Consider the following 57,671-nt stretch of genomic DNA (forward strand, 5'->3'; position numbering starts at 1 on the left):
CGATTTTGGCGGTGCTGAAAACCGGGGCGGCCTATGTGCCCATTGATGCGGGGGTGCCGGCGACGCGGATACGGTTCATGCTCGGTGACGCCGCGCCGATCGCGGTGGTGACCACCGGGGCGCTGGCCGGGCGGGTCGAAGGCTGTGATCTGCGGGTCATCGATGTCGATGACCCGGCGGTGCGCACCCAACCCGGCACCGCGCTGCCCGCCCCGGCCCCCGACAATATCGCCTACATCATTTACACCTCGGGCACCACCGGGGCGCCTAAAGGGGTGGCGGTCCCGCATGCGAATGTGGCCCGGCTGCTGGCGGTGCTGGACCGCGAGATGGGTTTGGGTGGGGGGCGGGTGTGGTCGCAGTGTCATTCGTTGGCGTTTGATTTTTCGGTGTGGGAGATTTTCGGGGCGCTGCTTTATGGTGGGCGGTTGGTGGTGGTGCCCGAGTCGGTGGCGCGGTCACCAGAGGATTTCCACGCCCTGCTGGTTAAAGAGCGGGTCAGTGTTTTAAGTCAGACCCCGTCGGCGTTTTATGCGTTACAAACCGCTGACGTGTTATCAGCTGAGCTGGGGCGCCAACTTGTGTTGGAGGCTGTGGTGTTCGGTGGGGAGGCGCTGGACCCGCAGCGGCTGCGCACCTGGCTGGATAACCATCCCGGGTCACCGCGGCTGTTGAACTTGTACGGCATCACCGAGACGACGGTGCATGCGTCGTTTCGGGAGATCGGCGGCGGTGATGTTGATAGCGCGGTCAGCCCGATCGGGGTGCCGTTGGCGCATTTGGGTTTTTTCGTGCTCGATGGGTGGTTGCGGCCGGTGCCGGTGGGTGTGGTGGGGGAATTGTATGTGGCCGGCCAAGGCGTCGCTGTCGGGTATGTCGGGCGGGCGGGGTTGACGGGGTCGCGGTTTGTGGCGTGCCCGTTTGGGGGCCCGGGTGCGCGCATGTATCGCACCGGGGATTTGGTGCGCTGGGGGGCCGATGGGCAGCTGCATTATCTGGGGCGCGCGGATGCGCAGGTCAAAATCCGCGGGTATCGCATCGAGTTGGGTGAGGTGCAGGCGGCGTTGAATGCGCTGCCGGGGGTGGGGCAGGCGGTGGTGATCGCCCGCGAGGACCGTCCCGGGGATAAGCGGCTGGTGGGGTATGTGACCGGTGCGGTTGAGCCGGCCGCGGTGCGCGCGGCGTTGGCTGAGCGGCTGCCGGGGTATATGGTGCCGGCCGCGGTGGTGGTGTTAGCGGCGCTGCCGTTGACGGTTAACGGCAAACTCGACACCCGGGCCCTGCCGGCCCCGGAGTATCAAGACGCGGATCGTTACCGCGCCCCCACCGACGCGGTGGAAGAGATTTTGGCCGGGATCTACGCCCAGGTGCTGGGTTTGCCGCGGGTGGGGGTCGACGACTCGTTTTTCGAACTGGGTGGGGACAGTATTTTGTCGATGCAGGTGGTGGCGCGGGCCCGCGCCGCCGGGGTGGTGTGCCGGCCGCGCGATATTTTCGTGGAGCAGACCGTGGCCCGGCTGGCCCGGGTGGCCAAGGTGGCTGACACTGCAGTCGATGTGGTCGATGAGGGTATCGGCCCGGTGGTGGCCACCCCGATCATGTGCTGGCTGCAGGGTATGGCGGGCCCGGTGGAGCAGTTCAACCAGACGATGCTGCTGCAGGCCCCGGTGGGGGTGAGCCAGGCCGATGTGGTGGTGTTGTTGCAGACGCTGCTGGATCGGCATGCCATGTTGCGGCTGCGTGTCGATGATGACGGCGCGGGGGGGTGGTCGCTTCGGGTGCGTGAGGCCGGGGCGGTGGATGCGCGCGGGTGCCTGCACACAGTGGATGCGTTGTCTTATGAGGCGTTGATACAGGCGCGGTCACGGTTGAACCCGGCGGCCGGGGTGATGCTTAGCGCGCTGTGGGTGGCCTCGGCGGGCCAGTTAGTGGTGATCATCCACCATCTGGCCGTCGATGGGGTGTCGTGGCGGATCCTGGTGGAAGACCTCAACATCGCCTGGGCCCAGCATCGCGGTGGGCAGCAGGTGGTGTTGCCGCCCACCGGGACATCATTTGCCCGCTGGGCGGCGCTGCTGGCTGAGCATGCCCACCGCCCCGATGTGGTCCAACACGCCCACACGTGGCGGCAGGTGGTGGCGGTCCCGCCCGCGCTGCCGGCGGCCTGCCCCGAAAAAGACACGTTCGCCACTGCCGGACAGCTGTCGGTGTTGTTGGATGGTGAGACCACCCAGATGCTTGTGGGTGAGGTGCCGGCGGCGTTTCATACCGGGATACACGACATTTTGTTGATCGCGTTCGCCTTGGCGTGGGCGGAGTTTTTGGGTGTGGGTGACGCGCCGATCGGTATCGACGTGGAGGGCCACGGTCGCCAAGAGGAACTGGGCGCCGATGTGGACCTGTCGCGCACGGTGGGGTGGTTCACCACCAAATACCCGGTGGCCTTGGCGGTGGGGGGGCTGGACTGGGCGCAGGTGCGCGCCGGTGAGCCGGCGCTGGGGGCGGTGATCAAAAACGCTAAAGAGCAGCTGCGGGCCCTGCCGGATCCGTTGAGCTATGGTGTGCTGCGCTATTTAAACCCCGAGGTGGATTTAGGTGGGCCCGACCCGGTGATCGGGTTTAACTATCTGGGGCGTGTGGGCGCGACGGTGGGCGACGTGTCCGCTGAGGGGTGGCGCATCTGCCCGGACGGGTGGGCGGTCACCGCCGCGGTCGCGGCGATCCCGTTGCCGCTGGCGCACACGGTGGAACTCAACGCCGGCACCGTCGAAACCGACACCGGCCCACGCCTGCACGCCGGCTGGACGTGGGCGTCCTCGGTGCTTAACCAAGACCAAGCCAACCGGTTAAGCCAGTTATGGTTTGACGCCCTAACCGGTATCTGTGCGCATGTGCGCCGCGGTGGGGGCGGGTTAACCCCCTCCGACATCGCTGCCCGGCTCAGCCAGCTGCAAATCGACGAGCTTCAGCAGCACCATGCGATCGCTGATGTTTTGCCGTTGACCCCCCTACAACAGGGGCTGCTGTTTCACGCCAGCACCACACACACCAGCGATGACGTGTATGCGGTGCAACTCGATATCACGTTAACGGGCCGGCTTGACCCAAACCGGCTGCGTGACGCGGTGCACACGGTGCTCACCCGCCATCCCCACCTGCTGGCCCGCTTCTCCGACAAATTCGAAGAACCGGTGCAAATCATCCCGGCTGATCCGGTGGTGCCCTGGCGGTATGCCGAACTGGACCCCAGCACCGAGGTCGAAGAACAGGTTCAGCGGATCTGGGCCGATGAACGCGCCGCGGTGGGCAACCTCGCCGACCAACCGCCTTTCCGGGCCGCTTTACTGCGCACCGCCGAGCACCAGCACCGGTTTGCGCTGACCAACCACCACATCGTGCTCGACGGCTGGTCGCTGCCGATCCTGCTGCGTGAAATATTCGCCAGCTACTACGGGCAGCGGCTGCCTGCGGCCCCCTCCTACCGCAGCTTTGTGACCTGGCTGGCGGGTCGTGACCGTGACACCGCCCGCGCGATCTGGCGGGAGGTGTTCACCGGTTTTGACACCCCCACCTTGGTGGGAGCCCCCGACCGGTGGGGGCTGGGGCGGCGCGACGTTACCTCCTTTCGGGTGCCCGAACACCTCACCCAGGCCCTGGGTGAACTGGCGCGCTGCTGCCACACCACCATCAGCACCGTGCTGCAAGGCGCCTTCGCCCAACTGCTGATGGGACTGACCGGCCGCCACGACATCGCCTTCGGCACCACGGTTTCGGGGCGCTCGGCCGAGGTGGACGGCGTGGACTCGATGGTGGGCCTGTTAATCAACACAGTGCCGGTGCGGGCCAGCCTCACCCCCACAACCACCACCGCTGACCTGCTTCACCAGCTGCAAACCACCCACAACCACACCCTCGAACACCAACACCTCGCACTCAGCGACATCCACCGCATCACCGGCCATCGGATACTGTTCGACACCGTTTTCGTCTACGAGAACTACCCCATCGACACCACCGCGTTAACTGGTATCGACGGGTTAGCCATCACCAAGCTCACCAACCGCGACTACTATCACTACCCGCTTGCCATCCAGGCCCTGCCCGGCCCCGAACTCGACCTTCGCGTTCAATTCCGTACGGATGTGTTTGACGCCGCCACCATCCAAACCCTCATCGAGCGGCTGCAACGACTGCTGACCGCCATGACCACCAACCCACACCAACCACTGTCATCCATCGACGTACTAGACCACACCGAACACACCCACCTCGACACATGGGGCAACCGGGCAATCCTCACCCAGCCACCACCAGTGCTGGCACCCGAATCCCGCGGTACCAGGCGCGATTATCACGCCCCGGCTACCCTCGTCGAGCAGATCATGGCTGATATCTACGCGCAGGTGCTGGGTGTCGACCGCGTCGGGGTCGATGAGTCGTTTTTCGACTTGGGCGGGGATTCGATTACGGCGATGCGGGTGATTGCCGCGATCAACGCAGCCCTCAATGTCTGCCTTACCGTGCCAACCTTATTCGACGCTCCCTCAGTGAGAAGCCTGAGCCAACGGTTAGGCGCAGATGCCGAGTTGGTGGACTAAAACCTCCGATAGCTTGTGCGATCCATCGGTGGGCGGTGGGAACTGGCCGGTGGCACAGCGGATTCAGCTGCGGATCACGGTCTTTCACCACAACCGGGGCAGCACCCGATAGCGAACTCGCTGCGTGTACGCGCGATATCCTGCCAACTCGTCCCGGAGCAGCTTTTCCTCGTCGCGAATGCGCGCCGCGAGCACGAGCAGACCGGGTATGACAAAGACGAGCCCCCAGTAGGAACCGAGCGCCAGCGGGATGCCCACCATCGTGACCACATTGCCTGCGTACATGGGATGGCGCACCACCCGGTACAAGCCGGTGGAGACAAGCTTCTGGCCCGACTCGACCTGGACAGTCGCGGCCGCGTAGCTGTTCTGCATCACCACGACCATCACCACACCCAATCCGACGGCGACCAGGACATCACCACCCACACAGATCGCGGTTGGCACCGACGACCAACCGAAGCGATGGTCAAGGGCGCTGATCACGACCATCGCGACCAGCGACGACCACACGCCACCCATGACTACCTTCTGCACCATCCGGGTCTCCGCCCTCGGTCCCCCACGCATGCGCCGCTGAAGCGCACCGGGATTCGTACGCAGCAAGTAGATTCCGGGCAACCGCGCCGACAGGGTAAACACTGCCAGAAGAACCCACGCCTGCCAATAATCGAATGTCCACGACGGCAAAAACAGCATCAAGCCGAACATAACCAGCCAAACAATCTCGGCGAGAACGATTTTAGGAGTGATTTTCATAAATCGCTCTCCCGTCCGAAAAGGTCGAGCAGGACAGTTTGGCATCTCGTCGTATCCACGCACTACATATGCGACGCAGGAACAGATCAGCGAGATCAGTCGAAATCGCCCATACGCTCCTGGCCCGTGTCAGGGCAATCCGCCCGGCTCGGTTCCGATGCCGGCCATCGGGTTCCGACGCATCAATGGCTACCCCATTCGTCATTCCCGCTGACCTGTCAACCGCGCCGTTCTCACATCGCTCATCACGAGCTTCTTCTCAACTAACCCAGCACCGGGCCCGCAGCACGACCCGCACGGTACCGTGCCAAACCGGCATCTCGGCTCAGGCTGCTGCCGCAGGCGCCAGCTTGTCGCACAGCAGCTCCGCCAAACTTCGGATGGTGGCGACGGCGATATCGCTGGGGCGATACGTATTCCCGTTTCGGCCTCGATACGGGTACGCAGTTCGAGAGCACCCAGCGAGTCGACGCCGTATTCGGAAAGCGGGCGGTCAGGATCAATACTGCGGCGCAAGATCAGGCTGACGTGCTCTGAGATCACACGCCGCAGCCGGACGGGCCGCTCGTCCGCGGGCAGCTCATCGAGCTCGGCGCGCAGTTTGCTTGTACTCGTTGCGTTTTGCCCGTTCGAGCGAAAGGCTTCGGCGAATGGGCTGCGTTGAGCGAAGGCGGTCAACCACGGCGTGCCCCTGCTCGGCGCATAGCCGGTGTAGGCGCGGTCATGGCGCAGAAGCGTTTCGAACGCGTAAGCGCCCTCGTCGGGAGCGATAGCCACGCCGGCGCCTTCCGCCACAGCGGTGGCGCGCCCGATCTGAGCCCACGCACCCCACGCGATCGCTGTGGCAGGCAGGCCCTGGGCCCGGCGCCACCGGGTGAAGGCATCCAGCCAGCTGTTGGCCGCGGCATAGGCGCCCTGCCCGGGCGAGCCTACCAGCGCAGCCGCCGAGGAGAACGAGCAGAACCAGTCCAATGACCGCTCGGCGCAAGCTTCTTGGAGAGCATGGTGCAAGTTCCACGCGCCGTCCACCTTAGGCGCCCAGTCGCGCTCGATGAGCTCGGGGGTGATATTGGTCAGCGTGGCGTCGTCGACCACCGCCGCGGCGTGCAGCACACCACGCAGCGGAAGTCCAGTGGCGGTCGCTGCGGCCACCAACCGGGCGGCCGTTGCAGGCTCGGCGATGTCGCCGCACTCCACCACGACCTCGGTGCCGGCCGCCCGGATCCGCTCGACGGTCTGCAGCGCTTCAGGTGTTGGCTGCGAACGCGAGCACAGTACGATACGCCCGCAGCCGGCGCCCGAACCGGCAGAAGCCATCTTCTCAGCCAAAAACAGCCCCAAGCCTCCCAGCCCCCCGGTGATGAGGTACGCCCCGTCGCGGCGGAAGACCCTGGCCTGTGACGGTGGCACCACGACGCAGCTGCGGCCGGTCCGCGGCACGTCGAGCACGAGTTTGCCCGTGTGCTGGGCGCCGCTCATCAACCGAATCGCGTTGGCGGCGTCGGCCAGCGGGTAGTGCGTGCTCTCGGGCACTGGCAGTGTGCCGTCGGCGACCAACCCGTACACGGTGCGCAGAAGATTTTGGATCCGCTGGGGATGGCTCCGGGACATCAGCGCCAGGTCGAGGGCGTAGAACGTGATGTTGCGCCGGAAGGGGAAGAGTCCCAGGCGGGTGTCGCCGTAGATGTCGCGTTTGCCGATCTCGACGAACCGACCACCGAAGGACAGTAGTTCCAGACTCGCGCGCTGGGCAATGCCGGTCACCGAGTTCAGCACAATGTCGACTCCGTGCCCGTGAGTGTCGCGGCGTATCCCGTCGGCAAACTCAAGACTGCGCGAGTCGTAAACATATCGAATACCCATGTCGCGCAACGATTTCCGACGTTTCTCGCTGCCTGCAGTAGCGAAGATCTCCGCTCCTGCGGCGCGGGCAATCGCGATCGCCGCCTGCCCCACTCCGCCGGTGGCAGAGTGGATCAAGACCTTCTCCCCCGGTGCGATCTTCGCCAACTCGTGCAATCCGTACCAGGCGGTAGCGTAGGCGGTCGTCACCGCCGCGGCCTGCTCGTCGGTCAGCCCGGCCGGCAAAGTGACGGCAAGGTTGGCCTCACACGTGATGTAGGTGCCCCAACAGCCGTTGGCGGACAACCCGCCGACATGGTCGCCCACCTTGTGGTCCGTGACGTCTGGTCCGACCGCAGTGACCACTCCGGCGAAATCCATCCCGAGTTGCGGCAGGTGACCCTCGAAACTGGGGAATCGCCCCATCGCCAGCAATACGTCAGCAAAGTTGATACTAGAGGCACTGACCGCGACCTCGATCTGTCCCGGCCCCGGCTGAACCCGTTCGCATGCAACAAGTTCCATGGTTTCCAGGTCACCGGGGGTGCGGATCTGCAGCCGCATCCCGTCGCGCTCATGGTTGACCACAGCGGTGTGCCGCTCTTCCGGACGCAGTGGAGCCGGGCACAACCGTGCGGTGTACCAGACGCCGTTCCGCCAGGCGGTTTCGTCTTCGTCGGAATCGGCGAGCAGTTGGCACGCCAGTTGTTCGACGTCGGTGTCCTCGTCCATATCGATCTGCGTGGCGTGTAAGTGTGGATGCTCGGCGCCGATCACCCGCATCAATCCCCGCAGCCCAGCCTGCTCCAGATTGGGTTGGTCGCCGGTCAGCACCGTCTGGGCGTTGCGGGTCACGACGAACAGGCGAGGCAACTCGCCGGGGATTTCCACTAATTCGCCGGTGATGCGCACCAGGTGCTGTACATATTCACGACCGCACAGGGCGGGCTGCTCCTCTCCGTCGCCGTTTTTTCGCCCCGCGAGGATGACCACACCGTTGAATCCCCCGGCCTGTACATGGCCCTTCAGTTGCTCCGCGTTCAGGATGTGGTCGGCGTGCTGGGGCCAGCACATGGTGGTGCACTGCGCGTCATGGTTTTTCAGGGCATCGGTCAATAACGCAGTCACCTGGTCGGCGTTCGTGGTGCTGATCAGGAGCCAGGCTCCGGCGTCGGCGTAGTCGACTTCGGGCAATTCTCGTTGCCGCCATTCGATGGTCAACAGCCGCTCGCCGAGTATTCGATCTTTGTGGCCAGCAACGGATGATTGGCTGCCTAATTGCAGCCCTTCAACGGAAAGCAGGACGGTCCCGTGCTCGTCGAGCACATCGAGGTCGGCCTCGACCCCCGAGGTATCGGCTTTCGTCACCCTTGTGTAGCAGAAGTGCGCGTTACGGGCAGAGCCGTACGCACGCAGGCGGCGGATACCCAGCACCAAACCCAGCACACCGTCGCCCAAGTCCCGGACGTCGGGATGCGCTGCGACGGACTGAAAGCAGGCGTCGAGCAGGGCGGGATGCACACCGTAGGCAGTCCGTTGCGAGCGGATTTGGCCGGGCAGCGCGACATCGGCCAGCACGGTGTTGCTTTCCCCGCTGCCGGTACGCACAGCGATCAGCCCGGTAAACGCCGGACCATACTGAACACCGTTGTGGTCGAGAGCCTTGCGTACCTCGGCACCGTCTTCACGACAAGGATGCGCGGCTACTAACGCAGAGATATCGCGCACGGGCGGACGCTCATCGCCGGTGACCTGCAGGACGGCGGTCGCGTGCCGTGCCCGTTCGCCGCCCTGACTGGTCTCCACGGTGAAATCGACCCCGCCTGAAGGTGACACCGCCGCCGAGGTACCGATCGTGGTCTGCTCGTTCAGCAGCAGCGCCTGCTCGAAGCGGATGTCGCGGACCTCAGAAGCCTCGCCCAGCACGGCACGCGCCGCCGCCAGCGCCATCTCGCAGTAAGCCGCCCCCGGAAACACCGCCACATTGCGGATCCGGTGCTCAGCGAGCCATGGCTGGGCAGCGGTGCCGACCTCGGCCTGCCACACGTGGCGCTCGGGCTCCTCCTGCAAGTGCACATGTTGGCCCAATAGCGGGTGTACGGAAATGCTGCACACCTTACGAGTTGGGGTGTCTTGGCCGTCGCTGTCCAACCACAGCCGACGGTGCTCCCAAGTCGGCAGCGGTGCGTCGACCAGGCGACCGTTCGGGTAGAGCACGGAGAAGTCGACCGCGGCGCCCGCGCTGTGCAGCTCCCCCACCAAGCCACGTAGCCCATGACCTAGCTCTTGCTCACGGCGCATGGCGGCGAGAGCAGCCAGCGACATGTCCACACTGCGCGCGGTCTGCTCAATCGCGTGGGTGAGCAGCGGGTGCGGTGCCAATTCGGCAAAGACCCGGTAGCCGTCCTCCAAAGCCGCCCGGACCGCGGCGGCGAACCGCACCGTCCGGCGCAGATTGTCCACCCAATACCTGTTGTCGCACACCGGGGTCTCTCGCGGATCGAACAAGGTCGCCGAGTAGAAGGGAATGTCCGGTGTCGTCGGGTGGAGTTCGGCGAGAACATCGGTCAGCTCAGCAAGGATCGGATCGACTTGAGGCGAGTGCGAGGCGACGTCGACGGCGATCTCGCGGGCCATCACATTGCGCTGTTCCCACGCTGCAACCAGCTCGCGGACCGTCTGGGTGGCGCCTCCGATCACAGTGGACTGCGGCGAAGCCACCACTGCCACCACCACGTCCTTGACGCCGCGCAACGTCAACTCCGAAAGAACTTGCTTGGCAGGCAATTCCACCGAGGCCATGGCGCCGGCGCCGGCGATACGCGACATCAGCCGCGAGCGGCGGCAGATAACACGCAACCCGTCTTCCAGCGACAACGCACCTGCGACGACAGCCGCCGCTGCCTCACCCAGGGAGTGCCCGATCACCGCACCGGGGCGTACTCCGTAGGCCTTCAGGGTGGCGGCCAGGGCGACCTGCATGGTGAAGATGGTCGGCTGGATCCGCTCAATACCGCTCACGATTTCCGGCGAGGTCATCGCCTCGGTCACGGAGAACCCCGACTCCTGAGCGATCAGCGGCTCTGCTTGTGCAACAGTCGCGGCAAACACCGGTTCGGTGGCGAGCAACTCGGCACCCATCTGAGCCCACTGCGAACCCTGCCCGGAGAACACCCACACTGCTCCCCGATCATCGTGTCCGACCGCCTCCGGGTATGGCGTATCGCCGTCAGCGACCGCGCGCAACGCCTCGGCGAGTTCCGCTCGGCTGCCGGCGATGACGGCGGTGCGAACCGGGCGGTGGGCGCGTCGGCGCGCCAGGGTGTAGGCGAGGTCGGGTAACGTGACGTCCTGGTGTGCGTGTACCCAGTCGGCCAGTCGTCCGGCGGTTCGGCGCAGTTCGTTGGCCGAGGTGGATGACAGTGGAAACAGCAGCGGCGCCGTCATCGCCGCTTCAGTCGAGATATCTTGGGGCGCATCAGCTTCAGGGGCTTGCTCCACGATGGCATGGACGTTGGTTCCCGACACCCCATACGACGACACCGCCGCCCGGCGTGGATGTCGGCTGGTGTCGGGCCAATCGGTGTTTTTCTGTGGAACAAAAAGTTTGGTGTCAATGTGCGCGAGCTTGTCGGGCAGACGGGTGAAGTGCAGATTCCGCGGCACCACACCATGCTGCAGTGCCAGGATCGCCTTCATAAGGCCCAGAGCTCCGGAAGCCGACTGGGTGTGCCCGAAGTTGGTTTTCACCGACGCCAGCGCGCAGGGACTCTCGACGCCGTAGACCTTGGCCAGGCTGCTGTACTCGATGGGGTCACCCACCGGGGTGCCGGGACCATGCGCCTCGATCATGCTGATTGTGCGCGGATCGACACCGGCCGCAGCCAATGCGGCTTGATACACCGCGACCTGCGCGGGCTCTGACGGTGTCGAGATATTCACGGTGTGACCGTCCTGATTGGCGGCCGTGCCACGCACCACAGCCAGAATCCGGTCGCCATCGTTCAGTGCATCGGACAAGCGCTTGAGCAGCACCACCACGCATGCCTCGCCACAGACATACCCGTCGGCCGCGACATCGAACGCATGACAGCGCCCCGTCGGAGACAGATGACCCTGCGCCGTGCCGGCCAGGAACTTCCGTGGTTCCAGCATCACGAAGGCGCCCCCGGCGAGCGCCAGGTCGCTCTCACCCTCCTGCAGACTGCGGCATGCCAGATGCACGGTCAACAGGCCCGACGAACATGCGGTATCCACCGTCAGCGCAGGTCCGTGAAGTCCCAGAGTGTAGGCGATCCGCCCCGACGCCAGGCTAAAAGTGTTGCCGGTGAACCCATACGGCCCCTCCATGGCTGGGGAGTCGGCGGCCACCAGCTGGTAGTCGAAATGAGTCAACCCCATGAACACGCCGGTGAGTGAGTCGGTCAGTGTCTGCGGGGTGAGACCGGCGTGCTCCATGGCTTCCCACGAGGTTTCCAGCAGTAGCCGGTGCTGCGGATCGAGCGCGACCGCTTCGCGCTCATTGATCCCGAAAAACTCGAAGTCGAAGCCGGCAACATCGTCGAGAAACGCGCCCCATTTCGACACGGACCGACCTGGCACGCCTGGTTCGGGGTCGTAGTACTCGTCCGCGTCCCAGCGGTCACGCGGAATCTCGGTGACCAGGTCATCACCCCGCAGTAACGCGTCCCACAACTTCTCCGGGGAGTCAATGCCTCCGGGCAGCCGGCAGGCCATCCCGATGACAGCGACCGGAGTGGCTGCTGTGGCGCGCGACGTCGACGAAGAGTCGGCCGAAGCTGATCGGTGCACCTGATCATCCATCGCCCCGAGCGAAATCATTCAGCCTCCTCACAGCAATGATTAAGTCGCCACGTCCGCTGCTTCGCTCCCGAACATGGCACCACTTACCCTGCTGACGTGCTTAAAAGCCGGGTGGGCGGGATTATACACACGTTAAGTAGCGGCGTGTCTAAGTGATCTAGCCGTGATGCTGGGCAGGCCTGTACTTAAGTTCTCTTTATGAAGGGGGTAACTGCGGCGGCCGTGCGCGGTAACCTCGTCGCGTGGTTGAGACGTCCCTTCCGGCTCTACTGCGGGAGCGCGCCAGTCTGCAGCCGGATGACACCGCGTTCACGTTTATTGACTACGAGCAGGACTGGGCTGGCGTCGCCGAAAGCCTGACGTGGCCGCAGTTGTATCGGCGAGCGCTGAACGTCGCACGCGAACTCCGACGGTATGCATCGCCCGGGGACCGCGCCGCGATATTAGTGCCACAAAGCTTGGACTACATCGTTGCTTTTCTGGGCGCATTACAAGCCGGACTGATCGCGGTTCCGCTTTCGGCCCCACTCGGCGGCGTCATCGACGAGCGTGTCGATTCGGTTCTGCGCGATGCGGCCCCGGCTGCGGTTCTGACAACATCTTCTGTCGTCACCGAGGTCGCCCGGCATGTGACGCCACAGCCTCGGGAATCCGCCCCATCAGTCATCGAAGTTGATTTGCTGGATCTCGACGCTCCGGTACAATTCGACAGCTGGGAAGATAATCAAGAATCGATTGCATATTTGCAATACACGTCGGGATCCACTCGGCAACCAGCCGGAGTGATGATTTCGCATACGAACCTGCAGGTCAATTTTGAGCAGCTGATGCTCGGCTATTTTCCGAAAACCAGGGGCATTCCGCCGGTGGATCTCACTATTGTGTCGTGGTTGCCGTTCCATCACGACATGGGTTTGGTTCTGGGCGTGTGTTCGCCGATTTTAGGCGGGTTTAGCGGTGTCCTCACGAGCCCGGCTGCGTTCTTGCAGCGGCCGGCCCGGTGGATGCAATTGCTCGCAACCAATTCGCAGGCATTTTCAGCAGCACCGAACTTTGCTTTCGAGCTGGCGGTGCGAAAAACATCAGATGACGATATGTCGGGGCACGATCTCGGTGGCGTACGCACCATTCTTAGCGGTGCTGAGCGGGTGAATCCGGCGACTCTTAAACGATTTGCTGAGCGGTTTGCACGGTTCAATCTTAGCGCGGCGGTGCTGCGGCCATCATATGGACTTGCGGAAGCCACCGTGTATGTCGCGAGCAGTACAGCCGATCACCCGCCGGAAATCGTTGATTTCGAGTCCGACAAACTTTCCGCCGGCCACGCGAGACGGTGTGCAAGCGGAAGCGGGACATCGCTCATCGTTTATAACCTTCGCCAATCACCCGTCGTGCGGATCGTCGATCCCGAAACCCGGACCGAGCGTCCGGAGGGAACGACCGGCGAGATTTGGGTACACGGCGAAAACGTCGCCCTTGGCTATTGGCAGAAACCGCACGAGACTGAGCACACGTTCGGCGCGACGCTTGTCGATCCGTCGCCCGGCACCCCCGCCGGGCCGTGGCTGCGAACCGGGGACTTGGGCTTCATCTCCGGTGGTCAGCTGTTCATTGTCGGGCGTATCAAGGATCTCTTGATCGTCTACGGGCGCAACCACTCACCAGACGATATCGAGGCGACGATCCACGAGATAACGGGAGGCCGGTGCGCGGCGATAGCTGTTGCTCGTGAGGGGATCGAGCAGCTCGTCGTCGTCGTCGAAGTCAAGAAGCGAGGCGATTCCGAAGAGGAGGCGAAGCACAAGTTCGGTGTCGTCAAGCGGGAGATCACCTCGGCGATCTCTACCTCACACGGTCTGAGCGTTGCGGATCTGGTTCTGGTACAGCCAGGTTCAATTCCCATCACCACCAGCGGCAAAGTCAAAAGGTCGGCGTGTCTCGAGCAATACCAGCGAAACGAGTTCGCCCGCTTGGACGAATAGAGACAGGCGTGTGACCGGTGTGCGGCCGGCGGCCCAGCGGTGTGGTGAATCAGCCTTCCCTACAACGAGACTGCGATATTCGATGCGGCGCTGGCACACCGCGCGAGGCGCTCATCGCCCAGTGACCTCCGCTTTCGAGCGGGGCTCCTCCACAATCCGGGTGAACTTGGCTGTGCTCACGGATCGCGCGAGCCTCAGGCCCACCATCAGCTCATGACAAAACCCGCGGCGTGCCGCCCGAGCTCCCACTCCCAGATTTGTGAAGAAAGGCCCGATAAGGGGTGTGTCGAGATGGTGGACATTGGGCGGGGTGGTGTTAACGGGGTTGGACGATAACGCGTGACGAGTTGAGTTATTGATCACGAGTTGATAACGATTCTGGGGTTGTGACCCATATCGGGGTGATCAACTTTTTTAGCCTTAACATCCGTTAAGAATCGGTGTGGGTTTACTCAGCCTGTTGTCGGTGAGGAGTGGGTATGGCTCGGCGGGCCGGTAAGCGTAATCGGCGGTCGTGTGGGGTGCAGCGGTGTTGTGGGGCGGCAGGGGTGGGTGCGACGGTGGGGGTGTTGTGGGCTGGGGTGATGGCTCCGGTGGGGGGGGTGGCGGTGGGGCGCGCTGATGTGGTGGATGTGCTGGTGGATCCGATTGTGGAGTCGGTGTTGGCGGCGCTGGGTGTCGGGGGGCTGGCTGATGTGGGGTCGGCCACGTCGATGCCGGCCGATGTACTGGGGGGGTTGGATGCGGCGCTGGTGGGGGTGGTGCAAGACCTCAACAGTGTGGTGAACGGGGTGGCTCAGGATTGGATCACCAGCCCGATCGGGGGGCCTGTTGATGAGGTGATCAACACCCCGTTTGTGTTGTTGTTTGGCCGGGATTTGATTGGTAACGGGATCAATGATTTCACCGGGACTAATGATTCGCTGTTGGGTAGCTCGGGGTTGTTCGGCAATCTGAGTGATGGCGGGTTTTTGATCGGTAACGGCGGCACCGGGGCCACGGGGGTGGCCGGGGTTGATGGGGGTGCCGGCGGGATTGGGGGGTCGGCCGGGCTGATCGGTGATGGGGGCGCCGGCGGCGCCGGGATTGCTGGGGGTGCTGGTGGTGCGGGGGGCACCGGTGGGTTGCTGCTGGGCAATGGTGGTGAGGGGGGTGCTGGTGGGGACGCTGTCACCGCGGGTGAGGCCGGCGGGACCGGTGGTGCGGGTGGTTCGGCGGTGTTGTTCGGTAACGGCGGCGCCGGTGGCGCCGGTGGGGCCGGAGCGGCCGGGGCGACCGGCACCACCGGCACAACCGGCACGGAGGGCGCGGCCGGTGTGTCGGGCACCAATGATGGTGCGGGCGGCGCCGGTGGGACCGGCGGTGACGGCGGGGTCGGTGGCACCGGTGGCGCCGGTGGGGCCGGTGGCACCGGCGGAGCTGCGGGGTTCCTTGTTGGTGATGGCGGCGCCGGCGGCGCCGGTGGGGCCGGTGGTGATGGCGGTGCCGGTGGAGTCGGTGGCACCGGTGGTGCCGGCGGGGTCGGGGCTGCCGGCAGTGACACGGTTGCTGCGGGTAACGGCGGCGCCGGTGGTGGCGCCGGTGATGGTGGCGCCGGTGGTGTCGGTGGGGCCGGTGGTGCCGGCGGCGATGGTGGTGCCGGCGGCATCTTCGGTTCCCCCGGGGCCGGCGGGATCGGTGGTAACGGCGGGGATGGCGGTGCCGGCGGTGTCGGGGGTACCGGCGGGAACGGGGGGGCCGGGTATTCGCAGACAACCGCTGGCCTGGCCGGCGGTAACGGCGGCACGGGCGGAACCGGGGGCAATGGGGGTGCCGGCGGGGCGGGCGGCGCGGCCGGTGAGGGGGGTCTTAACGGGGCCGGGGCCGATCGGGCAGCCTCCGGGATGGCGGGGACGGCCGGTGACGGCGGTAACGGCGGCGCCGGCGGCAACGGCGGCGACGGCGGCTCCAGCACTGTCGCTGCCGGCAGCCCAGGCGAGAAAGGCAGCCCGGGCGCCGGCCCCGTCGGCAGCACCGGCGGCACCGGCGGGGCCGGCGGGACCGGCGGAGCCGGTGGGGGTACGAGCGCCGCTCTAACCGTAGGCAAATATCCGTATTGGGTGACGGTCGCCCCCGGCGGCGTCACCGGCGCCGGTGATGTCTATGTGGCCAATTTCGGCTCTGGTGATGTCTCGGTGATCGACCCCAGCACGACCACCGTTACTGCCACTATCGACGTCGGTACCGAGCCGACCGGGGTAGCGGTCGCCCCCGACGGGGTCACCGGAGCCGGGGATGTCTACGTCACCAACTCGGGGAGTAATAGCGTGTGGGTGATCAACCCCGCCAACGACACTGTGGTGGCCACCATCGATGTGGTCGGCGGCCCGGCCAATGTGGTGGTCGCCCCCCAGGGGGTGCCAGGTGCCGGTGATGTTTATGTCCTCGACGATTCTGGCACCCTGTCGGTGATCAATCCCAGCACCGATACCGTGGTCGGCACTATCGACGTAACGGTCCATGTCGGTAGCGAGTCGGTCGGGGTGGCGGTCGCCCCCGACGGGGTCACCAACGCCGGGGACGTCTACGTCACCGACGATCTCGCCAGCAAGGTGTTGGTGGTCGATCCCAGCACCGACACCGTCGTTGCCTCCGTCGCCGTGGGCAGTTATCCCTTTGGCGTGGCGGTCGCTCCCGAGGGTGTCACCGGAGCCGGTGATGTCTACGTCGCCAACACCGCCAGTCACACGGTGTCGGTGATCAATCCCAGCACCGACACCGTGATCGCCACCATCGCCGTGGGAAGCGCACCGGAAGGTGTGGCAGTGAACCCGATCACCGGTGATGTCTATGTCGCCAACACCAGCAGTGATTCGGTGTCGGTGATCAATCCCAGCACCGACACCGTGATCGCCACCATCGACGTGGGCAGTCAGCCCCTTGGGGTGGCGGTCGCTCCCGAGGGTGTCACCGGAGCCGGCGATGCTTACGTGACTAACTCCTTGAGTAACACTGTGTCGGTGATCGGCCCGGTTGGGCCGGCATCACCGTAAATCATTGAGGTGTTTCTGAGTTAACCGCAGAGGTGCGGCCGGAAATTACCCGGCTCATGATGTCTTCCCGGTGGGGTTGATGGTGACGCGATGGTAGTCGAACCGGTGACATCTCACATCCAGATCCGGTTGGGCTTTCCAGACCAGCCAGTCCCAGCAAAGAGGTGAAAAGTTGTGCGGGGCTTCCATCTCCGAGCGCCTGTCTGGGCGAGTGTTGATCTCGAGTTCGACTGTCCGCAGGTGCTCGGCGGTGTAGGTGTTCAGGGTTGTACCTTTCGGGAAGTATTGCCGCAACAGACCGTTGGCATAACCTCACCCGACCATCAACTGTTGCGGGCATGGCGAGAATCCACCCCGCCGAAAAGGGGTCAATTTTCAGGCGACGCCGACAATGCGACATGCGCGGTCGGCACCCTGACTTAAAGTCAATCTGCTTGCATGCCCCTGTCGGGCCACACCAGACGGGTGTCGGACGGCGGTGGCACGCTATCACTGAGCCAGCTGATAAGACGGCAAGGAGCAATGCGAGCCAGTGCTATCCGGCGCCATCGGACGCGGCGAGACCCGAGATCCTCACGGTGTCCGCCGTCAATTCAACAAGTCAGGGAGTGTGGTGCGTTGAACGCGCTCGCGGGTCATAAAAAGACGGTCTGCTTGAATATGATTGTCAAAGACGAGAGCCGGGTTATCGGGGATTGTTTATCCTCGGTGAAACCTCTTATCGATTACTGGGTGATTGTGGACACCGGGTCGTCGGACAACACGAAACAAATCATCCGGGACACCCTGGCCGGTATCCCCGGTGAGCTCCATGACAGGCCGTGGGTCGATTTCGCGCATAACCGCAACGAAGCTCTTGAGCTGGCCCGGGGCAAGGGTGATTATCTGCTGCTGATCGATGCCGATGAGGTGCTGCGATACGCTGAGGGTTTCGGATTTCCCCCGTTGGAGAAAGATCGCTATTACATCCCGGTACGCCAAGTGGGGGCAGCAGATGTGAAGCGTAACGGGTTGATCAATAATCATCTGCGCTGGAGGTGGCAGGGGGTTATCCATGAGTTCATCACCTGCCCGGATGCGACGACCTCGGCGATCCTCACAGGTATTGTCAATGTGTGCAATTCCCATGCCGACAATGTCTCGGGTCGTTCCCAAGACTCGCAGCGGGTGAAATACCTGCGAGACGCGGAAACGTTGGAGAAAGCTCTCAAAGACGACCCGGATAACAGTCGATACGCGTTTTATCTGGGGATAAGCTACGCGGCGGCCGGTGAGCTAGAGCGGGCGAAAAAGAGTTTCGCCGCACGGGCCGCCATGGCCAGTGCCGATGCGGAGGAAACCTACCTAGCCTGGTACAACCTCGGCGTCGTCGAATCGAAGCTGGAAGACGTGGACGCGGCCCGGCGCACGCTGTATCGCGCGCATGCGCTTCGCCCAACACGGGCCGAACCGCTGCTGCAGCTGGCGAGGCTGTATCGGCGGGAAAACAATTATTTGGCGGGGTATCTGCTGGCCAAGCACGCCCTGTCGCTTCCGTATCCGAAAAACGATTTGTGTGTCGAATACGTGGCTTATGACCACATGTTGCTGATCGAGTTCGCCAACTGCGCGTTGCTGCTGGGCAAATTCGATGAAGGATTCGAGGCGTGCCGCAAGCTTTTGGCCAACCCCAATCTGCCAGCGGAATTCAGGGCTCAGGTGCAGTCCAACTACGAACTTGCCCGCAAAAACCTGCAGGCCAATGCCCCGATCTTCATCGGCGGCACGCAGCGGTCGGGCACCACGCTGTTGCGGGTAATGCTGGATTGTCATCCGCGGATCTGTTGCGGCCCGGAGTTGAAGGTGCTGCCCGTTGTTGCCGAGCATTACAAATTTCTGGTCGGCCGCAACCGGGAGGTGATGCACAGCTACGGCAACACCGTAGCCGATGTGCAGCGAAGTTGCCGCCTCTTCGTTGAGGATCTGGTGGCGAATTTTCTTCGCGCCCAAGGTAAACCACGCTGGGCGGAGAAAACCCCGCAAAACACGCGCTACATGCTTACGCTCGGGGAGATCTTTCCCGAAGCCCGGTTCATCCACGTGCTGCGTGATGGGCGTGATGTGGCCTGTTCACTGTTGACGATGGAGTGGAGCGACTCGGCGACCGGACGCAAACTCGACTATGTGCAAAACATGGCCGCCGCGGCCCGCTATTGGCGTGACACCGTGCTGCAGGCCCGCAGCCTGGCCAGGCATCCCAGCCTGGCCGGGCGTGTCCTGGAAGTGCGCTACGAAGATTTGGTGAACCACACCGAGACCACTATGCGCACGGTGTTGGCGTTTCTTGGTGAGCAGTGGGATGAGGCGGTGCTGGCCCATCACAGCAAAGACCGCAGTGGCGAACCGGTGGAACCGAGCACCGCGCAAGTAAACAAACCGCTAAATCATGACTCGCTGGGCCGCTGGCGACACGATATGACTGAGCAGGACAAGGCCGCCTTCAAACAGGAAGCCGGCGAGCTGCTCATCGAACTCGGCTACGCCCAAGCCGACTGGTGACGCGAAGCCTCGCGTGTTTGGTGGCCGGTGCAGAAGTAGCCCGGGAACTCTTTGCCCCAGGGGTCAGGGTGCGCGTGAGCCGCTGCAGTTCAGGGCATCCCGCAGTCGAGGTGATACAGCGTCCAGGCGTCTAGGCCGGCAGCGTCACGGTCGGCATCGCCGCGGTGGTGGCTGGCGCGCAGTTTGTGGGCGGCTGCCCAGGCGGCGGCGACTTGGCCGTGACCAGTGCTCATGCCGGATCAGGCTGAGCGCGGCTGTCACGCTTCGTCAAGAAGCTCGAGCAAATAGCCGCCATACCCCGATTTGATCAGGGATTCGGCTCGTTCCCGCAACTGGTCGTCGCTGATGAACCCGCGGCGCCACGCAACTTCTTCTGGCACACCGATCTTCAGACCTTGGCGTCGTTCGATAGTCCGGACATAGTTCCCGGCGTCTAACAGCGAATCAAAGGTTCCCGTGTCAAGCCAGGCGGTCCCTCGACGCAGGACTTCTACCGACAAATCACCCCGGTCGAGGTATGCGCGATTTACGTCAGTGATCTCGTACTCACCGCGATCCGATGGCCGCAGCGAGGCTGCAATGTCGACTACATCATTGTCATAGAAGTACAGTCCGGGCACCGCATAATTCGATCGAGGACGCTTTGGCTTCTCCTCAATACAAATCGCGCGGCCGTGCGCGTCGAATTCGACGACCCCATATGCTGTCGGATCGGATACCCGATAGGCAAATATTCCGCCTCCGTGGATCTCGCTGAATCGGCTGAGCTGGGCTCCCAAGCCGGGACCGTAGAAGATGTTGTCGCCCAAAATGAGCGCCACGGAGTCCGTCCCGATGTGGGTTTTGCCGATCACGAATGCTCGAGCGAGCCCATCCGGTGTCGGCTGAACCGCATAACTTATCGAGATACCAAACTGCGAACCGTCGCCCAGCAGTCTGCCGAATGCCGCGGCATCGGTCGGCGTTGTGATCACCAGGACGTCGCGAATTCCTGCAAGTATCAGAGTCGACAACGGATAGTAGACCATCGGTTTGTCGAAAACTGGCAGCAGCTGTTTGCTGGTGCCCATGGTGATCGGGTGCAGTCGTGAGCCGGTACCACCGGCCAGAATGATTCCGCGCACACGCATAGTCTGCCAGGTATCGGCGATACCGCCAAGACGCAGCGGAAAGCAATTGATTTTGCTGCCGAACTCGCCGGACCGGAAGTTCGCCTGTTGCACACCGATCGGAACCGCACGTGGCTGATAAGCCGAGCCGCATTGTGCCGCGGCGCTGTTTAGCACACTAGCCGGAATTGGTGAGCCGCCGACAAATATCGTCTTCGCTGATTGGATTCGCTCAGCGCAGCCGTGGGCAGCGGCGGTCGCCGTCGGACGTGCTTTTCAATTCTGTGCTGGGGCACTCGATATCACCCATTTAAGCCGCGTTCCGAATCTGAGGGCGGATAACAGGTATCGCCGGACACTGCATGTTTTCATCGATCGGGCGTACGCGTGCCCTAGATCCGAGCCTGGTCATGGCGTCTAAACCAGCGGCCGCGGGAGTTCGATTGTGACAGCGTCATCGTAGTAGTCGTCCCAGTGCAGCGCGGGTTGTGGTTGGGGCGCCGGACGCGATCTCACTGGCCGAAGCAGTCGACCGGCCGGGCGCGGCCGAACTATCTGAGGCCACCAGAACCAACGCCCGAGCAGCGCAGCAATCGAGGGTGTCATGAATGAGCGCACGACCAATGTGTCGAACAGCAGGCCCAAACCGATCGTGGTCCCGACCTGGCCGATGATCCGCAAGTCGCTGACTACCATCGCGGACATCGTGAACGCGAATACCAGGCCCGCGTTAGTCACGACCTTGCCCGTACCCCCCATGGCGCGAATAATACCGGTGTTTAAACCGCCGGATATTTCCTCTTTAATCCGGGCGACCAGCAGCAAATTATAGTCGGAGCCCACAGCCAAGAGGATGATCACGGACATCGGCAGCACCATCCAGTGCAATTTTATGCCGAGGATATACTGCCAGATCAACACCGAGAGGCCAAACGATGCGCCCAGTGACAGCGCTACTGTACCCACGATGACCAAGGCGGCAATAAAACTTCGCGTGATGATGAGCATGATGATGAAAATAAGACAGAGCGCACCAACTCCCGTGATCCATAGATCATATTTGGAGCCGTCGTGAAAGTCCTTGAATGTCGACGCGGTGCCGGCGATGTAAATCGTGGCGTCCTTGAGCGGTGTCGTCTTGAGCGCCTCCTCGGCCGCGGCTTTCACCTGATCGATACGGGCGATGCCTTCGGGGGTCGCGGGGTCACCCCTGTAGGTGATCACGAACCGAGCTGCTTTCCCGTCGGGTGACAGGAAAAAACTCATTGCCTGCTTAAAGTCTCGGTTCTCGAAAACTTCCGGAGGCAGGTAGAATGTGTCATCGTCTTTTGCGGCGTCAAAGGCCTGTCCCATCGCGGTCGCGTTTTCGCTCGATTCGTCAATCTGGCTGAAGATCCCCGACATAGTGCTGTGCATCGCCAGTATGTGCGTCCGCGTGGCCTTCGCCGTCGCGATCAGCTGAGGGAACTGCTCGAGTAGTTTGGGTAGCAGCGCGTCAACCTTGTCGAGGTCGTGCACAACATCACTGAATTTATCGGTCAGCGTATCGACATCGTCTAATATATCAAATATCGACCTCAGCGACCAACATATCGGAATATCATAGCAATGCTTTTCCCAATAAAAGTAGCTTTTGATGGGCCGGAAGAAGTCTTCGAAATCGCCCATGTGCTCCCTCAACTCAATGACAACGTCGTGCATTTGCTTTGTCACGCCGATCGAGTGGTGGGTATAGGCTGTAATCTGTTTCTGTAATTCATACATGCGCTCCATCAGCGCGATTTGCTTAGTCATCAAGTCGGCCTGGACCAGCATGTCATTGATGCGGTTCTCGATGAACCTCATGTTCTGTCGCTGGCTCGCGTTTTGCATACTTATCAGGAACGGTATCGAGGTGTGCTCGATCGGTGTTCCCTCGGGTCGCGTTATTCCCTGCACACGGGAAACACCCGGAACCCGGAAAATTGCCTTGGCCAGTCGATGCAGGATGAGGAAATCCGCCGGATTCCGCATATCATGGTCAGCCTCGATCATCAGTATGTCGGGCATCATTCGTGACTGCGAGAAATGGCGGTCGGCGACCGCGTATCCCAGATTCGCTGGAATGTCCCGGGGGATGTACAGTCGGTCGTCATAGCTCGTTTTGTAGCCCGGTAGTGTCACCAGACCAATCAGCGCGACCGCTAGGGTTGCGACGAGAATAGGAGCGGGCCAGCGGACGATCGCCGTGCCGATCCGCCGCCATCGGCGGACTTTGATTGTGCGTGTGGGGTCGAAGAGCCCGAAGCGGCCTCCCACGGTCAGGACTGCCGGCACCAGTGTCAGCGCAACGGCCACCGCGACGAGCATCCCGATAGTGCACGGCAAGCCGATCGTCTGGAAGATGGGCAGCCGCGTAAAACTCAGGCACAACATCGCCCCGGCAATCGTCAAACCCGATCCCAAGACAACCCGGGCGACCCCGCGGTAGGTGGTGTAGTAAGCCGTTTCCGGATCGTCGCCGGCCTGCCGTGCCTCCTGATATCGACCAAAGAAGAATATTCCGTAATCAGTTCCGGCCGCCATGGCCAGAGCGACCAACAGATTAACGGCAAACGTCGACAGGACAACCATATTCCTATCGCCGAGAAACGCGACGATTCCGCGCGCCGCAAATAATTCGATCCCCACGGTGGCTAACAACACGATCACGGTGACGACCGAGCGATAGACGACAAGCAGGACTGCGAAGATTATCACGCCGCCGATGACGGTCAATTTCAGAACAGATCTGTCACCACTGCGCTGCATATCTGCGACGAGCGCGGCCGGACCGGTGACATAGATCTTCACACCGGGCGGTGGTGGGTTCCGGTCAATGATATCCCGGACCGCTGCCACGGATTCTTGCCCCAAGGTCGTACCTTGGTTTCCGGCCAGATTCACTTGGGCATACACGGCTTTACCATCAGCGCTTTGCGCACCCGGGGCCGTGATTCGATTCCCCCATAAATCTTGTACATGCTCGACGTGCGCGGAGTCGGCTCTTAACTCACGGACCAGCCTGTCGTAGTACGTGTGGGCATCGTCGGTGAGCCGCTGTTTGCCCTCCAACACGATCATCGCGAAACTATCCGAATCGGACTCCGCGAAGTCCATGCCCATACGTGTCATGGCCTGCACTGACGGGGCGTCTCGGGGACTCAAGGGCACGGAATGAGCCCGGCCGACCCGCTCCAGCCACGGAACCGCGAAAGTGACGAGCAGAGTCAGCGCCACCCACGCCAGGATGATGAGCGGCGCAAACGTGCGGATCGTCCGCGCGACGACGGGCAACGGGGGACGGTCGGTGCTCATGCCGCTTTCCACCGGGAGGCGGCACAGACATCCAATTCGTCGGGACGCGTGTCGGTTTTGACGACACCGCTGACCACAAACCGGCGATCACCGCTGCTGTTGTCGCGCGCTGCCACGGTGCGTTCCACGGTTGGCTGACCCATTCTGAACTGGAAATTGGCCACTTACTGCTGTTGCCTAACCATCAAGGCGGCTACCAACGGGCGAGATCCGACAGCCCGCACTACTGGGCTCGCCGGGCGGGGCCGCACGTGTTGCGGCCACCAGAACCACCGGCCCAGCAGCGCGGCGAAGGAGGGTGTCATAAACGCGCGCACGACCAATGTGTCGAAGAGCAGACCCATTCCGATGGTTGTGCCTACTTGCCCGATACTGCGCAAGTCGCTGACAATCATGGATCCCATGGTGAACGCGAACACTAGTCCGGCGTTCGTCACGACTTTGCCGGTACCACCCATTGCGCGGATGATTCCCGTTTTTATGCCCGCGCTGATTTCCTCTTTCATCCGGGCGACCAGCAGTAAATTGTAGTCAGAGCCCACCGCCAATAGAATGAGCACAGACATTGCGAGCACCGCCCAGTGTATCGGTATGCCGACGAGATATTGCCAGACCAGTACGGACAGCCCGAAAGACGCCCCCAGCGACAGCACAACCGTTCCGACGATGACCAGCGCGGCAACAAAACTTTGCGTGATGATCAACATGATGATGAAGATCAAGCAGAGCGCCGCGACTCCCGCGATCAGAAGATCGTATCTGGATCCCACCACGAGGTCTTTCGTCATGGCCGAGGTGCCGGTGAGATAGATCTTCGAGTCTTCCAGCGGGGTTCCCTTGAGCGCTTCTTCAGCCGCGCTCTTAATCGCGTCGACTCGAGAAATTCCCTCGGGCGACGCGGGATCACCCCGCTGCGAGATGAGCATACGAACGGCTTTCCCGTCCGGCGACAAGAAGATGTTCATCACGCGCTTGAAGTCTGCATTCTTGAAAATATCAGGCGGAAGATAGAAAGAATCGTCGTTTTTGGCTGCGTCGAACGCCTTACCCATGGCTGTCGCGCTTGTGCTGTTCTCGTCCATCGCGCGCAGGGTGCCCGACATGGTGCTGTGCATGGTCAGCAGCATCGTCCGCATGCTCTGCATGATCGCGATCATCGGTGGAAACTGTGTGAGCAGCTGCGGCATGATCACGTCCAGGTGATCGAGGTCGGTGACCAGCTCTTGCAACTTGTCGGTGATGTCGTCAACACCGTCGAGAGCATCGAATATGGATCTGAGCGACCAGCAGATCGGGATATCGTAACAATGTCTTTCCCAATAGAAGTAACTGCGGATCGGCCTCCAGAAGTCTTCGAAATCCGCTATGTGATCGCGCAACTCGTTGGCGATCGCCTGCATATCATGCGTTTCGCCGACCATGTGATGAGTCGTGGCGATAAGTTGTTGCATCAGCTCATACATGTGCTGCATGATGCCGATCGTTTGGGTTAACTCGTCGGCCTGCTGGAGCAGGTCATTCATGCGCTCTTGCTGGAATGTCATATTCTGTAGCAACCCAGCTTGTTGCATGCTGAGCATGTACGGGATCGTGGTGTGCCCGATCGGGGTTCCTTCGGGCCGCGTCACCGCCTGCACCCGCGAAACACCCGGAACGGCGAGAACGGCTTTAGCCAGTTTGTTCAATACCAGAAAATCTGTCGGATTCCGTAGATCGTGATCGGCTTCCACCAAAAGGATCTCGGGCGACATCATTGCCGACTGAGGAAAGTGTCGCGCCGCGGCTGCAATCCCCAAACTGGCGGGGATATCGCCGGGTATGTATTTCTGGTCGTTATAGCTCGGTTTATATCCCGGTAGCGCCAGGAGGCCGACAAGCGCGATCGCTAACGTCGCGAGAAGAATAGGTGCCGGCCACCGCACGATGGCCGTGCCGATCCGCCGCCAGCCACGGACCCGGATTTTCCGCTTGGGTTCGAACAGGCCGAAACGGCTGCCGGCACTGAGAACGGCCGGCACCAGCGTCAGCGAGACCACGACTGCGACCACAATGCCCACTGCGCACGGGACACCCAGCGCATGGAACGTGGGCAAACGGGTGAAGGTTAGCCCGAAAACCGCTCCGGCGATCGTCAAACCCGACGCCAAGACAACCTTGGCGACCCCGCGGTAGGCGGTGTAACAGGCCTGTTCCCGGCTCTCACCGGACTGCCGTGCTTCCTGATACCGCCCGATGAAAAATATCCCGTAGTCCGTTCCAGCCGCGATCCCCAGCGATACCAGCAGATTAACGGCGAAGGTGGTAAGGCCGATGATCTCGTGGTGGGCAAGGAACGCGACGCTTCCTCTGGCGACCTGTAATTCGATTCCGACCATCAGCAGCAACAGAACTACCGTGATGACCGAACGGTAAACGAGCAACAACATCGCGAAGATCACCGCGATACTTACCGCAGTGACCATCATGATCGTCCTGTCGCCGCTGCGGCCCATATCCGCCGCGATTGCTGCAGGGCCGGTGACATATGCCGTTACCCCGTGAGGCGCCGGCGTCTGCGCGACAATGTGCTGAACGGTTTCGATCGATTTGGTCCCCAGGGCCTGCCCCGGGTTGCCGGCAAGCTCCAGTTCAACGTAGGCGGCCTTACCATCGCTGCTTTGCGCTGCCCCGGCCGTGAGCGGGTCACCCCAAAAATCCTGGATGTGCTTCACATGCCGGGGATCGTCTTTTAATTCACGAATTAACCGGTCGTAATACTTGTGCGCATCGTCACCGAGGGGTTGCTGACCCTCCAAGACGATCATCGCGACACTGCCGTTACCGGATTGCTTGAAATCCTGGTTTATGCGCTGTGCGGCGTTAAAAGCCGGCGCGTCGTTGGGATTCAGCGATACTGAATGCTCTTTTTCAACCTGTTCCAGCGAGGGTACCGCGATACTCAAGATGACGAAGATCGCCAGCCACCCTAGGATGATGGGCACCGAAAACCTATAGATCGTCCGCGCTACCAGCGGCCGACTATCACGCAGCTGATGGTTACTCATGCGGCCTTCAGCCGGCAGAATGTAAAGGCGTTCACTTCGTGCGTGATCTTCTCAGCTTTCACTACCCCGTCGACAAGAATCCGACAGCCAATGCTGTCGCTATCACCCTGCGCAACGACATTCCCGGCAGGCGTTGTCGGAGTGATCGCGAACTCCAATGACCACGGCAAATGGGCGCCTTTCACGCGCTGTGGATCACCGTTGACATCGAAATAGCTGATCACGGCCACAGCGCCGGGCGGCCCGAAAACCTCGTACCGCAGAACCTTAGGGTTATAAGGTTTGGTGGTGTCGATTCTGGTATCGGCATATGACGGCTGCCGTTCTGACCCGAAGATACCGTGCAGCCGCGCCACCGTAAATCCGCCAGCACCAACCACGGCCAGCACAACCAGCGGAATCCACAGCTGTTTAAGAACTTTGACAACCACAAACCCAGCGGTTCGTCGCCTCCGGCCAGGTCCACCCGGCGCTTGAAGTGCCGACGAAGACCGGCGCCCAGCCCACCAAAAAATAGGCCGACGACCAGACCGTTGACGAAGGTCTTGGCCCGCCATCGCGACGTCAGAACGAACTCGTTCGACGTCACGCACAATGTCTTCGACCACCGCACCCACCCTAGGCGACATGTGTGCAACAAAGATCACCATAGTAAAGGCCCCCACATCCGTCCAAGAGTTTCACCAAAGTTCCCGCTAAGACTCCCGAATCGAGCACCACCCGGCTTGTCAACGCCCCGACCTGCAGAAAAGCTGAAAACAGCGGCGCGAGGGCCTAGCAAGAAGCAAGCAGAGACCCCACACGCACGACGGCGGCGAGCCCCCGGTTAGTCGATCTTGCCCGTGAGGTCGAACTCCGCCAGCGTGCGCGCGGCCAGCTCACGCAAAGCGGTCTTTGTGTTCTCGGCGCCGGGTTGGTAGGCGCGGACGGTAATGGAGATCTTGCCGCCGATGCGCAAAGACAGCAGATACATCTCTCCGCCAATGCGCTCAAGCCACCGCCGCGTGAGGCCTTGGCGCATCCCTCGTCCGGACAGGTACTCGGAAGGGGTGCCATCGGCGCGGTTCACCAGCGAGCCGAGATCGCCCAGATTCGAGACGATCACGGGGAGATCAGGGTCGGCAAACGCCGCGTCGACCATTCGCTTGAACGCCGGCTTCGGCGTCAGCGGGGTCAGCCAGAGGAGCTGCGCCGACTCATCCGGCGTTTCCCGCAACGTCGTCAGCGCCTGCTTGATGGCCGCGCGGGCATCGCGCAGATCGGTTGTCACCCGCGTCGGGTCGACCCGGACACGCACCAAAGACAGTGCCACCGCCCGGGTATCACCCTCGGTGCGGTCACTTATCGGCAGCTGCAACGTGACGGCGCCGTCATCGCTGCGTCGGCGGCCCATCCGCTCCGCGAGTTTGGCGGCCAATCCGGCGACCAGTGTATTGCTCGTGCCGCCAAGAGCGTTCGCACGGGCATCCCACTCCTCCAGGCCGACATATATCGTGATACCCGGCACGACGACAGGCTCATCGCCGCCGCCAGCATCCACGCCGACCGGTGGTGATGCTGCTGACTCCCGGCGCCGGGTCGGACGCACCAGTTTTGATGCCACGACGAGTGCCCGGGCGATCTCAGGTGCGTCGCGCGCAGTCTGCCCGGCATCCTCGAGTACTGCACGCAGCCGGGTGCGTGAACGTGGCGGCGGGTAGCCAAGATCGCGCCTATTGCCCAGGATCGCGTCGGCTACCGCGACCACGAATCCAAGGCCGTCGATCACGTAGTGGGAAGCCACCACGGTGACCGCGGTCGCGCCGTCGGTCAGGGGAAGGACGCCAAGATGCCAACTCGGGCCCCATTCCGGATCGGTGGGCAGTTGGGAGCGCTCGTCAACCCAGTCGCTGAGTTCAGAACGCGGACGGGCACACTCGGCGATATCGATGTCTGCCGGCCACCGGTCCACCACCCACCGATGCCGGGCGAACGGCAAGGGCGAACGCTCGATGCGCCGTCCCATCAACCCGTAACCGAGATTGTGGTGGAACCGCCGCAGCCCATCGAAGTCGACAGGATGCTCATAAATCCACACGCACTGCGTGACTTCCTTCTGGCCCGCGGCGCGATGCCCCGCGAAGAACCCTTGGTCCATCAATGCGAGCCGATTGTCCGGCCGTGCTTCACCGTCGGATGAGCGGCCGTGAAAGAACGCTCGCGCCGGACGTATCCGGACTGCCACCTGTCAGCCTCCCACGACACGGATCGAGTCCCCGTGACGCTCTGTGGAGCGTACACCTCGCCGTCACCGACCCGGGCATGAATGCGAGCGCACCAGCTGACATCCCTGGCGTCAACGGTTAACGTTCTTGGCACAGTGGACATCCACAAGCCCGACGCGTTGCTCTCACAGTTGGGGCAGGCGCGCGCTGCCATGCCGAGTGCGGCATCGACACCGGAGGCGTGCTGGTGACCCTCGACAACGCACGGCCCGGGACCGCGGCACGCTCTGTCGCGTTGTTCGTGCTGGGTTTAGGCCGGTCCGGAACGTCGGCGCTCACGCGGGTGCTCTCGCTCTGTGGTGGTGCGCTCCCAGCCGGCTTGTTGGGTGCCACCGCCAGTAATCCGAGCGGCTGTTGGGAGCCGCGCGCCGCCGTCCACCTCAACGAGGCAATCCTGCGTCGCCAGGGCAGCTCCGCCTACGACCTGGCACTGCCCTCGCACGTGGACGGCTCATTCGACGCCGAGCAGCGGGCCGCCTGCCTTGCCGATATCCGAGCGTTTCTCACCACACTGCCGCGCGCGCCGCTCGTGGTCATCAAGGAACCGAAGATCACGGCGCTGGCCGGGATGTGGTTTGACGCGGCGCGCGGAGCCGGATTTGACGTCGCAGCCGTGGTTGCGGTGCGCCACCCGCAGGAAGTCATCGCGTCGTTTGAACGACGCACCAGCCGTCAGCATTACGTCCACGTCTCCCCGGCGCTCGCGAGCGCCTGGTGGCTGAAATACACATTGCTCGCCGAGCGGCACACCCGCGGCGTCCCACGCGTTTTCGTCGAATACGCCAACCTCCTGGAGGACTGGCGCCGCGAAGTCAAACGGATCGCTGCGGCGCTGGCGATCAATCTCAACACCCGGGATGAGGCCGCAATCGAGGAGTTTCTCTCACCTGATCTTCGGCACCATCGCTACCACGGTCCGGTCGCAGAGCCCTTCGGCACCGACTGGATGTCGGTGGTCTACGCGGCGCTGCACGCGGCTGCCCGGGACGAGCCCTGGGACCAGTCCGCACTCGATCGTGTTTTCGACGCATATCGCGCCAGCGAGCGTGGTTTCCGCGCGGCGTTCGAGGATTGCGGCCGCTACCGCCAACTCAACCGGCTCATGCGGCCCTCGATAGTGAGGCTGGCGCTCGAAATCGTGGCACTCGCGCACCGGCGTCGCGGGACGTGGGCCTAAGACGAGCCGGCGGCTGCCGCGACGGCTTTCGGCCTTTGGGGATGCTGCTCGAATCCTGGTGGAGGAATATCGAATTGACGATCGCGCTGAAAGTCGTTGCCGACGACGAACAGCCGCCTCTGAGCAGGTGTGCGGGATCGAGGTGGCCATTGACGAACCAGGCCAAGTCCCCGATGCCGGCGCCGGCGCTGCTGTTGGAGCCGACGGCAGAAACGAGATCGCCGTAGCCCACGGTGACAACGGAATGACACGGCATGGTCCGCGGCGTGCGAGCCTGGCACGCCTGTATGACAAAAGTTCGACTGTTGTAGACCGACCGCGACGTCACCGCAATGCGCGGTTGTGAGCCCCTCGTCAGGAGTGCGAGTCGCCCGAGGTCTTGGCGAGGTGGTACATCCGGTATGACGTTGTCCCGCTTTCCAACCTGCGGTAGATCCCCGACCCGCGCGCCGGCGTTCCCTTACGAGCCACCCGTCGCAAAAATCCGGGCACTAAACTGTCTGCCACCGCTTGCCACTGCGCCGAATTCAGTTCAATCCCCCGCAAAACCTCTGCGTTGATCTCCCGCCATGCGATAACCCGCAACCCCGGCGCACCGGCCAGCGCCGCCTCCCACTGAGCGCACTCAAGCCGGTGCCGCACATCGGCATACAAGAACGCCCCGCCTGGACGCAACACCCGCGCCACCTCGCCGAGGAACCGGTCGAAATGGTGATAACAGTGCGAGGATTCGATATTGATCACCGTGTCAAATGACTGCGGGGGAAACGGCAGGTTCTCGGCATCTCCGTGCACGAACTCCAACCCCGGCACGTGATGGCGCCGCCGACAGAATTCGATACCGGCCGGGTTCAAATCCAATCCGATATATGACGCTGGTCCTAGGGCGCGCGTGAGATACGAGGCACCGCCGCCGTGTCCGCAGCCAACTTCGAGCACTCGTTTCCCGGCGAGCTCACCGGCCTGGGTTGCGGTGCAGTGGTAAAGCTGGATGGGGTATCGGTAGGGTTCGTCAGCGGCCTCCAGCGCTAACGCCATCGGCGGATCCTCTTGGTAGGACCAGTTCAGAAAGAGCACGTCGTCACCGACGTGGCGGGTGAGGTACGGGTAGAGCCGCTTGTTGAGGCTTCGGATCCAGGTCTTGACTGCCCGGCCGAGCGCACCGTCGGCGCCGGCGAGCCGTGCAGCCATGTCGCGGCGGTGCGCTGTGAATTGGACCATGGTTGGGATGCTAGAACCGAACCCGGGCGCAAACCAGAGTTCCGCCTATCGGATCGTCGGCCAGCACCACTAGTGTGGCCCGATCAATGGCGTAAGCCCAGCGCGGGCGGCACTTGCGAATCGTTTTTGTCAGCCGAATCGACGTTGAAGACAATTGTATCCGGTGTATCCGGTCACCGCCGGAAAAGATCGCGATTTCCGCTCGCTAGCGCGGGTTCGGGTGGTTATGCTGCTGGGCGGCTGCGCCGGGTGACGCGAGCCTCCCGCTTTCATTCGCCGAACGCGCACGGGAAGTGGACGAAAGGCCAGATTCCGCGATGAGATTTGTGCTGGCGTTCTATGGAACTCGCGGCGATGTCGAGCCTGGTGTCGCTATTGGTCGTGAGCTGCTGCGCCGTGGGCACGACGTGCGCATCGCCGTCCCCCCCGACCTGGTGGGCTTCGCTGAGACGGCTGGCCTTCCGGCAGTCACCTACGGGCCGGACACGCAGGCGTGGCTGGAAGTGACGCGCAACTTCTGGACTCGCTTTTTCCGCAACTTCTGGAGGATCAACGAGCTCATCCGGTTATTGCGCGAATCACGCAAGCCCGGCACCGAGTGCTGGGGGGAGATGAGCACCACGCTGGCGTCGCTGACCCACGGCGCCGACCTGCTTGTCACCGGCCTGAGTTACCAAGAGCTCGCTGTGAACATCGCTGAGTTTCAACGCATTCCGTTGGCCACCCTGCTGTGGTTACCGATACGGGTCAACGGCCACATCGTTCCGTTTTTGCCGGCGCCGTTGATCCGCGCGGCGATGACGGTGTACGAGTGGCTGGTTTGGCGTGGGGTAAAGAAAGTGGAAAACGCGCAGCGCCGTGAACTGGGTCTGCCGAAGGCCACCCGCCCGGCGCCGCGACGCATCGCCGAGCGTGGATCACTGGAAATCCAGGCCTATGACGAGGTGTGCTTTCCCGGGCTGGCCACCGAATGGGCCAAATGGGATGGCCAGCGGCCCTTCGTCGGCACACTGACGCTGGAGTTGCCCACCGATGCCGATGACGACGTGTTGTCGTGGATCGCCGCGGGCACACCGCCGATCTGTTTCGGGTTCGGCAGTATTCCGGTGGAATCCCCGCCCGACACCCTCGCCATGATCAGCTCGGCCTGCGCGCGGTTAGGGCAGCGGGCGCTGGTGTGCGCCGGCTCGACGGATTTCCGTGCCCTCCCGCATCTCGAGCACGTCAAGGTGGTGGGCGCGGTCAATTACGCGGCGATCTTTCCGGCCTGCCGGGCGGTGGTGCATCACGGCGGGGCGGGCACGCTGGCCGCGGGTCTGCGCGCCGGCGTGCCCACATTGATCCTGTGGATGGCCGACGTTCAGGTGATGTGGGGTGCCGCGGTGAAACGGTTGCGGGTGGGCACTGCCCGGCGTTTTTCGACGACCACCGAGAAAACGCTGGTCGCGGACCTGCGTAAGATTTTGGCCCCGTCCTATCTGGCGCGGGCCCGTCAGATCGCCGCCCAGATGACCCCGTCCGGTAAAAGCGTCGCGGCCGCCGCTGATCTGGTGGAAGATTTCGCCCGCGTGCGGCGGGTGGGCTGACCGGCGCAGGCGGCCAGCGGCCGGCTGCACGGCTCCGACTGGTGGGAACCCGCGCCGCCGATGGGTTTCAGCCGCTGGCTCCGAGGCCGCCGATGCCGTACAACATCATCGCGACCCCGATGGCAGCCACCATCGATGTCAGGACTTGTTGACGGTGCGCCAAAATCTGCTCGTGCAGCAGCCGCAGGATCGTTTGGGTTTTCGCAGGCGCGGCCAGATAGCTCACCAGAATGACCTCGACGACTACGAACATCCCGACCACCCACACCAGGGCAAGGCCGATCTGCGTGGCGATCCCCACTCCCGAGGCCATGATGGTCGTGAGCACCAGGAGGACCGTCAAAGGTGGTGGCCCCGACGCGGCCCCCAACATCAACGCGGGCCAGGAGGATCCGTTTACCCAGGCCTGGTGGGCGCGGGCGCGCAGCCCCCGGCGGGCAGATTGGCTCTGCCTGGGCGTATCCGGCGCGGGTTCCGGCGGCCGCGCAGCGGAGTCCGGCGTCGGGGCCGCCGCGCCGCCGTCTGCTGCTAGCTGCGACCGCTGCCCCGCCCAGAAGCGGACGGCCATCACGGCGGCAACCGATAGTGCCAGCACACCGATACCGATTTGGATGTGCCGGACCATGGGGCTGGCGAAAGTGGCCGGGCTGGCGACATGCTGCGCAAAAGACCTAAAGGTTGGTGTCACGTGCAGCACCATCAGCGGACCCAGCATGTAGGGCACACTCGCTGCCATGGCGCCGACCCAGTAGGCGAGCAGACTTTGCGCGGGCCGCGGCCGCGAGATCATCAAAAGGATCAGCCCAAGACGCACCGGATCGAGCGCCAGCACAAGCCCGAGGACCACTGCGGGGTGCCACACGGCCGGAACAGTACCGTTCCTAGACACTGAGGGGAAGTGAGTTCTGCTCTGTGGGCGGCCCCGAACCGCGCGGTGGGCATACCGGAGATGATCCGCCGGAACCGGCGCCGGCGGGCCATGCTTTTCCCGTGTCGTGGAGTCGGTGAAGTCGAGATTCTCGACCGCGATCGCTTTGACCCCGGTGCGCTGCGCCCAGTGCAGCAGCCCAGATAGCGCGTGGCGGAGTTGGGCGTCGCGGTGATCGGCGGCGCCGTCGAGTTGGTAGCTGAACGTGCGCGGCGCGCCGATCGGGTTGCCGTGTGGGTCCAGTCGCCATGCGGCGGGTGATCGGTGTTCATGTCCACCCCGATCAGCGCGGCGGGCCGCACTGCTTCCAACGGCACGCTCGGCGCGGCCTTGCGCTGCCAGGAGGCGTCCACATACCAGCGTCCGGTGCCCGGATTGTGGTGAATGCGCTTTTGATCATGAGACGACACCCGCGCGTATAACCCGAACGCGCCCGCCGACGCCGATCCTGTGGGCGCATCCGGTGACACCAACACCGTGCGCCTGCTCAGAACCCTCTTGGTTGTCATCTGTGGGCTTTTTCATGGTGACGCTGCCCGCGGCGAGGGCGTCTCGGCGTGCCTCCGCAGCCCGCCGCGCGAGTGCTTTCCCGCGCGTGACGGAGGCTTTCCGCCACCCATACACCGGTGATCTTGGCAAACTCCGGAACGCGCGGGGGACTGCAGCCTAGACTCAGCGCCGAAGAACGGCATGCGAGATAGGGGCAATTTTGACCATCACCGATCACGACGTCCGATCGCTCTACCTCGACCTGCTGCGACGCAACCTCACCAGGTACGGTATGCCCGAGCGAATGCCCGCTCGGTGGCCGTTGCGGCGACGGCTCCTTCTCAAAGCCTTCAACACCCTCAACTCCCTTCGGGTGGGGAGAAGCCCGTTCGACGAGCACCGGCGTGAGTTGGGCCTGGACTGGCCCGCCGAAGCCGAGACCATGATCGGAATGCAAAGACTCACCAGTCTGCAACACTGCGTTGAGACCGTCCTGGCCGATGACATCCCCGGTGATCTGGTCGAATGCGGGGTGTGGCGCGGCGGGGCCTGTATCCTGATGCGCGCGGTTTTGGCCGCCTACGGGGATCAGACGCGGTGTGTGTGGCTAGCCGACTCGTTCGCGGGCCTGCCTCGCCCGGACCCGGTAAAGTACAAGGCAGACAAGGGGATTCGATCAGACCTTGCCGCGGGCATCCTGGGGGTGTCGCAAGCCGAAGTCAGGGCGAATTTTGAGCGCTACGGACTGCTTGACGAGCGGGTCCGCTTTCTTCCCGGCTGGTTTAAAGACACGCTGCATGACGCCCCGATCGATCGCATCGCCGTGTTGAGGCTGGACGCCGACCTGTATGAATCCACCATTCAAGCACTCGAAGAGCTCTACCCACGTCTGTCCGCGGGTGGTTTCTGCATTATTGACGACTACCACGCGATGGAGCCGTGTCGGCAAGCTGTCACCGACTACCGCACCAAATATGGTGTGTCGGCGGCGATCGTCGAAATAGACGGCACCGGGGTCTTCTGGCGCAAGTAATGACGGCGGTGGGCCACGGTCTGATCGGGGCCCTATTCACCCTGATCGGCGCGTGCCCGGTGGTGGGCCGCAGCGGGGTGTCGACGATCAGCGACGACGCGAGTTCGCCAAGGTGATCTCGGGAGGCAGGGCTGTGCCGGAGAGCCAGCCGTCGACAGTGCGGGAAAACAGGTCCGGATGGCGCAGGGGCCAGTCGTGGTCCATGCCGATTGCGACGCCGTCGACTCCGTTGGGCATTCGTTGCGCGAGTGCTGCCGCCGAGCGGTGGACGAACCGCAACTCGTTGGCGCCGGTGAGAAACAGTGTGGGCGAATCCGATTTGTCGAGTCCCTCAGGGAGGGTGAACCCCGCGGACGCCTCGACAAGGTAAGCGACTTGTGCGGCCGGCATGAGCCGCATGTGCTCGCGGTGGTCGTCGGTCGTGGCGGGGGGAGGTCCTGCAAGACGGGCATTCCGTCGGATGGTCACAGATCGTGAGATCCGGGCGACCAGTCCGAGCAGGGACGCTGTGAGCCGCGCGCCCGGCAGCACGTTGACGACGGTTCCGCACAGCACCGCGCGGTCGACGAGTTCTGGCGCACTCGCCAGCAGCTGCGCCCCCACCTGTGCCCCGAGCGAAAGACCCACCACGTGCACGCGGCCGCTGCCCACCCGGGAGCGCACGAGTTCGGCCACCGCAGCGGCGGCTCCGCTGATCTCGAATCGGCCCCGCTGCGAACTCTCGCCGTGGTGGGGCAGGTCGGGAACCAGACAGTGATAGCGCTGCATGCGCTCCACCACAGGCTGCCAGGACTGGCCACTGTATTCCCCGCCGTGCAGGAACACCACGACCGGTGCCCCCACGGGACCGGACTCACGCACGAAGAGATCCACTATCAGCTCCCGTTCCCTGTGGGTCACCGCCCCGTGGCGCGACGATGGGGCCGGTCAGCTGTCCAGCGATGCGTTTGTGGACAGGACAGCCGATTAGTCAGCTTCGCGCCGGGATCCAAGCCAGACAGATCATGCGCTGTTGTTTCGATTGCGCCAGTCAGGATTTCGGTTCCATGGACCGCGTCCCGCCAATGGCCTGCCTGACAGAGTGGTACGGATTCAACAGGGGGGCAAGTGAAATGAGTTATCGCGGGAAACGTCGTCATCGCGCTGAGTGCGCAGCTGATCAGGCGGTGTGCCCGGAAAGTCAGGTATGGCCCGGTACCGTAACATGACCGGCCGGGCTTTCGGGTAGCAGCTGCCCAAGACCCGCCACCCGGCGCGCTGACGGCGGTCTGTGCCGGATGCAACATGACAGCGATCCTATGCGCTCGTGATGAATACGCTCGCATGAGGGAAACGATGCCGCTTTGATTTTTCAGCAGCCGGTCAGCTGGTGAAATGCTCGTGGTTGATGTGTTCGGCGACGCGTAAGGCGTTGGCCGCGACGGTCAGGCTGGGGTTCAACCCGGCGCTGGACGGGAAAAATGAGGAGTCCACCACATAGAGGTTGTCCACCTCGTGGGCCCGGTTGTGGGAGTCGAGCACACTGGTTTTCGGATCGGTGCCAAAACGGCACGTGCCGCACACATGACCCAGAGTCGCGTTGTTTTTAGCGGTCCGCAGGGTGAGTTTGCGAAACGGTGTGAGCACCTCTTTAAGCTGCCGCAAAAACACCGCGCGACGCTTGATCTCACTGGGGTGTAACCGATACCGGATCCGCAACCGCTGGCGACCATCGACACTGGGCCGATCACTGGGCAGCACCCTGTTATCCAGATACGGCAGATCCTCCATGATCGCAGCCAGCACCAGCCCACCACTGATAAAGCGATCGTAGACACCCCGCACCGCCGGACTCATCAACCGCAGCACCCCTGGCTTCCAACCGGGCTGATTGGTCAGCATCTCCATTGGTGCGAGTGAGGCCATAGCGCCGGCGGACTGGACGGTGCCGTATTTTTGGCCCTCCCAGAAATAAAAATCGTTAAACCCGATCTCCTTGTTTTCGGCTGTGATCATGCAGCCGGGCCGCGGCCAGATCTCGATCCAGTCGAGCAGATGACGCATCAAATTGCGGCCTACCTGATCCGAACCATTCGCCAACCCCCGCGGCCAATCCCCCGACCGTGAATTCAGCAACAACACCGGGGTGACCAACGCCCCCGCCGCCACCACCACCACCTTGGCCCGCAACCCCAGCACACCATCCCGATACCGGCAGATCACCCGCTGCACCCGGGCACGATCAGCCTCCAAGCGCACCACCGCACACTCAGCCAACAACCGCGCCCCATGCTCAGCCACCGCCGGCCACACCCCATCACGGGCAGCGTCATGTTTGCACGACCGCGGACATAAAAACGCCTGACACGTCGCACACCCCTCGGTGTAATCACACGCCATCGGCAAGTGATACGGATGCAACCCCCGACCCACCAAATAATCCACCAACACCTGATTATCCGGTGAAAACGGCGGCGGCGCCGGCAAACTCAGCCCAGCCGCCTCCGGCCGCAACGGATCCGGCTGCCCCCGCACCCCCAACAACCGCTCCGCCCGGGCATACCACGGCGCCAACTGCTCATAACTGATAGGCCACGCCTCGGGCACCGTGGAGTCCCCCGGATCACGAAAATTCTGCCGCGGCGTGAAATCCCGGGCGAAAAACCGCTCACACACCATGCCATACAACGCCGACGACCCCCCCGTCCCACTACCAATAAACGGCACAAACCGCTTCACAAAACGCCCACTGACATCCTCAACCTCATCGATGCTGCGCCCCGCCCGCGCCAACGCGTCAAAATACGACCCCATCGACCGACACGCCCCCGGCTCAACCAACTCCGGTATCGCCGCCCGAATCGTGCCCCCCACCCCCGGCAACGTCGACCGCCCCTTCTCCACAAACAACACCCGCCGACCCGCCCGCGCCAACCAATAACCAGCCATCCCGCCCCCCATCCCCGCCCCCACCACAACCACATCCCACACCGCTCGCTGTGCCTCACGCGCGGTCAACTCGCCCACCGTCACAATCACCCTCCTCAACCCCACAACCCCACACCCCAGCCCCGCCCCAGCGAAGCACGACTGAAGCCTCCCCGGTTTCATGCACACCTGATTCTGGGTGACCGGTGTGTATCCGGTTCTGTGTGACCGATGTGCATTCCGGCGCGGAGTCGAGCGTAGTAGTCGGCTTCGGCTGGCGGACGCCGATGAAGGCGGTGCATGAAGCGGTGTTGGTTGTACGATGCCACCCACGCCGAGGTCTTGTTTTGCAAATCGGTCAGGGTGTTGATCGGCCCGGCGTAGGCGTCGACGACAAAGGCGGTGTAGCCGAACCCGTGGGTCATCGCCACGTAGGTGAAGTCAGCCACCAGCAGCAGGTTGGGCGCACCGACCCGCCACTGCCCGCCCACCAGGTCCGATGCCCGGGTCGCGGCTCGATTGGACTCGGTGGTGCGCGGTGCACGGCGAGCACGGGTCACCCCGCGCCAGCCGTTATGCGACGTGATGCGTTCGACCGTCCGCCGCGCCACGGGGATTTCCTTGCGCTGCGGTGCGCCCACCTCTTCAGGCTGCCCTACAGGCTCTCCGGCGGGCGTTTGCCGTGCCCGTCAGGCTCGTAGTAACCGCACCGGACCTCGGTGATCTGGTATCCGAGAGAGCCTGTTTCGACGGCGCAGCCGTGGTTGCGGTGCGCCCAGTAGGTGCGCGGGGCGATCTGCGTGCCCTGGATACCCAGGGCCCCGCAGATCGGTGCGACCTCATAGGTACTGTTTGTGCTGGTCAATGAACGCACAGGTCGGCGGTGTAGCGGGTGGTACTCCAGCGCGAAGAAACTCATTGCAGCTCTTAGTATTTCGATAGCAGCTCAAGCTCACGGTTTTTGCGGCGCAGCTCATGCAGGTGCTGCTTCTCCTGGCTCGACACACCCGCGACCTCACCAGTGTCGACCTCCGCCTGGCACACCCATTTGCGCAGCGTCTTCGCACTCATCCCCAACCGACCCGCGACCCCCTCGTCGCCGCCCATTCGCTGTCGTGGCCGTCGCGGTGCCCCGGACCAACCGCACCGCCCCAGGCCTTGGTGTTCTCGCCGCACCTGATCGTGATGGCGCCATCCTCCCCTGAAAGGAAGGTGTGCATAAAACCGGGCTGCTTCTATATCGTGTCAAGGGGTTGCTGGCACAGGATGTGCTGCACCGAGCGTTCGATAGAGCTGTCAGGTGATGTAGCGGTTGCGGGATCGCATGATTTCCCTGGTGGCGCGTCCTTCGGCTCGGTGGCGGGCGACGTAGGCGCGGGTGGGGGCGTGGGTGCGCATGCGGACGATGGCCACGGTGGTCAGTCCCCGGCTGAGGCGCCGCTGTCCGCCGCGGTTTAGTCGGTGGCGCACGGTATTTCATTTCCCGATGGTGCCGGGATCGGACAGGTGCCTGCCAGGGCCGTCGATCTTGCGAGTGATCCAGACCAATGCTCGATCAAGCCCCGCCCGCGAGTTGGGGAACACCGCTTCCTCGAACACCCCGCCAGTCGCGGCGGTGACCAGCGCTAACCAGTCGGTGGCGGGATGGGTGTCGACTCCGATGACACACACATACTCCTCTGCGACCATCGCCATGGCGGCGTGAGTTCCTTCCTGTCGGCGACGTCGTAGCGGCTTCGGCCCGGCAAGAAAGCACTTCGAGGCAGACCTGGAACGGGCCACGACTCGAGGCAACGAGCCGGGCAGACTTCTGATAAAGCCGCCGAAGCAAGACTGGGCAGACGTCGCCGCCCATGACCGGATGGACAGATCCCAGGCTGAGCATCCTTGAAGGGGCTAGACGATTCATGAGTCACACCCGATTAGGACGGCGACACCGATCCTGTCAGCCATCACCGGGCCAGTCCTGCAAATACTGACAGGCGGTTCACAGCCGTAAAGCGAGATGATGTGACACTCACAGTTCATCTGCTTATCGACGCTACTCCCGTCCTGTCAACGGATCTCCGTTATCTACCGACCCTACCTACGTTGGGGTTCACAGCATGAGCCCACATGCTGATGAAGCGGCTAAGATTAAGGAGCCCTCGGTAGGCCAGGAATCGCGACTTTCTGACCACACCCGCCTGCTGCCCGTGTTCCCGCCAGTAGGTGGTCTCGTCACCGCTGAAGCTGTCGGTTTCAGCAGCCGTGTAGTAGTAAAGCGCTACCGACCGTCGCCACTTGCCTTGGGCAACGGGCACAGGAAATCCGTGCACCGAACGGTCGTCGGTCCGGAAGATGACGACTTTGCCCCAGTCCGGCACCACCGTCTTAACAGCCCGACCCTGCTTGTCGCATAACGAAAGACAACCCCCGTCCTGCAGCGTCCAGCCGTCGTTGAGGTAGACGAGTAGGTTGATGCGTCGGTAAAGGTTCAGCGCACGGTAGTAGTGGAAGTCGGTATGCGGACTTAGGATGCCACCGGGACCACTCAGGTGCAGGCCTCCGCCAAGTAGGTAGGGGTCGGGGAGCAGCTGCTTGATGCCGGTGATTTGTTCGAGCACCCTCAGGAACCGCGGTCCGGATAACTCCCTGATCAAGGCTCTAAACGGCTCCGGGATGAGGTCGAGATCAGAGCAGAACCGCTTGTTCTGCTGGTAACGGTCACGCATCTCGTTCCACCAGGGCCATGAAATGTCGGGAAAGGCATTGCCCGCTGCCGGAGCAAGGTTTAGAAGGTCATCGACCACTAGGTGCTGGAACGGCTCGGCCGCCTCGAATTCGCGGCGCAGGTTCAACGCGTTGCGCTCGAGTTCTTCTACCTTGAAAACAGTATCTGCCATGGTGGTATCTCCCGTCGCTATGCGAGAAGAACCGCTTGTCCTGGTGGTAACGATCGCACATCTCGCTCCACCAGGACCGTAAAATGTCGGGAAAGGTGCCCACCGCCGCAGGAAACATCGAGCATGGGACTGTTCACGATGCCCGTGGCCTGCTTTGCGGTAACCCCACTGGCCTGGCGGATATCGAGCCGAAAACGCCTGGCCTTTAGCGCTCTGCAAGAAACGAGGGAGTCGGTCTGACTCCATACCCCATAACCGACTCTAACGCAGCACGACACAGGCCTTATGCCTAGATCGAAGCAAACAGCAGTCCACTCTCTTTAAGAGACTGCTTGGCTGCTGTGTTTGGGTGATGACTGAAGGCAGGATAACCGAGCAGCCGACGGATCGCTCCTGCGGCCTCAGACACCAACGAATTCCAGCCGACAGTCGAAGATCTAGGCATAATGACCGGTGCCCCTGACGTTGCCAACGGGCTCGACAAGCTGAAAGGCCAGAACTCGATGAAAGTTGTGCTGGCATGCTATGGAATGCGTGGTGATATCGAGCCCTCCGTCGTTGTGGGCCGTGAGCTGCTGCGCCGCGGGCACGACGTGTGCATCGCCGTCCCGCCTAACCTGGTGGGCTTCGCCGAACAAGCAGGCGGGCTTGCGGCGGTCGCCTACGGACTGGACTCGCAAGCATTGGTCGAAGCGCAGCGCAGGTACTGGACGTGTTTCTTCCGCACACCATGGAAGATCTCGCAGCTAAATAGGTTAGGACAGGAAATTTCGGCGTTCGTCAACCGATGCTGGAGCGAGGAAGCGACCGCGACGCTGGCGTCGCTGGTGCACGGTGCCGACGTGCTCATCGCTGGTCTTGGTTTCGAGCAATTCCCCGCCAACGTCGCGGAGTATTACGACATACCTTTGGCGACAGTGCATTTTCTTCCGATACGGGCCCATGGCCAGCTCCTGCCGTTTTTGCCGCCGCCGTTGAGCCGGGCGGCGATGACGGTGTACGAGTGGCTGTCGTGGAGCGGTGCGCTGAGGGAGGCAGAGGACGCGCAGCGCCGTGAACTGGGTCTGCCGAAGGCCACCCGCCCGGCGCCGCGACGCATCGCCGAGCGTGGATCACTGGAAATCCAGGCCTATGACGAGGTGTGCTTTCCCGGGCTGGCCACCGAATGGGCCAAATGGGATGGCCAGCGGCCCTTCGTCGGCGCGCTGGCACTGGAGTTGCCCACCGATGCCGATGACGACGTGTTGTCGTGGATCGCCGCGGGCACACCGCCGATCTGTTTCGGGTTCGGCAGTATTCCGGTGGAATCCCCGCCCGACACCCTCGCCATGATCAGCTCGGCCTGCGCGCGGTTAGGGCAGCGGGCGCTGGTGTGTGCCGGCGGAACGGATTTCCGTGCCCTCCCGCATCTCGAGCACGTCAAGGTGGTGGGCGCGGTCAATTACGCGGCGATCTTTCCGGCCTGCCGGGCGGTGGTGCATCACGGCGGGGCGGGCACGCTGGCCGCGGGTCTGCGCGCCGGCGTGCCCCAGTTGATCCTCTGGACGTTCTACGATCAGCCACTCTTTGGTGCCGCGGTGAAACGGCTGCGGGTGGGCACTGCCCGGCGTTTTTCGACGACCACCGAGAAAACGCTGGTCGCGGACCTGCGTAAGATCTTGGCCCCGTCCTATCTGGCGCGGGCCCGTCAGATCGCCGCCCAGATGACCCCGTCCGGTAAAAGCGCTGCGGCCGCCGCTGATCTGGTGGAAGATTTCGCCCGCGTGCGGCGGGTGCGCTGATCAACGGCCGCGAGTCGCTGCACTGGTCGGCACGAGCCACTTCTGACATCTATCGAGTGGGTGTTTGGTTTAGGAACGTCCGCGCGTGTCGATGAGCCGAGCGATAGACGGCCAGTCGTTCGGAAAACGGTTGAGCATCTCGTCTTTCCGCCTATCGAGCGCCGAGATGTCCAGCGCCAGAAACTCATCGATGATCTCGCGCTGGCGCTCAGCAAGGACACGGGAATTCGGGTCGAGATTTTGCACGATCGCGAGCCCTGTTGGGCGTACACCGATTACATTGACAGTCAGATCGGGTCGGTACTTTTTCAAAATTAAAATCAAGCGCCAGACATCGCCGCTCCAAAACCACGAAGTCCGTTCGCGAGCGGCGCTCGTCGTATCGATTGGGTACACGTCGTGGATCAGGATGATGGAGTCTGCAGAACAGCACTTTTCCACGTTGATGAAATCCCGCAGAGCAAACTCGATCCGGTGCAGGCCGTCGATGAAGGCAAGGTCTAAGGTCTTGCCTCCCAGCTCGGAAATTACATCGCACTGTTCGAAAAATTCGTCGCTGGTCAGCGTGAACACTCGCTGGCGGGGTCCGGCAGGCTTCCGTAGGCGGGGGTTCGGGTCGACTCCCAGCGCCAACGTTTCCGGCCGTACGATTTCGAACGAGAGGCCCTGATCGATGCCGATCTCCAGATAAGTGGCCGGTTTCAGGTGTTGATGAATGCGGGCCAGAACCCGCAAATAATCCTCGCCGGGAAACTCTAGTCGCGCCAGCATCTGATGTGCTCTAAGATGCGCCATCGAATAGTCAGCGGTTTGCAAAGCCGCATGACACAACTCCGCCGCGCGTTCGGGTCTTCCCAGAAGTCGCTGGATAAAGGCTAGGCAGTACAGACGTCTTGCGCTGGTGAGGATAGCTACCACGGCTTCCCTGTAATCGTCGTTGTCAGCCCGATCGACATTCTTGCGGTATGTCGCCCCGACGTCTTCGAGGATGTGTGTGATCGTACCGGCCAGGTCACCGCTGGGTGTCGCTTCGAGTGCCGTCGCCCATCCGATCTCACCCTTCGGCTGCCCACCCGGTATAGCACCCTCGTCGCTGCGCTAGAGGTAGAACACCCATGCGCCCACGCGGGGTGAGAGAAAACAGTCCCTCTGTGACAGCTCAGCTCATCCGGGTGTGCGCGTCAACACAGGCCAAGAATCGCGCCAAGTGCGTCGCCGTAGCGATGGTCACGTTGGAAGCGCTGCGCCGTTGCCACCGCACCAAAGGCAAGCCGTCGCCGCAGATCCTCATCTGATTCGAGTGCCATCAGGTTGGCTGCAAGGCTCTTCGCGTCCCCGGCGGGGCTCAACAGTCCGTTGACCCCGGGCTCGATGATCTCCGCGGTGCCACCCGAGTTCGTCCCGCATACCGGCAGCCCGGCTCTCATCGCCTCCGCCGTGACGCAGCCGAACGCCTCGCAGTCGCTGCACATGAGCCCCACGTGTGCGGCGCGCCAGTAGCGCCCGACGTCACGCGTTGGACCGTGGATGGTCACGAGGTCCGCGACGCCGAGGCGTCGCGCCAGTGCGCGGATTGGTTTGTGATTGCCGGCGCCGACCAGGGTCAGGTCGATGTCAACACCGGCATTGCGGGCAAGAGCAATGGCCCTGACTGCGAGGTGTTGTCCCTTGGTGGGAGCAAAACGACCGACGAGCGCAACTTTCAAGGGCTCTCCCGGGTGTCGCTCCGGCGGTGTGCCGGGTGGGGCGTCGATGACCGGGTAGACCACATGAGTCCTCATTTCTGGATCTATTGCGAGCAGCGCCTTCTCAACCGCTTGTGAATTGCAGATCACCGCTTCGGACAGCCAGCCAATCAGACGGATGGTCCTGCGGTAGCCTAAAAGGAATCGCAGCCGATGGTCGTCTCGTCCGAACTCGTGAACCATCCAGTAGTGCGGGATGCCAAGCAGTTTGGCTGCGATCGCGTGCGACGGAATGATCATCGTGTTGCTGAGCACCATCGTCGGGCGTAGTCGACCGAGTAGCATCACTGCTTGCATGATCCCCAGCAGCAGCAGCGCGCAGCGGGGCAGCGCGGCGATGAGCGCCTCAATGCGTGGGGTCCGCCACCGCTCCGGAAACGCCCAACACGGGATCCAGGCAACCTTGTTTCGGACCCCATACCGCGCGCACTCTGCCGCGAGGCTTCCTTTCCATGGGTAGACGGCGATCAAATCCAGGTCCGGCCGCTTTTCCCTTAGTGCCCGGGCGATGTCACGAAACACCGCTGCGGCCCCTCCGCCCAAATTGCCGTAGTTTGAGACCATCACCACCTGGGACACAGGGCTTGGTTGACGTGAGGCGTCGATCCCACGAAGCCAGGTTCTTACGCGGCCCCAGGTTTCAGCGGCGATCATTGCCAGAGTGTATGCCGACCGTGTTGGTACCGGAGTACCGAACTAATACCGGTCCCCGTCCTCATCGGTGTAATTCAAGCGCGCACGAGATGCTGCCAACCGATACGGTTACTGCAGCCGGGACGGGAGTCCCACGCTTCGGGAAGCCGGGTTTCTTCTTGCTCAACGGGCCCAGGAATGGATGGCAACACCGCAGTGTCGAGTTGAGATCGCGGCCGCCCTGCTAAGATGCACCGACCCTGGTCAACGATCTTGCTGAAATGGATTGGAATGCACAATTCGAACCGAATCATGGCCCAAATTCGCTGGACGGTCCGATCTGTTGTCTTGCTACTTAGGGTGGCCAGCGGACACCCGTCGGTATTGTGGCACTATTTTACAGACAATGTGCGCTATCGTCTGGTCAAGCTCGGGGTTCTATCCGGCGTGGCAAAGCATGTCGCTGAGGTTCGTGCGGGGTTCGCGGCGCACGCGGCGCAAGGCCAGTTCAAAATAAATTTCTTCGATTCGGACGACTGGAATATTGTGCTGTGGTGTCTTACTTTTTCAAGAATCTTTAATCGTGAAGATCCTGTGCGTATTCTTGAAATCGGATCCTGGGAAGGGCGTTCAACTCTGTTTCTCCTCACCTACTTCACGAACGGGCACTTGACTGCTGTGGACCCCTGGGCCGACAGGGATGACAACGAGTACAAGGTAACGAAGGAGTCGCGAGAGCGTGAAGCGCGTTTCGAGCGCAATCTTGCACCGTGTGCGGCACGGTTAACCAAACGCAAGGGCTCCTCGTTGCAGGTATTGCCACAACTGCTCGATGAACAGCAGGAATTTGATGTTATTTATGTGGATGGATCGCACTTTGCCGACGATGTTCTAACCGATGGCATCAATGCGTGGCGCCTATTAAAGCGGGGCGGAATATTGATTTTCGATGACCTTTTATGGGCTTGCTACCCCCGTATGCGGGCCAACCCTGCGTGGGCGATCAATCTGTTTATGAAATACCACAGTGGAGAATATAGGATTCTGGGCGCTTCCTATCAAATGATCTTACAGAAAAAGATAACATCTACTGACCACGAATCGGCCGACCTCGCCGCCTTTCAGTTCGCGAGGGCCACCGTTGCAACGAATTAGCACTGAATCTGCCAGCACCGGCGACCGACGAACGCCGCGACAAAGATCTCGCACCGCCAGTCCGGGGAACAATGGCTAATCCCCAGCGAACAGTCGAAGAACCAGGCACAATAACCGATACCCCCGATATCGCCTATACGCACGACTAGCTGAAAAGGATAGGGTTCGTCTGCGATGAAATTCGTCCTATCAAGTTATGGAACGCGTGGCGAAGTCGAACCCTGCGTTGCTGTCGGCCGTGAACTGCTGCGCCGCGGCCACGATGTGTGCATGGCGGTCCCACGTGACCTGGTCGGCTTTGTTGAGGCAACGGGGCTCGGCGCGGTCGCCTACCGGTTGGACACGCGCGAAGTAACCGAGGCATACATCAACCTGTGGAGAGATTTCTATTTCTCCCGAAACCTCTACAGGATCCGGGAACTGATGAGCCTACGGCGCGAACTTGGCAAGATCGGTCTACAAAGCTTTTGGGACACGAGCACCACGCTGACGTCACTGGCCGAAGGAGCCGACCTGCTGCTCACCGGCGTGAATTTTGAGCAGCCCGCCGCCAATGTCGCCGAGCATTACGACATTCCGTTGGCCACGCTGCATTATTCGCCGACACGGGCCAACGCCCAGATCGTTCCGATCCTGCCGGCGCCGTTGACTCGCACGGCGATGACGGCCTCCGAGTGGCTGGTCTGGCGCCTGACCAAGAACCTCGAGGACGCGCAGCGTCGTGAACTGGGTTTACCGAAGACCAAAGCTCCCTATCCGCGACGGATCGCCGAACGTGGATCGCTGGAGATCCAGGCCTACGAGGAGGTGTGGTTCCCTGGGCTGGCCGCCGAATGGGCCAAATACGGCAGCCATCGCCCCTTTGTCGGTGCGCTGTCCATGGAGTTGCCCACCGACGGCGACGAGGAAGTCTTGTCGTGGATCGCCGCGGACACACCGCCGATCTGTTTCGGGTTCGGCAGCATCCCGGTGGAATCCCCCCCTGACATACTCGCCATGATCAGCTCGGCCTGCGCGCAGTTAGGACAGCGGGCGCTGGTGTGCGCCGGTTCGACGGATTTCCGTCCACTCCCGCATCTCGAGCATGTCAAGGTGGTGGGTGCGGTCAATTACGCGGCGGTCTTTCCCGCCTGCCGCGCAGTCGTGCATCACGGTAGCACCGGTACCACGGCCGCGGGCATGCGCGCCGGAGTCCCCACGCTGATCCTCTGGACGATACGTGATCAGGCGATCTTGGGATTCCAGATAAAACGACTGAAACTGGGTACCTTCCGGCGTTTTTCGACCACTACCCGCGAATCGCTGGTTGCGGACCTGCGCCGCATACTGGCTCCGGAATACCTCTCTCGCGCCCGCGAGATCGCCACCCGCATGACCAAACCCGCCGACAGCGTCGCGGCCGCTGCCGATCTGGTGGAAAACCTTGCCCGCCTGCGGCGGGTTCGATGACCGTTGCCTGGTGATGAAATCGCGCTCGTCTGCTTAAAAACTCGACGCTGGAATATCCGTTGGTTATGGCGTTCCGATAAGCCATGGTCGCGGAGCAACAATTTTCGTGGCCGAAGGTTTCGGTTTGGCCCACCTGATTTCGCTGCCGATCGAGTGCGCGCGGCAACCTTGTATGCGCCCCAACGGCATACCAACAATACCGCCAATATCCTCGGTAACAATCCCCGCAGCGGGAACGATGCCCCGTCAGCGCGACAAACGCTCTCTCGCGGGGTTTGCGGATAATCAGCACGCGACAAAGTAGTGTCGGCACGTCGTCACCCTTCTCGGGTGGCCTACAGCAAGTGCTAGCATCCGTCCGTGTCTGGACACGGCGCCCCGGTGCGGATCGGCATCCTGGGGGCGGCGCGCATCGCGCCCAAAGCACTCATCAAACCGGCCAAGAAAAACAGCGACGTCGTGGTTGCCGCGGTGGCGGCACGCGATGTGTCACGTGCTCAGGCTTTCGCTGCCAAACACGGTATCGCCCGGGTACACGACTGCTATGAGGCGCTGATCGCCGATCCGGATCTGGATGCCGTCTATAATCCGCTGCCGAACGCCTTGCATGGCAAATGGACCCGAGCCGCGCTCGCTGCGAGCAAGCACGTGCTGTGCGAAAAGCCCTTCACCGCCAATGCCGCTGAGGCCCGCGAAATCGCCGAAGTGGCCGCAAGGTCAGACCGAGTTGTGATGGAGGCATTCCATTACCGCTACCATCCGTTTGCTTTGCGCGTCGAGGAAATCCTTGCCTCCGGCGAGCTCGGGACGTTGCAGCACGTCGAGGCTACCGTGTGCTTTTGGCTGCCAAAGTTTTCCGATATCCGTTATGACTATTCCCTCGGCGGCGGCGCACTGATGGACGTCGGCTGCTATGCGGTCGACATAGTCCGCACGTTCGGCGGATCAACTCCGAAAGTTGTTTCTGCACAGTCCAAATTGCATCATGCGAATCTGGACCGGGCCATGACCGCCGAGTTGCGGTTTCCAGGCGGGCACACGGGCCGGGTCCACTGCTCGATGTGGTCGTCGGATCTCCCGCGGTTCACAGCCAAAGTGGTGGGCGACCGCGGCGAACTGCGGCTCAATCCGTTGATACCTTTCCAGCGGTTTTCGGTCCGATCAGTTAACGCTAAACGCGTAGAGCGTTTCCCATCACGCCCCACCTACGCCTATCAGCTTGACGCTTTCGTTGCCGCCGTGTTGAACGGTGAACCGGTGAAGACGGGACCGCAGGACGCAGTCGAGAACATGACCGTCATCGATGCGATCTATCGCGCTGCCGGTCTGCCGCTGCGCCAGCCGGCGTAGCTGGTCACTGAAATCGTTGTCCCAGAAAGTATCCCGGACATAATTGGGCTCTTCGCAGTTGAGGGTGTAGAGGTGGTCGGCGCGTCGCTGCCGGGATAGGGGTCGAGGTCTTCTGATGATGGGAGTTTCCATACTGCCTATCAGAAGACCTCGACGTGCCTGACGCTACCTTCGCTTGCCCCGATCTGACCATGTTCTGCCGCCTTGATGAGCTCGGGCTGGAGGTGACCGGCCAACGCCTGCAGGCTGATCGGGCGGTGCTGGCGTGCCGGATCGTCGATGACGACTCGTGGTGTCGCCGCTGCGGGGAACAGGGCACCCCCCGCGACACCGTCACTCGGGAATTGGCGCATGAGCCGTTCGGGTGGCGGCCGACGACCTTGCTGGTCACCGTGCGCCGTTACCGGTGTGCCGGCTGTGCGCATGTGTGGCGCCAAGACAGCAGTGCTGCGGCCGAGCCGCGGGCCAAGCTGTCGCGACGGGCTCTGCGTTGGGCCTTGGAAGCCCTGGTGTGTCAACACCTGAGCGTGGCACGAGTCGCTGAAGGCCTCGGGGTGTCGTGGAACACCGCCAACAGCGCGGTGCTGGCCGAAGGCCGGCGCGTGCTCATCGACGATCCCGGCCGGTTCGACGGTGTGCGCGTCATCGGCGTCGACGAGCACGTGTGGCGCCACACCCGCAAAGGCGACAAGCACGTCACGGTGATCATCGATCTGACCGCGGTGCGCGACGGAACCGGTCCTGCTCGGCTGCTCGACATGGTCGAAGGACGCTCCAAACAGGCCTTCAAGACCTGGCTAGCTGAGCGGCCCAAATCCTGGCGTGACGGCGTGCAAGTCGTTGCGATGGACGGATTCACCGGGTTCAAGACCGCCACCAGCGACGAACTGCCCGAAGCGGTCGCGGTGATGGACCCTTCCATGTGGTCCGGCTCGCCGGTGACGCCCTCGATGAGTGCCGACGCCGCGTCCAGCTGGACACCTGCGGGCACCGTGGCCGCAAAACCGATCCGCTCTACGCCTGCCGGCACACCCTACACACCGGCGCCGACCTGCTCACCGACAAACAGAAGATCCGGCTGCACGCCCTGTTCGCCGCCGACGCCCATGTCGAGGTTGAAGCCACCTGGACGATCTATCAGCGCACCGTCGCTGCCTACCGCGAACCCAACCGGGCCAAGGGCCGCGCGATGATGCAGGCCGTGATCGACACCCTCAGCCGTGGCGTCCCCAAAGCCCTGCGCGAGCTCATCACACTGGGCCGCACGTTGAAGAAACGGGCCGGCGACATCCTGGCCTACTTCGACCGGCCTGGAACCAGCAACGGCCCAACCGAAGCCATCAACGGCCGACTCGAACACCTGCGCGGCTCCGCCCTCGGATTTCGCAACCTCACCAACTACATCGCCCGATCACTACTAGAAACCGGCGGATTCAGACCCCAACTACACCCTCAATCATGAAGAGCCCATAATTGTCTCGACTCGTGGACAGAACATAACCCTAGCTGTCAGCTGGTGAAATGCTCGTGGTTGATGTGTTCGGCGACGCGTAAGGCGTTGGCCGCCACCGTCAAACTGGGGTTCAACCCGGCGCTGGACGGGAAAAACGAGGAGTCCACCACATAGAGGTTGTCCACCTCGTGCGCTCGGTTATTCGCATCCAGCACACTGGTTTTCGGATCGGTGCCGAAACGGCACGTGCCGCAGACATGCCCGAGGTTCGCGTTGTTTTTGCCGCTGCCCAAAGGGAGTTTGCGAAACGGCTGCAACACCTCTTTCAGCTGCCGCAAAAACACCTTGCGCCGTTTCACCTCGCTAGGGTGGAGACGATACTGAATCCGCAGCCGCGGGCGGCCATCTGAGCCGGGCCGGTCGCTGGGCAGGACGCGGTTGTCCTGATAGGGCAAGTCCTCTGTGATCGCGGCCAGCACCAGCCCGCCTGTGACGAACCGCCGGTAGATCTGCCGAACCGCCGGATTGACCAAGCGCAGTGCCTTTCCCCTCAAGCCGGGACGATTGGTCAGCCATTCCACGGGCGGTATCGCGCCGAACGACTGAACGGTGCCGTATTTCTGCCCCTCCCAGAAATAGAAGTCGTTGAGGCCGATCTCCTTGTTGGGGGCAGTGATTTGCGAGTCGGGTCGCGGCCAGATCTCAATTGGGTCCAGCAGATGACGCATCAAGTTGCGGCCCACCTGATCCGAGCCGTTGGCTAACCCGCGCGGCCAATCCCCCGAGCGGGATTCGAGCAACAACACCGGCGTGGCCAGCGCGCCCGCAGCCACCACCACCACCGTGCCCTTGAGGGTCAGCGTAGCGCCACGATATTCGGCGATGACCTGCCGCACACGGGTGCGATCGGCGTCTAGACGCAGCACCCGACATTCGGCCAGCAGGCCGGCACCGTGCTCGGTGACGGCCGGCAGCACCGCATTGCGGGCGGCATCGTTTTTGCATGACCGCGGACACAGAAAAGCCTGACAAGTGGCACAACCTTCGGTGTACTCACACGCCATCGGCAGGTGGTAGGGATGCAATCCCCGGCCGACCAGATAGTCGACCAGCAGCTGATTGTCCGGCGAAAACGGCGGCGCCGCAGGAAGATCCACATCGGTCGCTTCGGGGCGCAGCGGATCCGGTGCGCCGCGGACCCCCAGCAGCTGCTCGGCCTGGGCGTACCAGGGCCGCATCTGGTCGTAGCTCACCGGCCAGGCCTCGGGCACAGTGGAATCTCCCGGGTCGCGAAAATTTTGCCGCGGTGTGAAATCACGTGCGAAAAACCGCTCGCAGACCATGCCGTACAGGGCCGACGACCCACCCGTGCCGCTGCCGATGAACGGCACAAACCGCTTCGCGAAACGCCCACTGATGTCTTCGATCTCATCGGTACAGCGTCCGGCCCGGGCCAACGCGTCGTAGAAGGCGTCGGCCGACCGGTACGCCAACGGCTCGGCGAGTTCGGGCATCGCTGCCCGAATCGTCGCGGGCGTTCCGGGCAGCGTCGAGCGTCCCTTCTCGACGAACAGCACCCGCCGGCCGGACCGGGCCAACTGGTAGCCCAGCGTCGCGCCGCCCATGCCGGTGCCCACGACGATCACGTCCCATGCGAGCTGTTCGGCCCTGTGCGCAGTCAGTTCGCCGTCAGCCACAATCACGCTCCTCCGCGACGATGGCACACAGCCTGGGCCGGGGAAGCATGACAGTACCACTCACCGTCACAAGCAAGTAGGGTGACGCTCCCGGCGCGGGGCTGGGCATAATATCGGTGCCACGTCGCCTGGCCCGACGTGCGCGACAACCTAAAAGGCCACCTTCGCTGAAAGGCCACCCTCGGCGATGAGATTTGTGCTCGCAAGCTACGGCGGTCGCGGTGATATCGAGCCCTCCGTCGTTGTGGGCCGTGAGCTGCTGCGCCGCGGGCACGACGTGTGCATCGCCGTCCCGCCTAACCTGGTGGGCTTCGCCGAACAAGCAGGCGGGCTTGCGGCGGTCGCCTACGGACTGGACTCGCAAGCCATTCTCGATGCGCAGCGCAGGTACTGGACGTGTTACTTTCGCACGCCCTGGAAGATTCGGGAACTGAACAGGTTAGGGCGCGAAACTGCGGAGTTCGCCACCCGCTGCTGGGAGGAAATGACCGCGACGCTGGTGTCGCTGGCGCACGGCGCCGACGTGCTCATCGCGGGCCTGATTTTCGAGCAGCCCGCTGCCAACGTCGCGGAGTATTACGACATCCCCTTGGCCACACTGCATTTCTTCCCAGTCCGGGCCCATGGCCAGCTCCTGCCGTTTTTGCCGCCGCCGTTGAGCCGGGCGGCGATGACGCTGAACGATTGGCTGGCTTGGCGCGGGACGAAGAAGGGTGAGGACGCGCAGCGCCGTGAACTGGGTCTGCCGAAGGCCACCCGCCCGGCGCCGCGACGCATCGCCGAGCGTGGATCACTGGAAATCCAGGCCTATGACGAGGTGTGCTTTCCCGGGCTGGCCACCGAATGGGCCAAATGGGATGGCCAGCGGCCCTTCGTCGGCGCGCTGGCACTGGAGTTGCCCACCGATGCCGATGACGACGTGTTGTCGTGGATCGCCGCGGGCACACCGCCGATCTGTTTCGGGTTCGGCAGTATTCCGGTGGAATCCCCGCCCGACACCCTCGCCATGATCAGCTCGGCCTGCGCGCGGTTAGGGCAGCGGGCGCTGGTGTGCGCCGGCTCGACGGATTTCCGTGCCCTCCCGCATCTCGAGCACGTCAAGGTGGTGGGCGCGGTCAATTACGCGGCGATCTTTCCGGCCTGCCGGGCGGTGGTGCATCACGGCGGGGCGGGCACGCTGGCCGCGGGTCTGCGCGCCGGCGTGCCCCAGTTGATCCTGTGGACCTTGCCCGATCAGCCGTTCTTCGGGGCTGCGGTGAAACGGCTGCGGGTGGGCACTGCCCGGCGTTTTTCGACGACCACCGAGAAAACGCTGGTCGCGGACCTGCGTAAGATCTTGGCCCCGTCCTATCTGGCGCGGGCCCGTCAGATCGCCGCCCAGATGACCCCGTCCGGTAAAAGCGCTGCGGCCGCCGCTGATCTGGTGGAAGATTTCGCCCGCGTGCGGCGGGTGGGCTGACCGGCGCAGGCGCCCGGCTGCGGCCGGCTCGCCTCCCTGAGTCCGGCTTGACCTCATTCCCCACCCTGCGGATCCCCGCCGCCCCAGCTGGCCGGCAACATCGGCATGGCCGGCCCATCGTCGGACCTGTCGCCGCCCAGAGTCGCCAGTCCCGCGGCCTGCTGCACGGCCTGGTCGCGCATCGTGCCGGCAAAACCCACCGGCCCCGCCCCGCTGTCCGACGCTGCCGCCTGCCCGCCCGGCGGCAGGCTCCACTCCGGTTCGACCACGACATTCATATCGGCGAACTCGTCGCCGTGACCGCGCCGCTTCGCGCGCCGGCGCCGCCGCGTCCGCGTCTCTTGCCGCGCGCTCACTGCCGGCGCCGCCGCGATATCGGGCTCTGGCGCTTTGCGTTTGGCGCTGGAGCTGGCACTGGCGCTCATCCCCGAGTCCTGGCCGACAACGGGCGGCACCGCGTAGGGCGGAACAAAACCCGCTCCCCCGGCGGGCGGCGGCGAAGCGGGCGTGGTGGCGGTGGCGGTGCCCGCTGCGGGCGCCGACGGCGGTGCCGGGGGCGGGCCGGGTGCGGTAGCCGACACCAGAAGGGTCGGGGCCGTCCCGGCGACCGGCAACACGGTGGGTGCAGCCGCAGCGGGTGCCAGCGCCGGCGCAACGGGCTGCGCAGAGGCGGCCAGCCCGGCCAGCCCGGCCAGTCCCGCCCCTGCCCCGGGAACGATGGCCGGGCCGGCGCCGGTCGCCAATGCCGCCGCGTTCTCGGCGGTAAAGATGCCGAGCTGCTCGATATGCAGCGGAATGTCGAACAGCGCCCAGTCGATGACGTATTGGAAAGCCAACGTCGGATTCTGCAGCAAATAGGTGCCGAACTGTTGTGCGTCCTCAAACAGTTCGAGCGATCGGACCACCCACCAGATGGCTTGGCCCGGGTCTGCGTAAGAGTCGTAGTCGGCCCCGTTGACTGTGCCCGCGGCCGGATTCCAATTCACGCCGAAGTTCTTCAGCACATTCGCGACGACGTTGTCGAACCAGTAATCGATCTTCGGGTCGTGGGCCACCAGAGTGTTTCCGATGCCAATCTGTTCCAGAAACTGCCGAAGCCATAGCGGAATCTCCAACGGGTTGTCGCCGGACAGCGGGATGCCGTCGGTGTAGATATAAGACGGGTTCGGGGCGTTGGATTTGGCGATCGCAGGTGCAGGGTCGGTCTGTGGTGTCGCCGCCACCGCAGCTCCGGCGACCGCGTGATAGGTGCTCATCGTGGTGGCAGCCTGGATCCACATGCGCGCGTAGTCTGCCTCGTTGAGCGCAATCGGAATGGTGTTGATCCCAAAGAAATTCGTCGCCACCAACACTGCGTGGGTGGCGTGGTTGGCGGCCAGCTCCGCCAGGGTCGGCATGGCCGCCAGCGCGTCGGTGTACGCCGCCGCCACGGTTTCCTGCCGGCCGGCGACCGCCGCGCTGTTGGCGCTGGCCTGCATCAGCCATGTCAGAAACGGCACAAATGCGGCCACGAACGACTCCGCGCTCGGCCCTTCCCATGCGCCGGCTTGCACCGCGGCCAGCACAGCGCTGAGTTCTTCGGCTATCGAGGAGTACTCGGCGCTCAACGACCGCCAGGCTTCGGCGGCGGCCAGTAACGATCCGGGGCCGGGGCCGCTGCTCAACAAGGCCGAATGCACCTCCGGCGGAGCGGCCATCCAGATAGGCGCGGTCACCGTCAGCCAGTCATGTCGCGATACGACGCCGCGTCACCGTCGGCAGAGCCGACGCCCGCCGGCCTGGCGATCAGCGCTTCGGTGGCTACCCGCGTGGCCGTTTGGCCGTCGGGAAGGACGTGCACGGTCACGACAACACTCCTCGGTGACGACCGAACAGTCAGATGAACATGATTTTCATTAGTATCAGGAGCGAGACGTTATCGCGCTCCCGCGGTTATGGCAAGGGCCGGTTGCTACCTGCCGGTTGCGGTACGCGCGAGCGCGCGATAACCGGGCTCGGCGAATCGCCGAGCGGCGACCCGCATCTCCTCGGTGATCCGATGGCTCTCGGCTGGCTCACCGGTGAATGCGCGGGGTGTCAGCTCCTTGGAGTAGAACCGCGACTCCACACCCATGCGGTGCCTTGTCGTGGCGTCGGCTGTCAGCCCGAAATGCGGGAGCACGTCCTGCCACACCGCGGCGGGCAGGTCGGCATGGTCGAGGCAGAGGCGCTGCGCCGGGTCCGCCCCGGCCGCCGCTAGCATCGCGCCGAGGGTGCGTGCCGCGAATTCGACCCGGCTCATGGCCGGGACCGCAGCCCGATCCAGGCCGAACAGCCACGCGGCCTGCGCGGGCGCGGTCTGGACCCGCAGCCAATCGGGCGGTTTGGCACACAATGAGGCCAGGACACGCACCGGCTCTCGCTGGACCCAAACCCACGGCGTTTCAGGAAAGGCCGCGGCCAGGACCGCACGGCGGCGGATATTCCAGCTCGAGCACTTGAGCACCAGCAACCGGTCGTGCTGGTGCCGGCATCGGGCCAGCGCCCGCACCACCAGCCGCACCAACCGGACCAGTGTGGCCTCCGTGAGCCGGCCCGGATCGAGCCCGAGTAGCGCGTTGAGCGGCGCCGGCTCAGCAAGCACAACCACGCCGGGTACCGTTCGCAGCAGCCGGGACACCAGCGTCGATCCGCACCGCGAGAGGTGAAAGATCATGCCCGCCGGTTCCAGCGACGGCTCCCCGTCGAGAGCCTCCAGCGCGTCGAGTCCGGTCCGGACCAGGGACCGCGCCCGCGGACCGGCCGCCCAGCGGGCGACGGTCTGGTCGAAAAACGGTTCAACGAAGGATTCGCCCGACAAATCGGCCCAGTAGACCACCGGTGCCGGACCGGAAAAGTCGACGCTGATCGGGGTCCAGCGGACAAGATCGGCGAGCTCCATCAGCCGTCGGGCAGCCGGACCAGGAATCCACTGGTGATCAGGGTTCGGGCCAGTTCGATCTGCTGCGCCGCCGACAGCCCGGGCAGGTCACATACCCGAAACGGCTCCGTGCTTTTCGCCACAAACGACATCGCGGCGTGGTGGTCGGCAGCGGCGTTGATGACCAATTGCGCAAAATGCAGGGCGACACCTCCCGGGGTCGTGGTCACCCGCGCATACAACGGTCGGTATTTGACCACCAGCGTGTGCCCGTCGATCCCGGCGGCGTTCGCGACAGCCTGCCCGACCGGTGGGCATCGGCCGCGCTTGACCAGGACATCCTCCAGTTCGCCGAGACCTTCGGCAATGACGCCGGGTTCTTCGAGGACGCTGGTGATCTCGCGCACCAGCATATTTACCCTCGCGCGCACCTCGGCGTCATCGAGGTGCCGCGGCGGCAGCTGGGTGTGCACGCGATCATCGGACAGACTCAGCG

Annotated in this window: 34 protein-coding genes and 4 pseudogenes (2 of these 38 cut by a window edge); 13 read left to right on the forward strand and 25 right to left on the reverse strand. The window is 63.2% G+C overall.

Going from position 1 to position 57,671, the window contains the following annotated elements; translation table 11 throughout:
• A pseudogene (locus G6N08_RS21415) lies at positions 1-4,571 on the forward strand (amino acid adenylation domain-containing protein); its annotated part reaches 4,700 nt to the left of the window's first position; the annotation flags it as partial.
• Positions 4,572-4,682: 111 nt separating this feature from the next.
• On the opposite strand, the gene G6N08_RS04755 reads toward G6N08_RS21415, so the two are convergent.
• Together G6N08_RS04755 and pks2 are read right to left on the reverse strand one after the other, a co-directional pair.
• The gene (locus G6N08_RS04755) at positions 4,683-5,357 is read right to left on the reverse strand and encodes a methyltransferase family protein (RefSeq protein WP_163754878.1); all 675 of its coding nucleotides are present in this window, start codon (positions 5,355-5,357) and stop codon (positions 4,683-4,685) included.
• A gap of 325 nt (positions 5,358-5,682) precedes the next feature.
• Positions 5,683-12,023, reverse strand: a pseudogene (gene pks2 / locus G6N08_RS04760) (sulfolipid-1 biosynthesis phthioceranic/hydroxyphthioceranic acid synthase).
• 242 nt (positions 12,024-12,265) lie between these two features.
• Between pks2 and G6N08_RS04765 the strand changes: the two are divergent.
• Complete coding sequence (locus tag G6N08_RS04765) at positions 12,266-14,005, forward strand: AMP-binding protein (RefSeq protein ID WP_163754880.1); 1,740 nt, start codon at positions 12,266-12,268, stop codon at positions 14,003-14,005.
• Positions 14,006-14,553: 548 nt separating this feature from the next.
• Positions 14,554-17,037, forward strand: a complete 2,484-nt coding sequence (locus G6N08_RS21035; RefSeq protein WP_163754882.1) for a YVTN family beta-propeller repeat protein — start codon at positions 14,554-14,556, stop codon at positions 17,035-17,037.
• 54 nt (positions 17,038-17,091) lie between these two features.
• On the opposite strand, the gene G6N08_RS21420 is transcribed toward G6N08_RS21035, so the two are convergent.
• Positions 17,092-17,331, reverse strand: coding sequence for a hypothetical protein (locus G6N08_RS21420; RefSeq protein ID WP_246216606.1), 240 nt, complete (start codon positions 17,329-17,331; stop codon positions 17,092-17,094).
• Between the two features lie 366 nt (positions 17,332-17,697).
• Here G6N08_RS21420 and G6N08_RS04780 point away from each other — a divergent pair, with 366 nt between their 5' ends.
• The gene (locus G6N08_RS04780; protein WP_246216697.1) at positions 17,698-19,575 is read left to right on the forward strand and encodes a sulfotransferase; all 1,878 of its coding nucleotides are present in this window, start codon (positions 17,698-17,700) and stop codon (positions 19,573-19,575) included.
• An 89-nt stretch (positions 19,576-19,664) separates the two neighbouring features.
• Here G6N08_RS04780 and G6N08_RS04785 read toward each other — a convergent pair whose 3' ends face one another.
• The 7 genes from G6N08_RS04785 to G6N08_RS04815 all read right to left on the reverse strand — a co-directional run bounded on the left by G6N08_RS04785 (position 19,665) and on the right by G6N08_RS04815 (position 29,201).
• Complete coding sequence (locus tag G6N08_RS04785; protein WP_163754886.1) at positions 19,665-19,808, reverse strand: hypothetical protein; 144 nt, start codon at positions 19,806-19,808, stop codon at positions 19,665-19,667.
• Between the two features lie 24 nt (positions 19,809-19,832).
• Positions 19,833-20,699 (reverse strand): glucose-1-phosphate thymidylyltransferase RfbA, encoded by an 867-nt coding sequence (gene rfbA, locus G6N08_RS04790; protein WP_163756698.1) that lies wholly within the window; start codon positions 20,697-20,699, stop codon positions 19,833-19,835.
• A 402-nt stretch (positions 20,700-21,101) separates the two neighbouring features.
• The gene (locus G6N08_RS04795) at positions 21,102-24,020 is read right to left on the reverse strand and encodes an MMPL/RND family transporter (protein ID WP_163754887.1); all 2,919 of its coding nucleotides are present in this window, start codon (positions 24,018-24,020) and stop codon (positions 21,102-21,104) included.
• A complete protein-coding gene (locus G6N08_RS04800) occupies positions 24,017-24,163 on the reverse strand; it encodes a hypothetical protein (protein ID WP_163754889.1) in 147 nt (48 codons plus the stop codon). The genes G6N08_RS04795 and G6N08_RS04800 overlap by 4 nt, the downstream gene beginning before the upstream one ends.
• Positions 24,164-24,184: 21 nt before the next feature.
• Positions 24,185-27,064, reverse strand: a complete 2,880-nt coding sequence (locus G6N08_RS04805) for an MMPL/RND family transporter (protein ID WP_163754891.1) — start codon at positions 27,062-27,064, stop codon at positions 24,185-24,187.
• On the reverse strand, positions 27,061-27,495 hold the full coding sequence (locus tag G6N08_RS04810) for an MmpS family transport accessory protein (RefSeq protein WP_246216607.1): 435 nt from the start codon (positions 27,493-27,495) through the stop codon (positions 27,061-27,063). Before G6N08_RS04810 ends, G6N08_RS04805 begins: the two co-directional genes overlap by 4 nt.
• Positions 27,496-27,890: 395 nt before the next feature.
• Positions 27,891-29,201, reverse strand: a complete 1,311-nt coding sequence (locus tag G6N08_RS04815) for a hypothetical protein (protein ID WP_246216608.1) — start codon at positions 29,199-29,201, stop codon at positions 27,891-27,893.
• Positions 29,202-29,515: 314 nt separating this feature from the next.
• On the opposite strand from G6N08_RS04815, the gene G6N08_RS04820 reads away from it, so the two are divergent.
• Complete coding sequence (locus G6N08_RS04820) at positions 29,516-30,505, forward strand: sulfotransferase family protein (protein ID WP_163754895.1); 990 nt, start codon at positions 29,516-29,518, stop codon at positions 30,503-30,505.
• 354 nt (positions 30,506-30,859) lie between these two features.
• Here the strand turns inward: G6N08_RS04820 and G6N08_RS04825 are convergent, their stop codons facing one another.
• Positions 30,860-31,726 carry a phthiotriol/phenolphthiotriol dimycocerosates methyltransferase gene (locus G6N08_RS04825; protein WP_308494701.1) on the reverse strand — a complete coding sequence of 289 codons (867 nt, stop codon included), beginning with the start codon at positions 31,724-31,726 and terminating at the stop codon, positions 30,860-30,862.
• A gap of 317 nt (positions 31,727-32,043) precedes the next feature.
• On the opposite strand from G6N08_RS04825, the gene G6N08_RS04830 reads away from it, so the two are divergent.
• Positions 32,044-33,312, forward strand: coding sequence for a glycosyltransferase (locus G6N08_RS04830; RefSeq protein WP_163754897.1), 1,269 nt, complete (start codon positions 32,044-32,046; stop codon positions 33,310-33,312).
• 67 nt (positions 33,313-33,379) lie between these two features.
• Here the strand turns inward: G6N08_RS04830 and G6N08_RS04835 are convergent, their stop codons facing one another.
• On the reverse strand, positions 33,380-34,174 hold the full coding sequence (locus G6N08_RS04835) for a GAP family protein (RefSeq protein ID WP_163754898.1): 795 nt from the start codon (positions 34,172-34,174) through the stop codon (positions 33,380-33,382).
• Between the two features lie 775 nt (positions 34,175-34,949).
• On the opposite strand from G6N08_RS04835, the gene G6N08_RS04840 reads away from it, so the two are divergent.
• The gene (locus G6N08_RS04840; protein WP_163754900.1) at positions 34,950-35,762 is read left to right on the forward strand and encodes a TylF/MycF/NovP-related O-methyltransferase; all 813 of its coding nucleotides are present in this window, start codon (positions 34,950-34,952) and stop codon (positions 35,760-35,762) included.
• A gap of 87 nt (positions 35,763-35,849) precedes the next feature.
• On the opposite strand, the gene G6N08_RS04845 is transcribed toward G6N08_RS04840, so the two are convergent.
• The 6 genes and pseudogenes from G6N08_RS04845 to G6N08_RS04870 form a co-directional block, all read right to left on the reverse strand.
• Positions 35,850-36,635, reverse strand: coding sequence for an alpha/beta fold hydrolase (locus tag G6N08_RS04845; RefSeq protein WP_163754902.1), 786 nt, complete (start codon positions 36,633-36,635; stop codon positions 35,850-35,852).
• Between the two features lie 489 nt (positions 36,636-37,124).
• Positions 37,125-38,774 (reverse strand): GMC oxidoreductase, encoded by a 1,650-nt coding sequence (locus tag G6N08_RS04850; protein WP_246216609.1) that lies wholly within the window; start codon positions 38,772-38,774, stop codon positions 37,125-37,127.
• A gap of 74 nt (positions 38,775-38,848) precedes the next feature.
• Positions 38,849-39,856, reverse strand: a pseudogene (locus tag G6N08_RS04855) (transposase family protein).
• A 109-nt stretch (positions 39,857-39,965) separates the two neighbouring features.
• Entirely contained in the window at positions 39,966-40,139 is a 174-nt protein-coding gene (locus tag G6N08_RS04860; RefSeq protein WP_246216610.1) for a hypothetical protein, read from the reverse strand.
• A 6-nt stretch (positions 40,140-40,145) separates the two neighbouring features.
• Positions 40,146-40,364 (reverse strand): hypothetical protein, encoded by a 219-nt coding sequence (locus tag G6N08_RS20585; protein WP_163753152.1) that lies wholly within the window; start codon positions 40,362-40,364, stop codon positions 40,146-40,148.
• Between the two features lie 374 nt (positions 40,365-40,738).
• Positions 40,739-41,554 carry a 2OG-Fe(II) oxygenase gene (locus G6N08_RS04870; RefSeq protein WP_163754906.1) on the reverse strand — a complete coding sequence of 272 codons (816 nt, stop codon included), beginning with the start codon at positions 41,552-41,554 and terminating at the stop codon, positions 40,739-40,741.
• 503 nt (positions 41,555-42,057) lie between these two features.
• On the opposite strand from G6N08_RS04870, the gene G6N08_RS04875 reads away from it, so the two are divergent.
• Positions 42,058-43,335: a glycosyltransferase gene (locus tag G6N08_RS04875; protein WP_163756704.1), complete on the forward strand. Its 1,278-nt coding sequence runs from the start codon at positions 42,058-42,060 to the stop codon at positions 43,333-43,335.
• Between the two features lie 69 nt (positions 43,336-43,404).
• Here G6N08_RS04875 and G6N08_RS04880 read toward each other — a convergent pair whose 3' ends face one another.
• Both G6N08_RS04880 and G6N08_RS04885 read right to left on the reverse strand, forming a co-directional pair.
• On the reverse strand, positions 43,405-44,253 hold the full coding sequence (locus tag G6N08_RS04880; RefSeq protein WP_163754908.1) for a class I SAM-dependent methyltransferase: 849 nt from the start codon (positions 44,251-44,253) through the stop codon (positions 43,405-43,407).
• A gap of 263 nt (positions 44,254-44,516) precedes the next feature.
• Positions 44,517-45,659: a glycosyltransferase gene (locus G6N08_RS04885; RefSeq protein WP_163754909.1), complete on the reverse strand. Its 1,143-nt coding sequence runs from the start codon at positions 45,657-45,659 to the stop codon at positions 44,517-44,519.
• A gap of 414 nt (positions 45,660-46,073) precedes the next feature.
• Between G6N08_RS04885 and G6N08_RS04890 the strand changes: the two genes are divergently transcribed.
• From G6N08_RS04890 to G6N08_RS04905, 4 genes and pseudogenes are all read left to right on the forward strand, one after another.
• The gene (locus G6N08_RS04890) at positions 46,074-46,868 is read left to right on the forward strand and encodes a class I SAM-dependent methyltransferase (protein WP_246216611.1); all 795 of its coding nucleotides are present in this window, start codon (positions 46,074-46,076) and stop codon (positions 46,866-46,868) included.
• A gap of 174 nt (positions 46,869-47,042) precedes the next feature.
• A complete protein-coding gene (locus tag G6N08_RS04895) occupies positions 47,043-48,317 on the forward strand; it encodes a glycosyltransferase (protein WP_163754912.1) in 1,275 nt (424 codons plus the stop codon).
• Positions 48,318-48,677: 360 nt separating this feature from the next.
• Complete coding sequence (locus G6N08_RS04900; protein ID WP_163754914.1) at positions 48,678-49,667, forward strand: Gfo/Idh/MocA family protein; 990 nt, start codon at positions 48,678-48,680, stop codon at positions 49,665-49,667.
• Between the two features lie 155 nt (positions 49,668-49,822).
• Positions 49,823-51,129, forward strand: a pseudogene (locus G6N08_RS04905) (ISL3 family transposase).
• 47 nt (positions 51,130-51,176) lie between these two features.
• Here G6N08_RS04905 and G6N08_RS04910 read toward each other — a convergent pair.
• On the reverse strand, positions 51,177-52,817 hold the full coding sequence (locus tag G6N08_RS04910) for a GMC oxidoreductase (protein WP_163754916.1): 1,641 nt from the start codon (positions 52,815-52,817) through the stop codon (positions 51,177-51,179).
• A 187-nt stretch (positions 52,818-53,004) separates the two neighbouring features.
• Here G6N08_RS04910 and G6N08_RS04915 point away from each other — a divergent pair, with 187 nt between their 5' ends.
• Positions 53,005-54,276 (forward strand): glycosyltransferase, encoded by a 1,272-nt coding sequence (locus G6N08_RS04915; RefSeq protein WP_163754918.1) that lies wholly within the window; start codon positions 53,005-53,007, stop codon positions 54,274-54,276.
• Positions 54,277-54,329: 53 nt separating this feature from the next.
• On the opposite strand, the gene G6N08_RS04920 is transcribed toward G6N08_RS04915, so the two are convergent.
• From G6N08_RS04920 to G6N08_RS04930, 4 genes are all read right to left on the reverse strand, one after another.
• On the reverse strand, positions 54,330-55,991 hold the full coding sequence (locus G6N08_RS04920; protein WP_163754920.1) for a PPE family protein: 1,662 nt from the start codon (positions 55,989-55,991) through the stop codon (positions 54,330-54,332).
• Between the two features lie 2 nt (positions 55,992-55,993).
• Positions 55,994-56,122: a hypothetical protein gene (locus tag G6N08_RS21040; RefSeq protein ID WP_281352694.1), complete on the reverse strand. Its 129-nt coding sequence runs from the start codon at positions 56,120-56,122 to the stop codon at positions 55,994-55,996.
• A 105-nt stretch (positions 56,123-56,227) separates the two neighbouring features.
• Positions 56,228-57,196: a sulfotransferase family protein gene (locus tag G6N08_RS04925; protein ID WP_163754922.1), complete on the reverse strand. Its 969-nt coding sequence runs from the start codon at positions 57,194-57,196 to the stop codon at positions 56,228-56,230.
• Positions 57,196-57,671 carry the 3' portion of a cupin domain-containing protein gene (locus G6N08_RS04930; protein ID WP_163754924.1) on the reverse strand. The gene runs 739 nt beyond the window's last position, so 476 of the gene's 1,215 nt are visible here — the last part of the coding sequence; its start codon lies beyond the right edge, outside the window — the gene reads right to left on this strand; its stop codon occupies positions 57,196-57,198. Before G6N08_RS04930 ends, G6N08_RS04925 begins: the two co-directional genes overlap by 1 nt.

This window comes from Mycobacterium botniense (assembly GCF_010723305.1).
In the GTDB taxonomy this organism is placed as follows: domain Bacteria; phylum Actinomycetota; class Actinomycetes; order Mycobacteriales; family Mycobacteriaceae; genus Mycobacterium; species Mycobacterium botniense.

Bases quoted from the DNA above. Each gene is read 5' to 3' on its own strand.
- G6N08_RS04875 (WP_163756704.1), top strand. From the start codon at position 42,058: ATGAAAGTTGTGCTGGCATGCTATGGAATGCGTGGTGATATCGAGCCC.
- G6N08_RS20585 (WP_163753152.1), bottom strand. From the start codon at position 40,364: ATGGCGATGGTCGCAGAGGAGTATGTGTGTGTCATCGGAGTCGACACC.
- G6N08_RS04755 (WP_163754878.1), bottom strand. From the start codon at position 5,357: ATGAAAATCACTCCTAAAATCGTTCTCGCCGAGATTGTTTGGCTGGTT.
- G6N08_RS04815 (WP_246216608.1), bottom strand. From the start codon at position 29,201: ATGGACCAAGGGTTCTTCGCGGGGCATCGCGCCGCGGGCCAGAAGGAA.
- G6N08_RS04895 (WP_163754912.1), top strand. From the start codon at position 47,043: ATGAAATTCGTCCTATCAAGTTATGGAACGCGTGGCGAAGTCGAACCC.
- G6N08_RS04785 (WP_163754886.1), bottom strand. From the start codon at position 19,808: ATGAGCACTGGTCACGGCCAAGTCGCCGCCGCCTGGGCAGCCGCCCAC.
- G6N08_RS04805 (WP_163754891.1), bottom strand. From the start codon at position 27,064: ATGAGTAACCATCAGCTGCGTGATAGTCGGCCGCTGGTAGCGCGGACG.
- G6N08_RS04800 (WP_163754889.1), bottom strand. From the start codon at position 24,163: ATGGGTCAGCCAACCGTGGAACGCACCGTGGCAGCGCGCGACAACAGC.
- G6N08_RS04915 (WP_163754918.1), top strand. From the start codon at position 53,005: ATGAGATTTGTGCTCGCAAGCTACGGCGGTCGCGGTGATATCGAGCCC.
- G6N08_RS04830 (WP_163754897.1), top strand. From the start codon at position 32,044: ATGAGATTTGTGCTGGCGTTCTATGGAACTCGCGGCGATGTCGAGCCT.
- G6N08_RS04925 (WP_163754922.1), bottom strand. From the start codon at position 57,196: ATGGAGCTCGCCGATCTTGTCCGCTGGACCCCGATCAGCGTCGACTTT.
- G6N08_RS04870 (WP_163754906.1), bottom strand. From the start codon at position 41,554: ATGGCAGATACTGTTTTCAAGGTAGAAGAACTCGAGCGCAACGCGTTG.
- G6N08_RS04780 (WP_246216697.1), top strand. From the start codon at position 17,698: ATGATTGTCAAAGACGAGAGCCGGGTTATCGGGGATTGTTTATCCTCG.
- G6N08_RS04825 (WP_308494701.1), bottom strand. From the start codon at position 31,726: ATGGTCCAATTCACAGCGCACCGCCGCGACATGGCTGCACGGCTCGCC.
- G6N08_RS04795 (WP_163754887.1), bottom strand. From the start codon at position 24,020: ATGAGCACCGACCGTCCCCCGTTGCCCGTCGTCGCGCGGACGATCCGC.